We start from the raw sequence: 56,153 nt of genomic DNA on the forward strand, positions 1-56,153 counted from the left end.
CCGGTGCGAATTTCATTGATCCGCCTTTGACGACCAGATGGCGAATTTCGTGTCGGTTCCGGCGCAACGCGTCCAATGCCTCATCCTTGCCTTGCCCGCCCAAGGGCAGCACAAAGGCCGTCGCAATGCGCAAATCCGGTGACATCCGCACCTCACCCACGGTGATCGACATGCGTGCAAGGTCATCGTCATGCACCTCACCCCGTTGCAGCACTTCGGACAGGATCCGGCGGAATTGCTCACCCACCCGCAGCATTCGCTGCGTGGGTGCCTTGCCGTCGCGATTTGAAGTCTTTGCCATGATCTTCATTTACGCCTTGGCGCGACCGATGCCAAGCAAGGCTTTGCGTCAATCGCAAAGCGCCGCTAAGAGGGGCGGGGTGAAAGAGGGACATCCGCAATGACAGACCTACCCGGTATCGTGATCACCGGCGCCTCGGGCAAGATGGGGCAGATGCTGACGAAAACCGTGCTGGCGTCAGATAAGTGCCGTTTGGTAGCCGTGCTAGAGCGTGAAGGGCACGATTGGGTCGGTCAGGATGTGGGTGTTGTGACCGGCGGCCAGGCGGTCGGCGTGACCGTGACCGACGACGCGGTTGAGGCGTTCGCCAAGGCGCAGGCCGTCATCGACTTTACCGCCCCTGCCGCCACCGTTGGTTTTGCCGGTCTGGCCGCACAGGCGCGGGCGGTGCATGTGATCGGGACAACGGGGCTCGCCGAGGCGGACCTGAAGGCAATCAATGCCGCTGCACGCCATGCCGTCATTGTGCGCGCGGGCAACATGTCACTGGGTGTGAACCTTCTTGTGCAACTGACGAAACGGGTCGCGGCGGCTCTGGACGATGATTTCGATATCGAGGTGATCGAGGCGCATCACGGCCAGAAGGTGGATGCGCCCTCTGGCACAGCATTGATGCTGGGTGAGGCGGCTGCAGAAGGACGTGGCGTCACACTCCCGGATGTGAGCGACCGCGCGCGCGACGGCATCACCGGTGCCCGTAAGAAAGGCGATATCGGGTTCAGCGCCATTCGCGGGGGAGATATCGTGGGCGAACATGATGTGCTTTTTGCTGCACCGGGTGAACGCATCGTGCTACGCCATATCGCCACCGACCGGGCGATTTTCGCGCGCGGCGCGCTCAAGGCCGCACTTTGGGGGCAGGACAAAGCCCCCGGCGAATACGATATGCTGGACGTTTTAGGCATATAACCCCCACGTGATCGGCCACAACTGAACCAAAAGCGGATCACCCGCGTATCAACGGCATACTCAGAAAAATGAGGTGCCAGATGAAACATCTTGTTCTTTGTGCAGCGCTCGCCACCGCTGCGACACCCGCCCTGGCCGACAGCTATGTCCCGATCAAGGATCAGGCGACATTTCTGTCACTTGTGAACGGGAAAGAGTTACGCAACCGGCTTTACGGTGTGCGGGTCAGCGTCTTTGACAATGGGGCCATCCAAGGGGCTGCGCTTGGCTGGGGAATTACCGGATCGTGGAGCTGGCAGGACGGCTATTTCTGCCGCGAGATGAACTGGGGCGGTGACCCTATTCCCTATAACTGCCAGCTTGTCGAAGCACGTGGCGACCAGCAGGTCCGCTTCACCGTTGATCGCGGCAACGGCCAGTCGGCCTCGTTCCGGATCCAGTGATCAGCCGGGGTCCGGCGCGCCGTATTTGAGGATGACGGGGACGACCAGTTCTTCCTCGTCAGTCAGATGCCGGTCGAGCAAACGCGCCATTTTCTGCAGATCCTTGTGAAAGCCACCCACCGCACTCTCAAAAGGGTCTCGCGACGCTGCAAGACCAATCAACTCATTGGCTAAACTGACAAAGTCACCCAGAAGCGCATCGATGTCGTGATGATCCCTTTCGAGGATCTCAAACCCCTTCGCGATCCGTTCATCAAGCACGGTGAGCTTCGGGAAATAGTGGCTGTCCTCGATCATATGATGCTCATGTAGCCCGTTGACGAACATCCCCCCATTGCGTGAAAGCGCCTGCACATAGACCTCGATCGCGACCCGCTGATCAAGCAGCGCCTTGGTGCCGTCCTGCATCGTTTCCAGCAATTGCCGGAACATCAGATGCCGGTCGAGCCAGAACCGCACGAGCCCATCAAGCCCCGGATCATATTCCCACATATCGCGCGGATATTCCTGCAACAGAACCCGCAACGCATCGGGCAGTTTTTCGCGTTCTGCGAGGGCGAGCGTGTCCATTCTGGCTCCATTCAAACGTTTTGAGCGTCACGATTTTGCATCTGCGCCCTCCGCAAGCGCGAATCAAGAGGGCCGATCAAGGCACCGCACTTTCAAAAATTCCGCAGATCGGCGCAATTCTATCCACATGTTGCGCCATCGGCGGGCATATGCGCATTGGAATGACCGGATGAAAGATTAACATCTGATTAACCTTGCCATTTCCGTCTTCCCGCCAAAAGATAGCTCTATCCGCGCTTAGCCAGCGCATCACACAGCCAATGATTGTATCGCGCCAAGATACAACAACAGGGAGATGCTCATGACATTGAAGACAAAACTGCTCGCCACCACCTCGGCGCTCTTGATCGCGACAAGCGGCGCGCTCTACGCCGACGGCCACGCCACACATCCTGAAACGGGTGAGCTGCTCGCCTCTGATCAGACCTTCACCTACCGCGATCTCGATGAAAGCCCATCGATTGATCCGGGTCTGGCCGAGGATAGTGCAGGCGGTGACATCCTCCGTGATCTCTTCGAAGGGCTTTATAATCAGGATGCGACCGGCAATCTGGTGCCCGGCGTCGCCCTCAGCCACGAAGTGAGCGACGACAATCTGGTCTACACCTTCACCCTGCGCGACGATGCAAAATGGTCAAACGGAGATACTGTAACCGCAGGTGACTTTGAATATGCGTGGAAACGCGCCGCATCCCCCGAACTTGCCTCACCTTATTCATGGTTCATTGAGCTGATGGCACTGGAAAACGCGCCCGAAGTGATCGGCGGTGATGTCGATCCGTCAGAGCTTGGCGTGACCGCGATTGACGACACAACGCTTGAGGTACGCCTGACGCAGCCGCTGCCATACTTCCCGCAGATGCTGACCCATTTCACCACCTTCCCCGTGCATCAGGCGACGATTGAAGAATTTGGGACGGACTGGACCAAGCCCGGCAACATGGTCTCAAACGGTGCCTACATGCTGACCGAACATGTTCCCCAGGAAAAGCTCGTCCGCGAACGCAACGAGATGTATTGGGACAACGCCAACACGATCATCGAAAAGGTCACGTCGCTGGTGATCAACGATGAAAATGTGGCGCTGACCCGTTATCTGGCGGGCGAATTGGACCGGACGGACGTGCCTGCTGGCCAGTTCCCACGCCTTGCCGCCGAATACCCTGAACAGGCCGTCTCTGTCCCGCTGGCATGTTCCTACTACTACATGTTTAACCTGCGTGACGGTGCGCCGGAAGAAATCCAGAATACGGATGTCCGTCGCGCGCTCAGCCTCGCGATTGACCGTGACATCATCGTCGAAAACGTCCTCGCCGGTGGTCAGCAACCAGCCTACACCTTCACACACTGGGCCACAGCCGGGTTCGAAACGCCTGACATCCCCAAGGCGTCCATGACCCAGGCAGAGCGCAACGCCATGGCGCAGGAGCTGATGACCAGTGCCGGTTTCGGGCCTGACAATCCGCTTGAGATTGATCTGGTCTACAACACCTCTGACAGCCACAAGTCGGTTGCAATCGCGATTAGCCAGATGTGGAAACAGACCCTGGGCGTTGAAACCACCTTGGCCAATCAGGAGTGGCAGACATTCCTCGAAGCCCGCTCAAACGGTGATTTCGAAGTCGCCCGTGGCGGCTGGTGCGCAGACTACAACGAGGCTTCGACCTTCCTTGATCTGATGCAGTCGGAATCGGGCTACAATGACAGCAAGTACGTCAACCCCGAGGTTGACGCCCTGCTCGCTGAAGCAAAGACCGCCGACAACGCACAGGCCAATTATGACCGGGTGGAAGAGTTCATCGCACAAGATGCACCGATCATCCCGATCTATCACTATGCCTCGGTTAAGATGTTCGCCGAAAACCTCGAAGGCTGGCCATTCGAGAACTTCCAGCAGAACTGGTACTCCAAAGATCTTTACAAGATCGCTGAGTAATCATCTGTCGTAAGAACCGCGCCCTGTCACCGGGGCGCGGTTCGCCATTTCCGTTAGGAATCCTGACACATGCTGAGCTTTGTGATCCGCCGCCTCGCCGTGGCCGTGCCGACCCTTTTGATATTGGTCGTTCTGTCCTTCACCCTAATGTATTCGGCCCCCGGCGGTCCGTTTAATTCCGAACGCCCGCTGCCGCCCGAAGTGCTTGCGAATATTGAGGCAAAATACGGGCTGGATCAGCCGTTCTGGCTGCAGATCGTCAATTATGTGTGGAGCGTTGTAACCGCTTTCGATTTCGGTCCGTCCTTTCAGTACAAGGACCGCACAGTCAATGATGTGATCGCGCAAGGCTTTCCTGTGACGCTCACCTATGGGTTCTGGTCCTTTGTCGTTGCCGTCACTGTGGGCGTGTCGCTTGGCGTTGCCGCTGCGATCAGGCAGAATTCGTGGCTGGATTATCTGGCCGTCGGCGTCTCCATCGGCGCGCAGGTGCTGCCGAATTTCGTGATGGCCCCGATCCTTCTGCTCATTTTCACACTCTGGCTCGGCTGGCTGCCTGGCGGCGGATGGAGCGGTGGGCAATGGCAATATCTGATCATGCCGGTCATCGCGCTTTCTACATCCTACATGGCGTCCATCGCGCGGATCACCCGGTCTTCGATGCTGGAGGTGCTGAACACCAATTTCATCCGCACAGCCCAAGCCAAGGGCCTGCCGATGCGTCGGGTCATCTGGCGGCATGCGATGAAGCCTACGATGCTACCCGTCCTGTCTTACCTTGGGCCAGCCTTCGTCGGCATGATCACGGGCTCGGTCGTGATCGACGTGTTCTTTTCCACCGGCGGGATCGGGCAGTTCTTTGTTAACTCCGCCTTTAACCGCGACTATTCCGTCATCATGGGCATCACCATTCTGGTGGGCGCGCTCACGATCTTCTTCAACCTTGTGGTCGATGTACTGTACGCCTGGATCGACCCCAAGATCCGCTACTAAGGGGGCTGGCAGATGTTTCCGAATAGAGCCGCCGTCGAAAGTGTTGGTGAAGCCGCGCAACTGGCCGAGGTCAAGGGCCGCTCCCTTTGGGCCGATGCCCGCACCCGGTTCTTCCGCAACAAGGCTGCTGTTGCCTCGCTGATCATGCTGGGCCTTGTGGCCGCATTTGCCCTCTTCGGCGGCTTCATCGCGCAGTACGAGACAGACTTCGTCAATTTCTCACTGATCGGCAGCAACGCGTATCTGGGCGTGCCCTCGCTTGAGACGGGGCATTACTTTGGCACCGACAGCAACGGGCGCGACCTCTTTGCCCGTACCGTGCAGGGGACCGGTATTTCGCTGATGGTGGGCATTGTCGGGGCGCTGGTCGCGGTCATTGTCGGCACGCTTTACGGCGCGACCGCAGGCTACTACGGCGGCCGAATTGACGGGTTGATGATGCGGATTGTCGATGTGCTGATGTCGATCCCCTTCATGTTCGTTTTGATCCTGATGCTGGTCATCTTTGGTCGATCGATCTTCATGCTTTTCTTAGGGATCGGTCTGATCTCATGGCTCGATATGGCGCGGATCGCGCGCGGCCAGACGCTGACGATCAAGAACAAGGAGTTTGTTGAGGTCGCCGTCGCGACCGGCGTCCGCCCCATCAAGATCATTCTGCGCCATATCGTGCCCAATCTGCTGGGCATCGTGATCGTCTACGCCACGCTGCTGGTGCCCAACATGATCATTTTCGAAAGCTTCATCAGTTTTCTGGGCCTCGGCGTGCAGGAACCGGCGACCTCGCTGGGTGCATTGATCAACGAAGGCTCGCGCACCATGCAATTCGGCTATCACTGGCAGATCGCCTTCCCGCTTTTCTTCTTTGTCGTCACGATCTTCGCCTTCTTCTTTGTTGGCGATGGATTGCGTGACGCGCTCGACCCCAAGGACCGCTGACGCCCATGAGCCTTTTGGAAATCGAAAATCTCTCGGTCACCTTCACCACTGCCGATGGCGATGTGAATGCGGTGAACGGCGTAACGTTCAACATCGACAAGGGTGAGACACTGGCGATTGTGGGGGAGTCCGGGTCGGGCAAAAGCCAGACCGCCTTTGCCGCCATGGGCCTTCTGGCCAAGAATGGACGCGCCTCTGGCATCGCGCGGTTTGACGGCAAGGATCTCTTGTCGATGAGCCAGCGCGAGTTCAACAAGATCCGCAGCAAAGACATGGCGATGATCTTTCAGGATCCGATGACATCGCTAAACCCCTATCTGCGGGTCAGCGACCAGATGGCCGAAGTGCTGATGCTGCATCAGGGGATCAGCAAATCCAAGGCGGTGAAGGAGGCCGTGCGTCTTTTGGATGCCGTCCGCATCCCCGATGCCGCCACACGCGTCACGATGTATCCGCATGAGTTTTCCGGCGGCATGCGCCAACGGATCATGATCGCGATGTCGCTGCTCTGTCAGCCCCGTCTCCTGATCGCGGATGAACCGACCACAGCGCTCGACGTCACAGTGCAGGCCCAGATCATGCAGGTGCTCGCAGATGTGCGCAACGATTTTGGCACCGCTATCATCCTGATCACCCATGACCTGGGGATCGTGGCAGGCTTCTGTGATCGCACGCTGGTCATGTATGGCGGCCAGATCATGGAAGAAGGGCCGACTGACGATATCTTCGCCGACCCGACCCATCCTTATACGAGCGGCTTGCTCAAGGCCGTACCGCGCCTGGATAAGGAAACCGTAACACTCTCGACCATCGCCGGTGAACCGCCAGATATGTCGCACCTGCCGCCCGGCTGCCCATTCTCACCCCGCTGCGCGCAGATCCTTGGGAATTGCCGCGCGGAACGTCCGGCGCTCACAACCCACGGTACCCGGCGCCGCGCCTGTCATTTGCCGCTGAAAGAGGTGGCATGATGGGCCCGCTTCTTTCTGTCCGCAACCTCTCGGTCACATTCGACGTCCGTCCGCCGGGGGCCTGGCCCTGGACACCATCGCTCAAGTTGCACGCGGTCTCTGAGGTGTCGTTTGATCTGCAACCCGGCGAATGCCTTGGCATTGTGGGCGAGTCCGGATCCGGCAAATCCACCATCGCCCGGGCCGTTGTCGGCACGATCCCCTCATCAGGTGGCAACATCTTTTTCGAAGATCAGGACCTTGCCAATATGGACGTCCGGCAACGCCGCGTGCACAGGCGCGACGTGCAGATGATCTTTCAGGACCCGCTTGCGGCACTGAACCCGCGCATGACGGTCGGTGAGATCATTGCAGAGCCGCTCATCACGCATGAGCCGAACACATCCCGGCAAGAAGTGAAACGGCGTGTTGGCGAATTGATGGAACGGGTCGGGCTTCTGCCCAACCTGATCAACCGCTATCCGCATGAGTTTTCGGGCGGGCAATGCCAGCGGATCGGGATCGCGCGGGCGCTGATCCTGCGACCCAAGCTGATTATCTGTGACGAACCGGTCTCGGCCCTGGATGTCTCCGTGCAGGCGCAGGTCATCAACCTCTTGATGGAATTGCAGCGAGACATGGGCCTTTCGATGATCTTCATCGCCCATGATCTGAGCGTCGTGAAGCATATCAGCGACCGGGTGCTGGTGCTCTATCTGGGTCGTGTGATGGAGACGGCGGAAAGTCACAAGCTGACCACGACACCAGAGCATCCTTACAGCCAGGCCCTGATTTCCTCAGTCCCGATCCCCGACCCGGTTCTGGAACGCGCAAGGCCCCGGCCCATCCTTGAAGGTGAACTCCCATCACCGCTGCGCCCACCCTCAGGCTGCGTGTTCCGGACGCGCTGCCCCAAGGTGCAGCCATCCTGCGCCGAAGCACGCCCCGCACTTGAGGACATTGGCGACCGCCACTTCGTCGCGTGCCCATTTCATGAGGCACAACAGGTTCTGGTGGCTGAGGCGTGATGGCCAAGACCATCACGCGCCGGCACGATCACTGAATCGGAATCCAAACCTCAACCTCGCCCCTGCCCGTTTCGACATCGAACCTTTTGTCATAAAGCTCGAACTCCGGCGCCGGTCGCGGCTCTAACCCCGCATCCGGCAGCGCCTTGTTCCAGATCGTGTAGACAGTCTTGGGAAAGTCCGCGATATGGCCTTTATGGGTGAAGACCGCGTATTTGCCGTCCGGCAACACGATCTCTTCCATACCGGCCGGAATACCAGCATCAGAGGGTGCGGCGACGCCCGCCACATATCTGAAATGCCCCTGCTCGCCCGCGGCACAGCACACGCCATAGGCACAATCCCCAATGATATCGCCGATCTCATCCTCACGCGCGTTGAACTGCTGCCACAACGTTGCCAGCGCGGCATTGTCATCAAAGCTCGCCTGTTTGCCGAGGCCGATCACACGAAAAGCTGGTCGCGTTTTTGTCACCGGCGGCGGGACGTCAACAATCATCTCTTTTTGCATCTTCAAAGGCTCCATCAAGGTCAGGTTGTGAACAGATCGCGCGCGCCGCACACTTTGGGGCGTAACCCCGAAATAGGCGACAAAGGCACGCGTGAAAGCCGCATGGGAATTGTATTTCGCATCAAGCGCAATTGAGAGGATATCGCGATCACCCCGTGCCAAGTCCTGCGCCGCATCACTCAGCCGCCGCGCACGCAGATAAGCCATGGGCGACAGGCCCGCTGCGATCTGAAAGCTGCGCGCCATGTGATACGGACTGACCGCGCAAACCTGTGCCAGATCACGCAGGCTTACCGATTGATGCAGCCGCATCTCAACCTGCCAGATGAGTTTGTTCAGGATCGACATCTCTTCGTGCCCTGCGACATTCACAAAGCAGTTCTGCACCAAAGATAGGGTGGCTGCTTGATCAGTCTTGCGGGATTGTATCGGGACCAGAGGGCAGATCGCAATCGGGGCCACCCGCCATACCGGCAAAAGGTGCATCACCGGTTCCCATGCTCGCATAGCCATGCTTTGTTGCGACCAAAACAAGGGATCTAGCACGTGCTTGATATCGACGAACTCCGCGCCGACACGCCGGGTTGCAGGAACGTCCTGCATTTCAACAATGCGGGCGCCTCGCTCATGCCAAAGCCGGTATTTGACGCGCTCCAGCGGGTGCTACGTGACGAAAACGAGGTCGGCGGATACGAGGCCGAGCAGCGTGCGCAGGACGACATCCAGGCATTCTATACCGAGTTTGCGGCCCTTCTGAACGCAGAACCGGATGAGATCGCCTTTGTCGAAAACGCAACCCGCGCCTGGGACATGGCGTTTTATGGGCTGCATCTGAAACCGGGCGACAGGGTGATCACCCACGGCTCCGAATATGCCTCCAACTATCTGGCCCTTTTGCAGCAGTCGCGCCGTCTAGGATTCGAGATCGATCTGGTGCCTTCTGATGCAACCGGTCAGATCGACGTCGCCGCGCTGGAGGATATGATCACGCCGCAGACCAGATTGATCGCGATTACCCATGTGCCAACACAAGGGGGCCTTGTGAACCCTGCTGCCGAAATCGGGCGGGTCGCACGCAAACACAATGTGCTCTACCTGCTCGACGCCTGCCAATCGGTTGGACAAATTGATGTGGATGTGGCCGAGATCGGCTGTGACATTCTATCGGGGACAGGACGCAAGTTCTTGCGAGGCCCACGCGGTACCGGGTTCCTTTATGTCCGGTGCGGCATCCTTGACCAGATTGACCCGCCCTTCATTGACCTACACTCTGCGCAATGGACCGGGACGGACAGTTTTGAATTTGCCGCCGGTGCAAAGCGGTTTGAAAACTGGGAAAGCTATGTGGCAGGCCGCGTGGGTCTGATGGAGGCCGTGCGATATGCCAGACATCTCGGTCTTGCCAACATCGAGGCGCGTGTGACGCAGCTGGCGCAAGACCTGCGCGTGGCACTCAGCGAGGTCGGGGGCGTTCATGTGCATGATCTGGGTCAACGCAAATGTGGCATTGTGACCTTCACCAAGGATGGGATCGCCCCCAAAGCCCTCGCCGACGCGTTGCGCGCTGACGGGATCAACGTGTCCGTCTCGCCCATCACCTGCGCCCGCCTTGATCTTGAGGCGCGCAATCTGCAATCGCTGACGCGGGCATCGGTGCATTACTTCAACACGGCAGATGAAATTGAGAGATTTGTTGATTCAGTGAAGAGAGCTTGAGGAGGACCCCGTGACTGTCAGATCCTGAACCGCAATCGACTCCTTGACGTCGATCAACCGACACCTTGACGATGAAAGCATCTGAAAGCGAGATATCCGATGTCCTCTGACACACCAACGCTCCATCTTGTTTGCGGAAAGATTGCCGCGGGGAAATCGACGCTGTGCACCCATCTCGCTCAAGCGGACGGGACCGTTCTTGTGTCCGAGGATCAGTGGCTACGCACTCTCTACGGCGATGAGATGAAGACGATCTCGGACTTTGTGCGCTGCTCTGCAAAGTTGCGGCAGGCAATGACGCCTCATGTGATCGATCTGCTTAAGGCGGGACTGCCCGTAGTCCTCGATTTTGCGGCGAATACGGTCGAAGCGCGCACGTGGATACGACAGATCATCGCGCAATCAGGCGCCGACCATCAGTTGCACCTGCTTGATCCGCCCGATCACGTCTGCCTTGCCCGCCTGCAGGCGCGCAACGCAGCAGGAAACCACCCTTTCCAAGTCACCGCGTCAGACTTTGAAAAGATCTCCAAGCATTTCCAGCCACCAACGCCGGATGAGGGCTTTAACATCGTTGTGCATAAAGTCTCGGACTAACCAATCTAGACACCAAATACCCACGCCTGCCCCAAAAATTCCCCTGCATTTGGGTTGAATTGTTCCTTTAAGCCTCCTTTCACGTCTCGTCCTTTAGCACTTGATCCTGGGTGAGAATGAGTGGTCAAGGATGAGTGCAGGATCAAACGCGCCAACTATTATCAAAAAGAAAAAGATCACCGGCGGTGATGGTCATCACGGCGGCGCCTGGAAGGTGGCTTATGCGGATTTTGTGACCGCGATGATGGCCTTTTTCATGCTTATGTGGCTTTTGAACGCCACGACCGAGCAGCAGCGCAAGGGCATCGCCGATTACTTTGCACCGACAATCTCTATCAGTCGCGTCTCGGGCGGCGGATCGGATGCTTTTGGCGGCGATAATATCTTTACCGAACAACAACTTGCACAAAGCGGGACCGGCATCAACCAACCTACAATTGGCATGAACCCCGTGACGGCGGAGCAGGCTGCGGCGGACGCGGCAGAGGCCGCGCAGGTGGCCGCCTTGCGTGATATCGAGGCGGTTCTGCTGGGCGTCGGGGGCGAAAGCCTCATGTCCGAGCAGGCGTTGCGCCACATCGTCACCCGCCTGACGGATGAAGGGCTGGTCATCGAAATCTTTGATCTGCCCAATGCAACGCTCTTTCCGCCGGATAGTGTGGTGCCAAACCCGGTCACGGTCGAGGTTGCCAATATCCTGGCTCGCCTTTTCCAAAGCGTCAGTAACGAGGTTGCGGTGACCGGGCATCTCAGCGCTAAATCCGTTCTGCATGTCGACAACCCGCTTTGGGAATTGTCGATGGGGCGCGCAACGCAAATGCGCCTTCTGCTTGAAGATGGCGGGCTGAACCCCTTGCGGATTGCACGTGTCTCGGGTGCTGGCGACCGAAATCCGGCGGTGCGCGATGCAACCGCCCCCCGCAACAATCGGCTGGAGATCGTGTTGCTGCGCGACGATCGGTAGGAGAAGTGGCTCGTATTTTAGCTATTAGCCGGACGTTAAGCCTGAGCGCGTAGAAGGAGATCAACAGAAATCATCATCCGACGCAGAAAGGCTCTACTACATGACGATATCCTCCTCTTTGAATGCGAGTGTTGCAGGTCTGGCGGCGAACGCCTCTCGTTTGGCGACGATCTCGGACAATATCTCGAATTCATCGACCTTTGGGTACAAACGTGCAGTGACCGACTTTGAGTCGATGGTGATCGAAAGTGGTCGTGGTACGTACTCCGCCGGTGGCGTCCGCACCACGACCTCGCGTTTGATTGATGAAAGGGGTGCACTGGTTTCAACCTCAAATCCGACGGATCTGGCTGTGCGAGGTCGCGGCATGCTGCCGGTGACTTCGGAAACATCCGTCGCCGTGGCTAACGGGGAAAATCCGCTCTTTCTCACCACGACCGGTTCATTTCGGCCTGACGCGCAAGGTTATCTGCGCAGTCCGGGCGGGCTTGTCTTGCTGGGTGTACCTGCTCTTGCCGATGGGTCGATTCCCAACTACCCGCGCGACTCTATTGACGGCCTTGTTCCAGTCCAGATCAATGCGAACCAGTTTGCCGGTGAAGCGACGACACGCGTTGATCTTTCCGTCAACCTGCCGGCCACATCGACGCGTGAGGGTTCACCGGGCGACAGTGAGTCACTTTCTGTTGAGTATTTCGACAATCTCGGCGCGTCATCGAACCTGAGCTTCACATTCACGCCAACCGTACCGGCCAACGGTGCCTCCAACGAATGGACGATGGAAATCCGTGACAGTGAATCCGATGTCGACGCAAACGGCATTCCTGATGTTGTTGGTGAATACACCCTGACATTTGACGCGACACGTGGCGGCGGCGGGACACTGGCCAACGTCGCTAACACTGCCGCTGGCATTGGCGGCCCGTACGACCCGGCTACCGGTGTTCTGACAATTGCTGTTGATGGCGGCCCAATGGAAATCAATATAGGCGAGATCGGCAGTTCTATCGGCCTGACACAATTGTCTGACGCCTTCGCACCTGTTTCCATTTCCAAGAATGGTACGCCGGTGGGCAGCCTGACCTCGGTTGAGGTTGATCAGAACGGATTTGTTCGCGCCTCGTTTGACATCGGCATCAACCGCGTCCTCTACCAGATCCCGCTGGTCGATGTGCCCAATGTGAACGGGTTGGAGACGCTTGACCAGCAAAGCTACCGCGTGACACCCGACAGCGGCACATTCTTCCTCTGGGATGCGGGCGACGGTCCGACCGGTGATATTGTGAGCTTCGCACGCGAAGAATCCGCAACTGATGTTGCTGGCGAATTGACAGAACTGATCCAGACCCAGCGTGCCTATTCATCCAATGCGAAGGTAATCCAGACCGTTGATGAGATGCTGCAAGAGACCACAAACATCAAACGCTAACCAATTGATCGGATAACCAGGCCATGAGTATCTCAAGCGCCCTGAACAACGCCGTTTCCGGACTGACCGCAAATGCGCGCATTGCCGAGGTGACCTCTTCAAATCTCGCTAATGTGCTGACGGACGGGTATGGAAGACGCTCCGTCGATCTGTCCTCCATTCAGGCTGGCAATCGCGGTGGTGGCGTACAGGTTGACGGTATTACACGGTTTTCAGATGCTGGTTTGCTCGCGGATCGGCGGTTGGCGGACGCTTCTTTGCAAGGTCAGGAACGCAGCACAAATGCTCTGAACCGTCTCGAGCAGACACTGGGCGGGCCAGAAGATCCAACACGTATCGGCGCACGTGTCGCAGCATTTGAAAATGCGCTCATTAGTGCCAGCAGTGACCCTGCCTCAGAGATGCGTATGACCACAGCAGTCAATCGGCTGAACGATGTAACCCAAACTCTGCAAGACAACACACGCACCATCCAATCCATGCGGCAGGAGGCGGACGCCGCCATTGCCCGCGACATTGACACGCTCAACAGCGCGTTAGAGCAGGTCGCGGCGATGAATGCCGACATCACCCGCCTTGTGGGTAGCGGCAATGATCCTTCCGCCTTGATCGACGCACGCCAGAACGTGGTCGATCAGATCGCGGGCATTGTTCCGATCCGCGAAGTACCACGTGACAGCGGTGCAATCGGCCTGTTTACAACCTCTGGCACCACGCTTCTCGATGGCCGACCGGCAGTTTTCGAGTTCACACCGACGCCTACCATCACAGCGGATATGACCTTCGCCTCCAGCGCATTGTCGGGCATTTCGCGCGATGGCCTGCCGCTTGATACGACAACCGGGGTCAGGGGGCTCGATGGCGGTTCACTGGGTGCATCGTTTGCCATGCGCGACCAAACACTTGTCGATGTGCAAGAGGCGCTTGATGGTATCGCAGTTGATCTCGTCGCACGGTTTCAGGACCCCGCGAACGACCCAACACTTAATCCGGGCGATCCGGGCATTTTGACCGATCAAGGTGGCGCACTTGATTTGACAGACACGGCAGGCCTAGCCGGTCGGATCGCCGTAAACACCACGGTTGATCCGTCGGCAGGAGGCGATCCAGCGCTTTTGCGTGATGGGTTGAATACCACAGCACCGGGTCCTGCCGGGAACAGCGCACAGCTCAACAGCTGGATTGCGGCGCTGGATGTTCCGCGTTCTGATCTACCTGGCGCATCAACACAAACAGCAGCGGGGCGGGCCGCCAATTTCACTGCGCAACTCGGTGCGACACGCCTGACGGCTGATGAACAACTCAGTTTCACAGCTGCGCGCTGGGACACGCTGCGTGAGGCTGAACTGGCAAATAGCGTCGATACAGACCTTGAACTTCAGATGCTTCTGCAAATCGAGCAAGCCTATGCCGCAAACGCCCGCGTCATTCAGACCGCAGAGTTCATGCTACAACGCCTGACGGAGATTTAACCCATGCCAGTGGTTTCAGTGGGCGATATGTCCCAACAATTCATTTCAATGCGCAATGGCGGTACAATCAAAACGGAACTCGCCCGCCTCTCTGAAAGCCTGTCCAGCGGTTTGGTCAATGATGTCACCCAGGCTCTTGACGGTGATACAACACGTCTATCGGGCATCAACTATTCACTGGAGCAGCTTGATGGCTATGCCCAAGCAGCCGAAGAAACCAGCCAAACGCTTGCAAATATCCAAAATGTTCTCGGACAATTTGATACGCTCCGTGGCGACAGCAGCGCGCAACTTCTCCTCATCAATGGTGAAAGCACGATTAATCAAATTGACAACGCCGCTCGGGACGCCGCGCGCAACTTCTCGGTCATGATCACAACGTTGAATACGCAGGTCGCTGATCGGGCGCTTCTCGGTGGTGCGGATGTCACGGGGGCTCCTCTGGAAACACCAGATGTGATGCTCACAGACTTGCAGGCGGCCATCGGCGGCGCCACGGATTTTGCCACAATTGACGCGGCCATCACGACCTGGTTCGACGATCCCGCCGGCGGTTTTGCAACAACCGCATATCTTGGTGACACTGGCGCGCCTGTCGAAAAGCGCATTTCGGACACCAGGACCATTCCCATTGAGGCCAGGGCCGATGATCCAGCGATCCGAGAGACCTTAAAATCAGCTGCGTACGCCGCTTTGGCTGACGGCCTCCCCGGGCTAGATCGCGACACAAAGGTGACGATGTTGGAGCGGGCAGGCACCGGTCTCTACACTGCCGCCGCAGATCTCGTATCGGTCCAATCCCGGATCGGGACGGCTGAATCAGAGGTTGAACAATCCCAGACCGACACAAATGCGCAGCTTTCAGCCCTGCAGATCGCGCGAAACGACATTGTTCTCGCAGATCCGTTTGAAACCGCATCGCAATTACAAAGCGTCCAGATTCAGCTTGAGACGCATTACAGCGTCACTGCGCGACTGTCCCAGTTAAGCCTGCTGAGGTATATTTAATGCGTCTGTTCCTGGCCCTCATTCTCTCCGCATTGATCGCGATCCCCACCTTTGCTGCCGCGACCCCCATTCGCATCAAGGACCTTGTCGAGTTTGACGGTGTGCGATCAAATGACCTCGTCGGGTACGGGTTGGTCGTCGGGCTGAATGGCACTGGCGATGGTTTGCGAAACTCACCCTTCACCGAAGAAATCCTCAGCAACATTCTTGAACGTCTGGGCGTCAACGTTACTGGAGAGCAGTTCCGTCCGAGAAACGTGGCCGCGGTCCTTGTCACAGCAAGTTTGCCCCCATTTGCACGTGCAGGCAGTCCAGTGGATGTAACCGTTTCTGCAATTGGTGACGCCAGCAGCCTCCTCGGCGGGACCCTTATCATGACACCATTAAATGCCGCTGACGGAGATATCTATGCGGTGGCTCAGGGAACGATAATCGCCGGTGGTGCCGCCGCCGAGGGGGATGGCGCTGCTGTTGTGCAAGGCGTGCCAACATCGGGCGTCATACCCTCTGGTGCAACAGTCGAGCGTGAGGTGGCGTTTGATTTCTCAAACATGACCGATTTGCGCTTAGCCCTTCGCACACCAGATTTCACCACTGCCGCGCGAATAGAAGAGGCCATCAATCAGACTTTCGAACGGCCAGTCGCACTGATGCTCGATGCCGGCACTGTGGAACTCAACATCATCGCAACACAAATGCGATCACCGGCTCATGCCTTAGGACGGATTGAAAACATCCTTGTAGAGCCCGAACGACGTGCCCGCGTCGTTGTCGATCAGCGCTCCGGCACAATTGTCATGGGGGAAGATGTACGTATTGATCGCGTTGCAGTCAGCCAAGGAAATCTAACCCTCCGCATTCAGGAGGCGCCGCTTGTCTCGCAACCAAACCCGTTCTCTCCTGGAGAAACCGTTGTTGTCCCACGCACCGACGCTGACATCATTGAGGAACCAGGTATCGGACTGGCCGAAATCCGCGAGGGCACATCGCTCAGCGATGTTGTTGCGGGACTGAACGCGTTAGGCGTTGCACCCCGGGACATGATTGACATCCTCAAGAGCATCAAAGCAAGCGGCGCCCTGCATGCAGAGTTTGTCGTGCGCTAGGGTCAGCGCTCATAACCAATAGATGACAGTTGCCGCGAGAGCGATGGCTTGCAGAGAGACCTTCGAGCATCGGTCGTATCGCGTCGCCACAAGCCACCAATCCCTGAGCCTGCCCAACATGATCTCGATCCAGTTGCGCCGTTTATATCGGCGCTTGTCGTACTCAACGATTTTCTTCCGCTGTTTTCGACCGGGGATACGTGGTCGTATCCGCTTGTCTTTCAATGCTTTTCTGAACCAGTAGGCGCCATAGCCGCAGTCACCAAGCAGCCAATCGACATTCTGCAGGCTGCTCAGCAATGCCCGCGCGCCGATGTAATCGCTGACCTGCCCTGCAATCACAAATAGGTTCGGAGGACGCTCCTGGCTACCCCAGATAGCATGCACTTTGGAGTTCATCCCCCCTTTGGTCCGACCGATCGAGCATCCACGCCCCCTTTTTGACGCCGATGCTGGTCGCGGTGCGGTGGGCCTTCAAATAAGTCGCGTCCATTGCCCGGCAGTCGAAACGCAGTTTCGATGAGAGGGGATCATCACAGTCTGCTCCTCGCCATGCTCGGCGGCCAGACCGACCATCATCTGAGCAAAAACACCCTTATCGCTCCACCACTTCAAGCGATTGTACAGCGTCTTGTGCGGGCCGTAGACAGCAGGCGCGTCACGCCACCGTAAGCCATCGCGATCGATGAAGACAATCCCACTGAGCACACGCTTATCATCGCCAGGCGGCTTGCAGTGGGACTTCCGAGAGAAGGACCCACGAGGCGCCTTCTACGCATCCGTTAGCCAGAAAAGTCAGACATGTTCACCACTCATTTTGAACCGTGAATCATGCCGCTTAGGAGAAATCAATGGATCCTGAGCCTAGAACAACAGATGCCCGAGCCATCGTCCGAGGCCTTGTCCGCCAGAAACATGATGATCTGCTTTCGCCTCGCACTCCCGAACTGCCGCTCAGCGGAAGCGTTTGCCACGCGCCAGCTCATTGGATGGCCTCAAAAGCCGCACAGACGTGCGAATTTTGTACAGGTTTTGTACGAGATTTCGGTCATTTTTTGAGAATTGGGCAGAAAATGAATTGGGCGTTTCTGCACAACAGGCTGAAAATAAGCCATATTTTTCAGGCGTTTTTGGCGACCCCGGCAGGATTCGAACCTGCAACCTGCCCCTTAGGAGGGGGCTGCTCTATCCAGTTGAGCCACGGGGCCGTTCCCGCGTTGAATGCCCGGCTTTTGGGTCGCGGTCAACGATCCCGGTGATGCGAGGAGGACGATGCGGCTTTGCATCAGCAATCGTTGGAAACGCGGTGGTCAAGCATAGTCGGGGCAGATATGAATGACCCAGCAACAACAGGACCACAATGTGAGCAGCAAGATCAGGCGCCCGCTGACCCTTCGGGATGTTTCAGAAGCCTCTGGCGTGAGTGAGATGACCGTCAGCCGCGTTCTACGTAACAAGGGCGACGTCAGCAGTGCCACGCGCCAGAAGGTTCAGGACGCCGCCAAGCGGCTCGGTTATGTCCCAAACAAGATCGCCGGTGCGCTTGCGTCACAGCGCGTCAATCTGGTTGCCGTCATTATTCCATCGCTGGGCAATATGGTGTTTCCCGAGGTGCTTTCAGGCATCTCCGAGACTTTGGAGAATACCGGTCTGCAGCCCGTTGTTGGGGTGACGGACTATCTTCCCGAAAAGGAAGAAAAGGTGCTTTTTGAGATGCTGTCATGGCGTCCGTCCGGTGTGATAATCGCGGGGCTTGAGCATTCCGATGCATCGCAGGCCATGCTGCAGCAAGCCGGTATCCCGGTCGTTGAGATCATGGATATTGATGGCGAACCGATTGACACCTGCGTCGGCATTTCGCACCGCCGGGCCGGACGCAAGATGGCTGAAGAGATTATCGCGGCTGGCTATCAGCGCATCGGCTTTATGGGGACCAAGATGCCGCTTGACCATCGTGCGCGCAAACGGTTTGAGGGGTTTACCCGAACATTGGCCAAGGCCGGGATCGAGATCGCCGATCAGGAGTTTTATTCCGGCGGATCGGCGCTCGTTAAGGGGCGCGAGATGACGGCAAAGATGATTGCGCGAACGCCTGATCTGGATTTTCTTTATTACTCCAACGACATGATCGGGGCGGGGGGGCTTTTGTACCTGCTCGAACAAGGGATCGACGTGCCCGGCCAGGTTGGTCTGGCGGCCTTCAACGGTGTCGAATTGCTTGATGGCTTGCCACGACAATTGGCAACGATGGACGCTTGCCGCCGCGATATCGGGGTGAAGGCCGCGCGAGTGATCGCGGCCCGCAATAAAGGTGAAGACACCGGAGAGGGGCCCATTATCGCGTTGGACCCCACCCTTTCACCGGGCGACACGCTGCGCCGCACCAAACAACAAACCTGAAGCCAGGGGCGCGACCGCCCCACTGTCACAGCCCGAGTTTCGAGTTCCGATCATAGGCGACGGCGACGTTGTTCATCCGCGCCTCGATGCCCAAGAAAGCAAAGTAGACACGCTGCCGGTCCGCCGTGCTGATCGCCTCACCGGCCTGTGCCTGCGCGATGAAGGGCTGAATTGCCTCCCATTCTTCGACAACGAATTGAAGCCCTTGGGCAATTCTCTCGGTTGGCGGTGGGCGCACGCCGACGCTTGGCAATCCATTGCGGAGCGCAGTCAGCGTGTCACCAAACAGGGCGCTCGCCACCGCAAGATCGGCCTTGGCGGTTTCGACATTGATGCCGGCTGCAATAAGGCACATATCCTTGGACATCTGGGCGGCAAGCATCCTCTGCCGACCGGAAAGATCAATCAGCAATGCATCGGCATGCAAGAGCGAGACGGGATCGGCGTACTGCCCCGTAATCTCGGACACAAGGATGTTCGCTGTTTCAAGGAGTGGATCACTTTGCGATGCAAGCGTTGCAACCACCGACGCGTCATTGCCAGAGATCTGAATCTGCCGCGCTTGATCGAGTAGCGGCACCCAAGCTTCATTGAGCTTGTTAATGGTCTGCAATGTCCTTGGCCGCGTCTCTTCGCCAAGAATACCAAGCCTGCGGTTACCGTATAGCAATGCATCACCGATGCGGTCGAACTGGTCGGCTGAGATCTGGAGCACGGCCTGGCTTTCGCGAACCGTCACGCCAGAATGCACATTGCAGGCGGAACTGATAATGCGCTGGCTCAGCGTTCCAAGCTGGCCGGCGACATTGATGCGCTCACTTCCCCCAACATCCGAAGCGATGTTTTGCGCGGCTACGCTTGTTGCTGCGCAAAGGAACAGCATTGGAGCGAAAAAATACCGCAAGCCAGCACGACTGCGGTTCATACCTTGTTTCAGATTTAACATTTCCATTCCTTTTGGAATTTCGTCACTCGATCAGTGTCAATAACAGCAAGATAGAAGCGTGAATCACGCTTCTATCTGCCAGGTCGTTTCCCCGTATCATATGGCAGATACGGGGTTATTTGGGCTAGTCTATTAGTCTTATGCTGGCGACTGGATCCAGACTTCCACACGGCGATTGATCCGGCGACCTTCGTCGCTGGTATTGCATCCAGACGGTGCAATTTCGCCGTAGCCTGCCGACGCGAAGGTGACATTCGACAGACGGCTGCCACCAGCGTCCCGTACCTCGTCTGCCACTTGCGCGGCACGCGACCGCGACAGATCAAGGTTCCCGTCAAACTGGCCCACATCATCTGTAAAGCCAACCATCATAACCTGGGTTCCAGCAGGCTGTGCTGCCAGATAGTCGATCAGACGGTCCTTATCGATGCGCCCGCGCTCGTCCAGCTGAGAAGAGCCTGTGCGGAAGCGGAACGTGGTCGATAGGCGGTCATAGCCCACCATTAGATCAAGCATGTCGCGCATGATGCCTGCTTCGTAAGGGTCAGCAGCCGCATCAAGCAATGCACGCGCCCGATCCCCATCAGAGGATTGCGCCCGGCGGTCAACAGCGAAGCCGATAAAGCCCGCCTTACCGATCAGACTATCCGCCTCGTCAGAGGTCGCGTAGTTGATAAAGTCGGTCGTGCGGTCCGATGCCGTATCTTCACGTGTGTAAAGATAAAGACGGCGCTGCAACGCGTATTCTTCGGTCCGCGCCGAGAAGGCGTCGGGAGCCATCGCGATACCGCATTCGTTCACCAGGCTCAGCGCCTTAGCACCGCGCTGGAACGCATAACCGACATAGCCAATGGCACCATCGTTCTGATTAACGATCTGCGACGCTTCGCTGTTGGTCGTCGCAACGACCAGTCCCGATGGGTCGGACGCACCGGCGTCACCAAAAATCCGGCCCTCGAACACAGCCCGCGTACCCGACTCCGCTGCGCGCCCTACAACGGTGATTGCCAGATCCGGACCACCGACGGCAGACCAGTTCGTGACCTCACCAGAATAGATCTGACGGAGTTGGTCGGTTGTCAGTGTTTCCACCGGATTGCTGGGGTTGGTAATCACAACCAGGCTGTCGACGGCAACGATATGCTCTTGTGAGGGGCTGACCATGTTACCGCCACCGGCGCTGCGCAAGGCGCGCGCCTCATCAGGGACGATCCGGCGGGAGGACATGCCGATTTCAATGTTGCCTTCCAAAAGCTGCGAGAACGCATCGCTTGACCCGGTCGAGGTCACAAGGACAGAAGCAAGCTCATCCCCAAAACCTTGGTCGCCGACAAGTTCTGCAACGACATCGTCACCATTCCCGGTATTCACCAGTGTCGCTGCCGCATCGATCGAGCCCGCATACCCCTCCAGAAGCAACGGCATAAGCCCCAAACCGACGGTATCAGAGCCACCAATCTTTACGTCAGCCTCGCCACCGCCCAGATCAGGACAGGCAGCACCTTCACACTGTACCCGGCTTGCAGATACCCGAAGTTCGCCCAATGCCGTCGCGATAACATAGGAATTGTCGCGAAAATCGACGAACTCACCTGTCATGTTGACCGTTCCGTCGCTGGATCTCAGCGTGACTTCCTGGGCGACCGCTACGCTTGAAAACGTCAGGGCACCGACCAGCGTCAGCATACCCAGCGCAGTACTATTCCACTTATTCGTCATCATCTACTCCTATCCGGGGTATTAGAGCTTCGGTTCGTGACCGCGAAAGCCATGGAACATCCCGCAACCCAGGGTTCAACTGTTTACGTTCTAACTTTATGGCTCAGTAATTGTGCACAAATTTGGGCAAATTTTTTCCAATACAGGGGCAACAAGCGAAAAAGTTGCGATAAAGTTAACAATTCGATTACGGCGGAGGCGAAAGATAGGGACGCAAGGTCAACTTGGCTGTCTTACCGGGTTTGCGCACCAATAGACTCAGATCATGCGGATGACGTCTTTATCAATGGCCAGAACATAGCCTTTCCGAGCGATGTTCTTGACCAGAAGTTCGCTCATCATCTGATTGCCCAACGTATCGCGCAGTCGCTTGATGCGCGTGGCACCGGCGGCCTCGTCACAATCGGCAGCGTTCCGGCCCGATATCACTCCTTCGATCTCGGCCCCCGTCAGCACCTCATCATCCATCCGTGCTTCGGCCAACACAGCCAGGGTTTCGATCGCGGCATCCGTCAGCTTGAACTCAAAATCATTGAGATAGACGGCCTTTTGGTCTCGGCTGATCGTCAGTGAGTTCACCTCGATCCCCTGCCGCTCAATCCGGCCCATCCGGCGGTTCAACGCGATCAGCATCACAAGAAACGCAACAGCAGCAATCAGCAGGGCTGTCGAAAAGACCAGCAGAACAAAAATGATAAAGCGGTACGACACCAGCGTGTCCGAGAACGCCGTGCCCGACTGCGCGAGGATTTCAAGCAGCTTGATTTCCGCGTTGCCGGTCAGCGTGTCGTTTTCGATGAACAACCGCTCAACCCTGGCATTAAAGGCATTGGCGTCTGGCAGGTTGATGAACAAAAGCACTGCGGTAATCGCCAGAATCGCCACAATCGCCGCAATTCCTGCGACAACGATTCGGCTGCCAATTTCGCGTGCTTCAGTAGCGGAGGAAGTATTCACCTGCGCTGTCCCTTCTTTGATCCAGACCAGCATCGTCAAAGACACTGACAACGTTCAACAACTGCCATCCATCACGGGCGAGCGCTGAACGCAACTGATCTGCGGCATTGCTGGCATTGCAATCGCCGCGTACCTCAACAACGCCGTAATGCAGGCGCAACGGGTTGTCCCGCTTGGCCTTGTAATCGGCGTAACAGGCGGCGTGGGCCATACCGGCGCTCAGCCAAAAGATCAGAAATGTGGAACAAAGCTTTTTCATGATCTCAATTGGCCCGCGCCACCCATGATATTCAATAACGTCTCATGTTATCGCGCCTGACATCGCATAACCATCCCTCGTTATTGTTTGGCTGATCAGGTTCCCGCCAATGTGTTCCCAATCACCGTCCCCAGCACGTGTTGAAAGGAAACATGATGAAAAAGCACCTGATCGCAGCAGCTGCCAGCCTGTCGCTGGTCTGCGCGTCACCCGCAACTGCCCAGAACTTCGACCGCGAGGATCTTGGCAAACTCCTGATCGGACTCGCCGCCGTGGCCGTGATTGGTGCCGCGATCGAGGAAAACCGCAACCGTGACAGCAGCACACGCGTTCACGACAACCATAGTGGCGGCATCAACCGCAACAACAGTTGGTCTGACCTCGGAAGCCGCAACGATTGGTCAAACCACAACAGCAGAAATCGCCATGTATTGCCGCGCCAGTGCTTTCGCAATGTCGAAACCCGCTTTGGCACCCAGCGCATGTTCGGCCAACGCTGTTTGGAACGGAACTATCGCCATGTGAACAGCCTGCCCGGTCGCTGTGCCGTGCGGGTCTATACCGATGATGGCCCGCGCCGCGGCTTCGATCCGCTTTGCCTGCGTGAACGCGGCTACCGAGCTGACTGACGCTTAACCCGTCAGACAGATGCGCGGACACTTTGCCCCGGTTACCGCGCAAGAATCGGGCGATGCTGTCTCAGATAAGAAAGCCCTAACCAAGAGAGACGCAAAGCCCGACAGGGGCAGAGAGGTTGGACATGGCTCTCTGCCCCTTTTTTGCTGAGGTCAGATGTCTGGTTTGAAAGCCGGCCAAGACTGTCACCGCAAAAGCAGATTTGGCGTGGTTCTTGAATACACTTGGCGGTCGCGACGGGATTTGAACCCGCAACACCCGGATAGACAATCCGGTGCTCTCCCATTGAGCTACGCGACCGCAATCTGCTTGGTAGGGCGTACGGGATTCGAACCCGTGTTCTCCGTTAGAAAGACGAATGTCCTAACCACTAGACGAACGCCCCAAAGCCGATGAGATATGAATACATCGGGCGAGCGCGCGACGTCAAATTATTATTTTAAAACAATTGCTTAGCCTACATCTCCTCTATTCACTGCCGAAGGTGGCAATGTCGGAACAGAGCGCTGGTGTCGTATGCGTGAAGATAAGATCAAGGAGACCTCGCGGTTGTGCGGGGTCTCCTCTGTATCGTTAGGTTCTTCCAACGGCTGGTTGGACACAGCTTTGATCTCCTTGCATTTTTGAAACAAAAAAGACGGCCACCTGATGGTGCCGCCCTGAAAGAAAGGCTCTCGCGAACCCAACCTTTTGGGATGCGCATGTCTAGTCCACGCACCCTCCTAGGGCGTTGGTCCAGCAATCTCGTTCTGAAAACCGTACTAACATGGTCCGTCCTCGCGCCTAGTCAGCTATCAGAGAAACGCGCAGATAAACAAGAACATCTTTTGCGGCAACGTCTCCTTGTGAGTCTGCTGGAACGCATCTTGTACCGCCGAACACGAGCAATCACTTGGTCTGCGCAGAAACACCTGCATTCACAGCTTAACAAAGGATGGCCCCAACGCGCGTTTCCCCCCAGGGAAGGTCTACCTTTCCGTCGCCTATGCGCGGCGCTTTGACCGCGGCAGAAAAGGACGCACCAAAACTGGCCCTGCAATAGCCAACAGCAAAACACTCAGAGCGATTTTTGAAAGCGTCTCCATCGTGCCTTCAATCAGGAGCGCATGCACCACGCAGCCGATCACGATGAGAGCTGCCAGCGACATATGCGCCGCCCGCCATGTCCGAAAGCGCAAGTTCCTGCGCCAGATGGCCAAAAGCGCAGTCGCGAAAACCGCCCACATGGCAATCACGCCCCAGATCGAGAACGGTGTGGGCGAGCGAAAGAGCAATGCATCGACCACATCAGGCGGGCTGGTGATCCACAAGCCACCCACATGGACGAGAATGGCCAACACCAAGGTGCCGCCAATCCAACGGTGCACCCTGCGGCCTCGCATCGACGGCAGACCCGGCAACAGCCCCGCCGCCAGCAAGGGCTGCATTACCAACAGCGCCATGGCCAGAACTCCAGCAATGCCAGCGACGATGTAAACCGGTTCACGCCATTGCAGCAACGGAGAGCCCAGCGCCATCGTGACGGGCCACAAGAGGAGGGCAATCAATGCGCCCCAGATTAAGACAGGGCGCATCGCGCTCAGGCAGGTTGCAGAACGAAATGCGCGGCGAGCGTTGTGTCATTCGGGCTGCTCATCAGGGGGCGCAGAAATACGGTTTCAAACTCATCACTGTCATAGGCCAGATGCCCATGGGCCTGCCCGAATGCAGGCACGATCTGTGGCATCTCCAGCCGGAATTCGCCATTGGCGTCGGTCAGCGTTGCCCCATGGCTGCGCGCATCACGCTCATGGCCTTCGGTCGTATGGGCCCAGATCTGAATGCGTTGGCCTGGTAGCGGCGCGCCGTCACCCGCGCGGCGCACCGTCCCGGTCATCCAGAACCCGCCGCCACCAATCCGCTCCACAATTGGCGCGCCGGGGCGATAATTATTGGACCCGCCACGCATGGAGGGGGTCGGTGCAACGCCTTGCGCCATTGCGGGACGGATCAGGGTTGTCGCAGCGGCGCCAGCAATCAAGGTCCGGCGGGTCAGTCTATTCAGGGTCATTGGGCAATCTCCTGTCAGGTGGCCTGTTGGTAGAGATATTAGCTCAGCTTGCCGAAACGGCGAACAGGTCTTCGGACCAAATGCGGCGACCCCGCGAAAAGTTGATCCCGTTCTGCCCAATGATTTCGCTTGCAGTCGCCGTCCTGCTCTGCTGAGTGGCCTCATGTCCCAACCTGATTTCAGTTTCGAAACGCTGGCCCATCAGAACGGCTTTGCCCATGTGGCTGGCGTTGACGAGGTCGGGCGCGGCCCTCTTGCGGGTCCGGTTGTTGCGGCTGCGGTCATTCTGGACCCAAAGCGCATCCCGGCGGGGCTGAATGACAGCAAGAAGCTGACCGCCAAAAGCCGCGACGCGCTGTATGATGCGTTGATGGCCGATGCAGATGTCTCAATCGCGCAAGCCAATGTGGCAGAGATCGATACCCACAACATCCTGCGCGCCAGCCACATCGCGATGGTCAGGGCGATCGGGAGCCTCCGGCAACCAGCGGATCACGCGCTGATCGACGGGAACATGGTCCCGCGTGACCTGACCCTCTCCGCCGAAACCATCGTCAAAGGCGACGCGCGCAGCCTCTCCATCGCGGCCGCTTCTATCGTCGCAAAAGTGTGGCGCGACCGACACATGGTGGATTTGGCGCAACAGTACCCGCACTATGGCTGGGAAAAGAACGCGGGATACCCCACGGCCCAACATAAACTGGGCCTCGCGCGTTTTGGCGTCACCCCACATCATAGACGTTCGTTCAAGCCGATACACAATATCTTGTATCAAGATAAAAACGTAAGTAATTGATTCAATAAAGTTTTTGACAGCGAATCGTCTCTGACTCACATTAGGGCCAAGCAAATGAGCGGGCCAACCCGCCGGGGCTTTGAGGCAAGTGATGACGACCAAGACGACGCGTAGGGGGGCGACTGTGCTTCCTTTGAATACGATTATTGATGGTGACTGTATCGAGGTCATGAACAACCTGCCCGCCGGTTCGGTTGACCTGATCTTTGCGGACCCACCCTACAACCTGCAGCTTAAGGGCGAATTGCACCGGCCCGACAATTCACGCGTCGATGCGGTGGATGACGCTTGGGATCAGTTCGACAGCTTCAAGGCCTATGATCAGTTCACCAAAGCATGGCTAAAATCCGCACGGCGGCTCCTGAAACCCAATGGCGCGATCTGGGTCATCGGCAGCTATCACAACATCTTTCGCATGGGCGCTGAACTCCAGAACCAGGGGTTTTGGATCCTCAACGACGTGGTCTGGCGCAAATCGAACCCGATGCCAAATTTCCGAGGCAAGCGCCTGACAAATGCACATGAGACGATGATCTGGGCCTCCAAGGAAGAGGCGAGCAAGTACACGTTCAATTATGAGGCGCTGAAGGCGCTGAATGAAGGTGTGCAAATGCGCTCTGACTGGGTTTTGCCCATTTGCACCGGACATGAGCGCCTGAAAAACGATGCAGGCGACAAGGCACACCCAACCCAGAAACCACAATCGCTGCTCCACCGTGTTCTGGTGGCCACCACAAATCCCGGCGATGTGGTTCTGGACCCTTTCTTTGGCACTGGCACAACAGGTGCGGTGGCCAAGATGCTGGGCCGCGATTTCATCGGGATCGAGCGGGAAGAGGAATACCGCAAGGTCGCCGAAAAACGCATCGCCAATACGCGCAAGTTCGACAAGGAAGCGCTTGAGGTCTCCGCCTCCAAGCGAGCCGAGCCGCGCGTGGCCTTTGGTGTTCTGGTCGAACGCGGCATGCTGCGTCCGGGCGAAGAGCTTTGGTCGATCAACGGCCGCCACAAGGCCAAAGTACGTGCTGATGGCACGTTGATTGGCGACGATATCAAAGGATCAATCCATCAGGTTGGGGCGCATCTGGAAGGCGCACCAAGCTGTAACGGCTGGACCTATTGGCAGTTTAAACGCGACGGGCAGAAGGTGCCCATTGATCTACTACGCCAGCAGATCCGCGCAGAGATGGCGAAGCACTGACCGGGTAGATCGGGCACTTCACCAAAGTTGATACCGCCGGTGCCTGCGGGAAGCCCGACCATGGTGGAAGGGTCCGCATGCACTAACTTTATCCCCGCCATCGCAATGATGGCGGGGTTTTTTCTGATCATGCACAAGGCGCCGCCATACATCCTTAGCGACAGACTATTTCCTTAAATTCTTCATAAAGGTGTGGGTCAAACACGGATGACGTGCCAATATGCTCTTCGTGTTCAGTAGGCAGAGTTCATTTTCGATAATGCAGCGGTCGCTATTTCACCGCGCCAGCGTTAGGTCAGGCGACACAACGCGGGACTACTGGCCCGTTGTGGAATCGATGATCGAAGCTGACATCGGTTCCAGAACGGAACTGCTTTTGCGGTTTTTCGTGGTGGGCTTTACCGCGCTTTTCCTGATCGTCGCCACCGAACAGCGCGCGATTGCCCTTTGGCTGATCATCTTTTTGCTGACTAACGGCTATTACAGTTGGCGGCTGTCGAAGGTTACCGCCCCTGTTTCAGCCCAGACCTATTTGGGGCTGCAGGCGCTTTTTATGCTCTCAGTCACGCTTTATACGTCCTGCGCGGTTTACATCTTTCTAGTCGACACACCATCATTTATTACCACTGCCTTGGCCGCGTTGACGGCTCAGGCGCTGTTCAACATCTCGCGTCATCGGCAAAGCGATGTATTGGCGATTTTCGATACGGCGGTCGTTGCGCTGGCCGGTCTGTTTTTCGGATTGTCCAGCCTTTGGAAAGTGGATGGCAATCTGTCCGAGCAAATGATCATTGTCATCGCCACATTAGGGGTGTGCAGCTATTACGTGATCGCCCAGATCCGGAAGATCCAGATCCACAATGCACTGCAGACGTCCCGGCAAGAGGCCGTGCAAACGCAAAAGATGCGGGCGGTGGGGCAACTGACCGCCGGTGTCGCGCATGAGTTCAACAATCTGCTAACGGTCATTCGTGGCAACATCGAACTTGCGCAGCTTGGCGAAGGTACCTCAGAATCCCAGGCGCGGCTGAACGATGCCATCAAGGCCGCCGACAGGGCAGATGCACTGACAAGCCAGCTTTTGTCGTTGTCGCGCAAGGCGCGGCTAGAGGCCGCGAGCATCAATCTTGATCAATTCTGGCGCGACTTTGCAACGATTGTCCCGCGCATCGCGTCAGCGCAAATGCGTGTCAATCTGGAGCCTCAGTCAGAGCCCGAAACGCTTTACTGCGACGTCAACCAGCTCGAGGTGGCGCTGATCAATCTGATCGTCAATGCGCGTGACGCCATGGATGAACGCGGCGAGGTTTGGGTGAGCTGTCGGCAGGCAACGTCAGCTGATTTGGCTCATCTTGGTTTGGACAAAGATGGCGCATTTGGGATCGTTACGGTGCGTGACAACGGCCCGGGTATCCCAAAACACCTTTTGCCAAAAGTGATCGAACCGTTCTTTACGACCAAGGATGTTGGCCAGGGAACAGGGTTGGGGCTGCCAATGGTCAAGGGCTTTTGCGAACAGTCCGGCGGCGGCTTTGCCATCAAGAGCGATCGTTCAGGCACGCAGGTCATGCTGGGCTTGCCAGTGGCAGCTTTGTAAAACTGATCCTTGTTGCCAAACAGGTACCCAGCCCTTCGCCTTAACCCTCCCTCGCGATCTTTCGCCAAATCGTCGTTACCGTGGCAACGGGTTTGTGCCGTGTTTATACGCGTCCCAATCGGCAATTTCCGGATAATGCTGGTCGCGCCACGCCTTGACCCGGGGGTTCATGGACCTTTTCCAGACGGACGGAACAAGGGCCATCATCGTCATGACAGGATAGCCATGGGGCAATTGCGGTGCCTCATCCGCCGAATATGTCTGCAATAATGGGAACCGGCGACTTGGCTTATAATGGTGATCGGAATGGCGCTGCAAATTGATCAACAGCCAGTTTGAGGCGCGCTGTGCGGCGTTCCAAGAATGGCGCGGCTGGACATGTTCATATTTGCCGTCGCCCAGATGTTTCCGGGTGAGCCCGTAATGCTCAACATAATTGACGAGTTCGAGTTGGAATATCGCCCAGAACGCCTGCACCGAAAACAGGAACACACCCCACCAACCGCCGATCAGTGCGGCGAGCAGAATGAAGCCAACCTGCAGGGCCCAATAAAGCCAGAATGGGTTTGACAGGTGATACCAGCTTAACCCCTTCCGGGCGAGCATGGCCTTTTCGGCATTGAAGGCCGAGATCCAGCATTGCCACAGGACACGCGGGAAGAAGCGATAAAAGCTTTCCCCATAGCGCGCGGTTACCGGATCGCGCGGCGTTGCCACGTAGCGATGATGGACCAGCAGATGCTCTGACCGGAAATGCGAATAGAGGACGGACGCCATCAGAATGTCAGCCATCCAGCGTTCGGCCTTCGGCTTTTGATGCATCAGTTCATGCGCATAAGTGATGCCGACGGTCCCAGAAAGGATGCCAAGCCCAGCAAAAAGCGCCCATTCCTCAACCCGGTTGAGATGGTCGGTCTGGACGACATAGATCATCAGACCGAAGATCGTGGCCAACTGGATTGGACCCCAAAGCAGCGTGATCAGCTTGTACCAGAAAAGCTGTTCTTCCGGCGTATCAAGGTCGGGGTTTTTGGTGTTGAGGCCAATGAAATAATCAAGACCGGTAAAGAGATACCAAGTCGACAACGGCAGAAGCAGGATCCACCAGCCGCCCAAGTTCGCAACGAGCACGGCCAATGGCACGAGGCCCAACGAGATCCAAAAAGGAAGTGCCGTGCCAAGATGTGCGATTTTCGGAGCACCTGGTATGGCGGTCATCGTGATCCTCCTGACCTTTGCCGCCAATGCTAGTCAGCTCGCGTTAAAATCTCAATTATCGCGTAGCGTCACTGCGGCGAGGTCGAACACCTTGCGCATGGCGGTAGGGAGTGCTGCGGGGCGAAATCCTGACTGGTCAACAAAGGTCCCGCGGTGCGGTATCGCGTCATTTGCGACCCGCGCCGTCATGATCTTCAGCCGCAGATGAAAATGGGTAAAGGTATGCCGCGCCTCTTCACCCAGTTCTGCCCAATCGGCCTCAAGCGGCGGCGCAGGCTCCGGTCTTTCCGACCAGTCGGAACCCGGCCAGCCCAGCATGCCGCCCAAAAGCCCGGTTTCAGGCCGTGTCTCTAAGAGCCAGGCGCCATCTTTGCGGCGGGCGACATAGACGATCCCGAACCGCGTTGGTGTCTTCTTTTTCGGAGTCTTTTTGGGCAGTTCTGCAGCCGTCCCAGCCGCACGTGCCACGCAAGGATCACGCCATGGGCAGATGCCGCAAGCAGGGTTGCGCGGGGTGCAGATCGTGGCCCCCAGGTCCATCACCGCCTGTGCGTAATCGCCGGTGCGTTTCTGCGGTGTGAGCGCGCGCGCATGTTCTGTCAGCACCGGCTTTGACCCTGGCAATGGGTCGTGGATATCATAAAGCCGTGCCATCACCCGTTCGACGTTGCCATCCACAACGGTTTCGGGGCGGTCAAAGGCGATAGCGGAAATTGCTGCGGCCGTGTAGGGTCCGATGCCCGGCAGCGTCAGCAAGGCATCGTAGGTGTCCGGGAAAATGCCGTTGTAGTCAGCGACAATTGCCCGCGCGCATTTCAGAAGGTTGCGCGCACGGGCGTAATAACCGAGCCCCGCCCATGCCGCCATTACATCAGCATCATCGGCAGCGGCAAGGTCCGCCACGCCTGGCCAGATCGCCATGAATTTCTGATGATAGTCACGAACGGCGGCGACCGTGGTTTGCTGCAGCATGACCTCTGACAACCAGACCGCGTAAGGGTCGGGACGGATTCCGTTTTTGCGATCAGCGGGAGAGACGCGCCACGGCATCTTTCGCGCATGAACGTCGTACCATTCCAATAATGCCGCACTGAGGTCACGCAATATTTATGTCCCGGTTTTGTTGCCACACTGACTCGCCCGTCAAAGTGTTTTAGGGTATTGCGCAGAGATGAAACAGACACGTCATACCAGCACGACCCGCGGCTTTTCGCGCGCGGCGACCTTGGTGCAGACACGCATTCGCAAGGCGAGCGAGGCGCGGGGCTTTGCCGTGACGCGCCTGTTGACCCATTGGGCCGAGATCGTTGGGACGGCTACGGCCCAAGTCGCGACACCGGTGAATGTCAGCTACGGTCAAGGCGGGATGGGGGCGACCCTCACCTTGCTGACGACCGGCGCGCAGGCACCGATGCTTGAGATGCAAAAGGAGCAGATCCGCGAGCGCGTGAATGCCTGCTACGGGTATCGCGCGATTTCACGGGTTCGGATCACGCAGACGGCGCCAACGGGATTTGCCGAAGGACGGGTGGCCTTTGAACCGGCACCAAAGCCCCAACAAATGCGCGATCCGGCTGTGCAAAAGGTGGCGCGCACCCTATCTGATGGCGTGCAAAGTGATGACTTGCGCAAGGCTTTGGCGGCTTTGGGCGAAAATGTCTTGATGAAACAAAAGACCTGACAAGAGGTAGATATGAAACGCAGAACACTTTTGGCCGCAGGTGGCGGCGCTGTGGTGGCACTTGGTGCCGGATGGATGCTGACGCGGCCCGACCCCGCAACAGGCCTTTTGCCCGGTGCCGCAAATGCGCAGACCACAGATGGCAGCGCGCCTGAGATCATCGAGATGATCAAAGGCAATCCGGACGCACCGGTTGAGTTGATCGAATATGCCTCTTACACCTGCCCGCACTGTGCCTCGTTCCACGCGAACCAGTTCAAGCTGATCGAGCAGAATTACATCGACACGGAAAAGGTGAAGTTCGTCTATCGCGAGGTCTATTTTGATCGTCCGGGTCTTTGGGCCTCGATGATTGCGCGGGCCACGAATGATACGAATTTCTTCTTTGCGTTCTCGGACATCCTCTATCAGCGGCAGCGCGAATGGCTGGCCAGCGGCGATCCTGCGCAAATCATTCAGGAGTTGCGGACCTTAGCAAAGACCGCCGGGCTGGATGATGCGACGCTGGATGCGGTGCTGAGCGATGCCGCGAAGGCCGAGGCGCTTTATACCTGGTATCAGGATAACGCGCAGCGGGATGGCATTAACTCGACCCCCAGCTTCATCATTGACGGGCGAGGCTATTCCAACATGGCCTATGATGAATTCGCTGAAGTGCTTGACGGGAAACTGGGTTAAGCCCCAGATCTATTGAGACGTCGTGAGCGGCCCCGGATGACTTCCGGGGCTGTTTGTTTGTGGGGCTAAGTCTTGCCAGCAAGCCCGATTTTGTCGAGCGCCGCATCAAGTGGCGCCCAATCCACAAGCGCCAGACGGACCGGCAAAGTGAGCACTTTCATGCGAAAATGGTCGGGCAGTCGCACCGCGTCCTTTTCCGTCGTCACAAGCTGCGCGCCGAGCGCCTTCGCCTCACGTGAAAGCCGGTTCATTAGAGCATCGGTCAGGGGCTGATGATCGCCCAGCGCCTCTGCCCCGACCAGATCAACGCCCATATCCCGCAACGTGACAAAGAACTTCTCTGGATGACCGATCCCCGCGAAGGCCAAGAGCTTGAGGTCGCGCCACGGCATGCCCGTCGGCAATGGGGCCAGATGGCCGACTAGATGCGGCACAGTTAGATCCCATTGCGCGGCGAACCGGTCCTGTGCTGCTGGCGGACCTATCGAGAGAACGAAATCTGCGCGCTTGAGGCCCGCAGCGACAGTCTCGCGCAGCGGACCTGCGGGCAGCACACGCCCGTTGCCGAAGCCCCGCATCGCGTCGACCACGACGATGGAAAGGTCCTTGGCCACATCAGGGTTTTGAAAGCCGTCATCCAGCAAGATCGCGTCGGCACCGGCGTCTTGCGCCGCCCGCACACCTGCGGCGCGATCTTTGGCGACCCATGTGGGGGCAAAGGCCGCAAGCAAAAGCGGCTCATCACCGGTTTCGCTGGCTTTGTGGGCGCGTTCGTCAACACGCTCCGGCCCGTCCAGCGTACCGCCGTAACCGCGTGACACGACGTGAGGTTGGTAGCCGCGGGCCAAGAGCCGCTCAATCAGCGCGATGGTTGTTGGTGTCTTGCCAGTGCCGCCGACATTGATGTTGCCCATGCAGATCACCGGGACGTCGGCCTTGATCTTGGCGGGCTGTCTGACCCTTCGCGCGGTGAGACCACCATAGATCGCGCCAAGAGGTGCCAGAACGCGTGTGAGGATGCTCGGCTTGTCCGGCGGCAGAAACCAGAAGAGCGGCGCGCGCATGCTAGGTTTCCAACTCTTCCAGGCGCGCTTGGATATAAGCGGCGATCCGGTTTGTCACGTCCGCCCCACGCGAGGTGACATCCCATGCCGCATGGGCGATTTCCGCGGTGACATCGGGGGAAAGCAATGTCTCAACCACCTTGCCAAGATCATTTGTCGAGCGGATGAGCCGCGACGCACCCGCCGCGTTCAGCCGTGCCGCATGTTTCTGATAGGGAGAGACCTGCGGGCCGTAGAGCACTGCTGAGCCCAATGCCGTGGCCTCAAACGGGTCGCGGCATCCGCCGCCATAAAGGCTGCCACCAAGATAGGTGATGGGTGCTATGCGATACCAAAGGCCCAATTCCTCTTCCGTGTCAGCGATGAAAACCTGGGTGGTCTCTTCGGGATCGTGCTGTTCGGACCGCAACGCGACACTCAGATTCTGACCGCGCATCATATCGGCAAAATCATTGGCCTGCCGTATGTCTGCCGGTGCGATGATCAACAAAAGCCTGTGCGCTGTCCTGCTTGCGTCCTGATGGGCCAGACAAAGATCAGGCCATTCGCCAAGATGGGCTGCAGCGGCCAGCCAGACCGGCCGCGTGCCAATCGCCTTGGCGAGTTCCTGTCGCTCTTCCTCGTCACAGGGGAGCGCCGGGTCGCTGTCTTCCATGGCACCGGCGATCAGCACCGTGTCCGCTGGCGCGCCCGCGCGGATCAACCGTTCAGCAGAACCGCGATCAATGGTGAGGATCGCCTCAAACTGCGCAAGGACAGAGCGCATGGCACCCGGCACCCAGCCACCAGCCACGTTATCAAGCCCCTCGCCATTTGCATCGACGAGGATGGTCGGAACCCGGGTCGAGCGGATTTCATCCAGCATCACCAGATCAAGATCACCCCGCACCCAGATCACCATGGATGGCTGCCAATGGTCGAGGAAGCTGCGAATGGTCTCTTTACCCTGTGGTTCTGGTAATGCGCGGTTCGAGCGGGTTTTGTGCCAGTTATGCAAGGTCGCGATGATCTGGATCGGATCACCGTCTTCGGCCAGTTTGCGGCCGAGTGTTTCGACAATTGTCAACTGATCCGGTGCGCTACACCGTGCCCAGATGATGGTGCCAGCGGGGCGCGGCGGGTGATCGTTAGGGCCGAAACTGCGATCCGCGACGCCCAGATTGGCCAGATAGGCCGCAATGGAAAGGGATCGTGCCATCTCTTCCGGGTCCTACGGGTCTGCGCTTAACCCAGCTCTTCGGTCGAAGAGGCTGCAGTTTCCTCATCACGCAAGCGGTGAATATGGGCGATGTAATAGCGCATATGCGCGTTATCGACCGTGCGCTGTGCCGCCCCTTTCCAAGCGTTGTAAGCCGCATCGTAATTGGGGAACATACCAACGATATCAATATCATCGACATCCTTGAACACGTTCTTGGATGGATCGACCAGTTCGCCCCCAAAGACCAGGTGCAAGCGTTGCGTCATGGGAAAACCTTCGCGTGAGTTTCAAATCTGCCGTAGCTTAAGCGCTTGGCGACGGTGGCTCAAGCCGGGCGGCAAAATCGGCATGCAGTTCTGGGCCAGCGACAAGCACCCCGGGAACTTGCGGGTGCCGATTATTGAACCGTAGATCCCGATCATATTGATCGGTGATGGTCGCCCCAGCCTCCGATGCGATCAGGGCACCGGCGGCGATATCCCATTCCCAACTGGGCCGGAACGTCATCATCCCGTCAAAACGCCCTGCGGCCACAAGGCACAGCCGATAGGCAAGCGATGAGCGAAACGTCCGTTTGATGGCAGGCACTTCCTGGTTTTTCCAGAAATGCGGTTGCAGGTTGACCTTGGCGGCCAGGATGGTCGCGTTGTCCATCCGGACGTCGCTGACGCGGATCTTTCCCTGATTGCAGGTAGCCCCCGCGCCCAAGGACGCGGCAAACATCTGGTCTCGCATCGGCAGATAGATCGCAGCTGCGATCACGGCCCCCTCCTCAACGATGGCCAGCGAGTGGGCCCAATCCTTTGCCCCGTCGATGAAGGCGCGGGTGCCATCGATAGGATCGATGACGAACTGACGCTTGGTCTGAAGGCGCGCGGTGCTGTCCTCGGTCTCTTCCGACAGCCACCCGTAGTCAGGCCGGGCGGCACGTAATTCGTGCTCCAGCATCGCGTTAACCGCCAGATCGGCCTCTGTCACCGGTCCGGCGCCATCAGGCTTGTGGGTCACGTCAGGGGCGTTCTTGAAGTAGCGCGTCGCAATCTCGCCCGCCTCCCGCGCGGCATCTGTCAAAAGTGCAAGATCAGTCGCCTGCAAGGGTGAGACCTTCGACAAGGAGCGACGGAACAACGCGGCTGAGATGCGTACGGCCATCATTGGCGGGCACAATGGTTTTCAGCATGTCGCGCAGATTGCCCGCAACGGTGCATTCATTCACCGGATAGGTGACTTCACCGTTTTCGACCCAAAAGCCCGACGCGCCACGGGAATAATCGCCCGTATTGGGGTTGATCGTAGAGCCGATCATGGAGGTCACCAAAAGCCCGGTTCCCATTTCTTTGATCAGGTCATCGCGGCTGTGCTCGCCTTGGGTCAGGCTGACATTTGATAGGCTAGGGCTGGGCGGCGCGCCGGGGCTGCCGCCTGCGTTGGCGGTGCTTTCAAGCCCCAGCTTGCGTGCATTGGCGAGATCCAGCGTCCAGCCCGTCAGCACGCCCTTGTCCACGATAGCGCGGCGCTGGGTCGGCAGACCTTCAGCATCGAAAAGGCGCGAGCCGGTGACGCGCGGCCTGTGCGGCTCTTCGATCAGCGACAGGGCTTCGGGCAAAACCTGTTCACCGACAGCATCGCGCAGCCAGCTTGATCCGCGCGCGATGGCGGCACCATTGACGGCTTGCAGCAGACTGCCGATCAGTGAATTGGCAATCCGTTCGTCAAAAAGGACCGTGAAAGCGCCTGTTCCTGGCTTGCGTGCACCTGACCGCTCCACAGCGCGGGCCGCAGCCAATGCGCCGATCTCGGCAGCGTCGCGCAGATCACCTTGGAAAACGCGGCTGTCAAAGTCGTAATCCCGCTCCATCTCGGTCCCGGTTCCGCTGATAGCAACGCACGACACACCACGATCCGTGCGCGCAAAGCCTGCAGAGAAGCCGTTTGTCGCGGCCAGATGAATGCGGCGATTGTTGTATCCGGCCGACGCAGCTTGCACCTGCGAGATGCCAGTGTTGCTGAGTGCCGCGGCCTCTGCACGGGTGGCATCCTCTTGCAGCGCGGCTGGGTCAGGCTCTTCCGACGGGTCGAAAAGCTCCAGCGTTGCGGTATCCGTCTGGGTCGCCAATTGCCCCGGCTCGGCAAGGCCGATATGCGGGTCATCGGGCGCTTCTTTGGCCATCGCCACTGCCCGCTCTGCCATCTGGGCCAGTGTATCGGCGGCAGTATCCGACGAGGAAACACAGGCCTGACGCTGCCCGACGAGCACCCGCAAGCCCACGGTGATACCCTCAGACCGATCCGCCTGTTCAAGTGCGCCACCCCGCACAGTGATCGATAGGCTGGTACCGTCAACGGCAATGGCGTCAGCGGCATCCGCACCAGCGCGGCGCGCGGTATCGAGCATCTGCTGGGACAGGTCGGCGAGGGATTGGGGCATAGGGTGTCCTTTGTACTGTGCCAGACCTAGTGCGATGGCCAAAGGCCCGCAAGTGTCAAGAAAAATGGCGCGATATCACGATACCGCGCCATCTAGCAAAACTTTGAAATAATTAGCGGATCTGCTGTCCGTTCGCCAGCACCCGGCCATCGGCGGTGACTTCGAGCTTGGTCTCCAGCCGGTCATCACCGGTCGAACGCGCAAACATCCCCATCATCATCCTGGGAGCCATCGCGTCTTCCTGGCTTACAAGGCCCATGGAGATCAGGTTATCGATCAGACGGTTCAAGCCGCTGATCTCAACCACAACATCACCTTCGGGCTTGGGCAGCGGCGCAAAGGATTGCATGTCGCTGTTGTCAAAGGTGAACGCACCCGTACCCGTGACCAGCGCACCTGCGGCCGCGATCCGCAGATTTTCAAGACTCAACTCAGCCAGCTCAAACGGCATTTCTGATGCGTCGATCTGGGCCTGTTGCGCAGGGTCCATCAAATCGAAAAGCGGCTTGGCCAGTCCTGCGAGCGAGAACTGGATCGTCGCCGGATCGCGCGGCAGAACGCTGCCCGGATCGAACAGGTTCCAAACCATATCGTTGAGTGTCAGATCAATGAAATCAAGGCTGAGCCCGAAGTCAGAGGGCGTGTCGCTTTTCGATGTCGGCATCTCAAAGCCGACCCCATATTCGCTCAGCCCGACTTCAACGGGGAACGGCAATTCGCTGGCCGAGATATTGGCTGCGACGTCCGTTGTGCTGGTGTTGTACGAGATAACGTCAGCATTCACTTCGGCTTCCAGCGAAGTGGCGCCTGTGCTGATCGATCCTGAAGCCTGATCACCCTCAGCGTTGATGTCAAAAATATAGGCGGAGTTGTCGAGGCTATAGCCGCCAGCAAAGCTGAAGCCATCAACGATCATCGTATCAGGATCGTCAAAATTGGCATCGACCGGCAGAGACATGTCGGCATTCAGCGCCATGTTTTCGATCTTTCCGCCGCCGGTCACGTATTCGCCATTCCCGCCAGGGATCTGGATATCAACCAGCAGGTCAATGGACGAGACGCTGCCCTCATAGGCGACGTTGCGCAGGTCAGATGTTGTTGTGTTGTAAACGCTGGTAAGATCATTCGCGACGATCTGCGCGTCGCCGGTAAAGGTGATGTCGCCGTCAACCACCTCGTCCAATGAGATGCTGTAGCTATTTGCACTGATCTCGTAGTTCATCGCACCGGGATCACCGCTCACGATCATCTCAAGCGCGTCTTGGGCAACAGTCAGAGTAACCACAACGCCGTCAACACCCGTCAGCGTGATAGGATAGCTTTCGTCCATGGTCACCTTGACGGTGCCGTTGCGCTGTTCTTCAAAAACAAGATCACCGATCTGGGCGCTGACGGTCAGTTCCGGGTCTTCGATGTCGACGGCAAGATCACGCACGGTCAGGGTGCCGCCTGACGTTTCCTCACCACCGATGGAAACGCTGTCGTCGCCATAAAGCGTCATCTGCGACTTCCAGTCTTCCCACACTTGTGCTGCGGTCACATCGGCCTGCGCCGTGCCGCCTGCCACCAACGCAGCAAGGCAAACCGCACTTTGCAGTTTCGTGGTCGTCTTCATCCCAAATCCCTTCTTTCAGTCTTGTCTTTCGAACCGCGCCGAGCGTTCGTAGTATACGGGCCTGGACGGATGCTACGATTCACTAAGTAGCCACCTGGGGACCAAATCGAAAGGGATCAGTGTGAAAAACATCAACATGGCCGGAAAAACCGTGCTGGTGACAGGGGCCAGCCGCGGGATCGGGGCGGCCGCCGCACGGGCCTTTGCCGATGCGGGTGCCAATGTGGCGCTTGTGGCGCGCAGCACCGACGCTATCGCTGAAATCGCGGGCGAGATCGGCGATCAGGCGCTGGCGATCCCTTGTGATGTCTCGCGCCATACCGAGGTTGAGATGGCTATCGCGGCGACTGCCAACACGTTTGGCGGGCTTGATGTACTGATCAACAATGCCGGGGCAATTGAGCCTATCGGGCATCTGGTTGAGACCGACCCGGAAGCGTGGGGGCGCGTCATTGATATCAACCTCAAAGGCGTGATGTATGGGATGCGGGCCGCGATGCCGGGCATGATTGCGCAGGGGCATGGGACGATCATCAATATCTCATCCGGCGCGGCCCACGGGCCCGTTGAAGGCTGGACTGCATATTGCAGTTCCAAGGCGGGGGCGTACATGCTGACCCGTGCTGCAGACAAAGAGGCACGTGACAAGGGGCTGCGTATCTTGGGGCTGTCGCCCGGCACCGTTGCCACACAGATGCAGCGCGACATTAAGGAGTCCGGGATCAACCCCGTCAGTCAGTTGGACTGGTCGGTGCATATCCCGCCCGAATGGCCAGCGCATGCGCTGTTGTGGATGTGCACGTCGGAAGCAGACGAATATCTCGGAACTGACGTAAGCCTGCGTGATGAGGATATTCGCGCTAAGGTCGGGCTGGCATGATCCGCTGTGACAAGGATGCCGATCTGTGGACCCTCACAATTGACCGGCCCGACAAGGCAGGTGCGCTGACGGCGGATATGCTCAACGCCTTGGCGGATCATGCGGCGGCGGCGCAAGAGGCGAAGGCGGTGATCCTGACCGGCACCGGCAAAGTCTTTAGCGCGGGTGCCGACCTTGATGCGGCGAAGGCCGGTTTGGCCACTGATCCCGCTTGGGAGCGGTTATCGGGGGCGGTTGCGGCCCTTCCGGGCCTGACCATTGCGGCACTGAATGGCACAGTGGCGGGTGGTGCGTTTGGGATGATGCTGGCCTGTGATCTGCGCATTGCGGTGCCGAGTGCGAAGTTCTTTTATCCGGTCATGAAGCTGGGGTTTCTGCCGCAACCGTCTGATCCGGTGCGGCTGACCCGGCTGGCGGGTGCGTCACGGTCCAAGATGATCCTGATGGCTGGGCAAAAGGTGACGGCAGAGGATGCGCTGGCCTGGGGTCTGGTTGATGAGATCGTTGAGGCCAACGCTCTGATGGGCCGCGCGAGAGAACTCGCTGCGGATGTCCTGAAAGCCGATCTTGGCCATGTGGCGGCCATCAAGCATATGGCGGACTTGGACTGAGCCCCGGCGAAGAGGTGGCCCAGATGGCGGATGCGGTCGTGATTGGCGCGGGCCCCGCTGGCCTGATGGCAGCTGATGTGCTGGCAAGCGGCGGGCTGCAGGTGATCTTGGCCGATGCGATGCCGTCGATCGGGCGCAAGTTCCTGATGGCGGGCAAATCCGGACTGAACTTAACGAAGGTGGAGCCCGAAGCCGAATTTCTCGCGGCCGTTGGCCCATTGCCGCCAGCCATGCAGAAAGCCTTGAGCGAATTTGGCCCGGATGAGGTGATCGCGTGGGCCAAGGGGTTAGGCCAGCAAGTGTTCACCGGGTCCACGGGCCGCATCTTTCCGAACGTCATGAAAGCATCGCCTTTGCTGCGGGCCTGGTTGGCGCGGCTGGCGGATTTGGGTGTGAGCATCCGTACGCGTTGGCGCTGGGATGGGTGGGACGGCGCCGATCTGGTGTTTGAAACAAGCGAAGGGCGCGCGTTCTTGCAGCCCCGTGTGACCGTTCTTGCCCTAGGCGGTGCCAGTTGGGCGCGGCTGGGCGCGAACGGGCTTTGGGCGCAGCAATTTGAAGGGTCTGTTGCGCCCTTTGCCCCCGCCAATATGGGGTTTCGCGTGGCGTGGAGCGACCACATGACCCGACACTTTGGCGCACCCATCAAATCCATCGCTTTGAAAGCCGGGGATCAGGTCTCGCGGGGCGAATGTGTGATCTCGGAAAGAGGCATCGAAGGTGGCGGGGTATATGCGGTGTCGCGCGCGGTGCGCGAAGGTGCTGCGCTCACGGTTGATCTTTTACCGGACTGGTTGGAACAGCGTGTCGCAGATGCCCTGGCCAAACCGCGCGGCAAAGCCAGCCTGTCCAACCATCTGCGCAAAGTGCTGCGGCTTGATCCGGTGCGGCTGGCGCTGCTGGCGGAGTTTGGGCGCCCCTACCCCAATGATCTTGCGCCCTTGATCAAGGCCCTGCCCATCCGCCACCTTGGCCCCCGCCCAATGGATGAGGCGATCTCAACTGCGGGCGGCATCATGTTTGATAAGCTGACCGACGGCCTGATGCTGCGCGACAGGCCCGGCGTGTTCTGCGCGGGCGAAATGCTGGATTGGGAGGCACCAACGGGCGGCTATCTGATCACCGGGTGCCTTGCCACGGGCAGACTTGCTGCACGCGCCGCCTTGCACTTTGCCACGGATATCCGCCCGCGAGACTGACGGCGCCCGCGATCAGCATTAGGCGACTGGAATGCAAGGACGCTGCCGTCCGCCCCGCTGCCCAAAGGCTTCTTTACGCTACCAACTGCAGGTTTTTGGCTTCATGACCATAGAGGTTCAGATCCCAGGCGTAGCGATTGCGCAGGATCGTACGTGCCTCCGCATTGTAGCGCGATTGGGTTGGCTGCATGAGTGTCAGCGCATCGAGAGCGTGCCCGCTAAAGCCGGGCGAAATGCCAAGCCCGTGGAAAACCTCGGTCAACTCCTCTTCCGCATTCTCTGCCCTGACGACATGCGAGACATAATCGCCGCACCAAGCCTCGCCCGACCAGGCGCCAAAGCGTCGCCACCGCGGGCCACCAAAGGGGGCGGCACCATATCCGTTGGGGCGGGTTGAGGCGAGCCAACGCGTGAAGCCCGGATCACCGACGCCAACACTGCGCCGCATGCGCCAGATTTTGTTGGTCTTCGCAATCCGGTCGTAAAGCTGCACCATCTTCTGCGCCGGGTGTCGGACAATTGCGATGCGGGTGTATTTGCGAAAGGCAAATCCGGCGACGTCGAAGGCAAGCTCAGCCTCTGCCGGGGACATATCGCGAAAGAAATTTGATTGGGTCGTCGCATTGCGACTGCCGACAATGGGCTGATCCAACCACGGCTCTAGCGCGCGCGAAATCCAGGGGCATGCGCCCAAAGGATCAGGGAAAACGATGAACTGGTAACGATGTGACACTAACATGATCGCAACCTGTATCATTAAGGTTAACAATTGGTTGACACGTATAGCGTGCATTCGTGCAAATCCATCCACGCGGAAGTTTTCAACCATTTTCAAGCCCTTCCCGGCGCGCTAGACATCGCTGACGGGAAGTGTGGAGAACAAGAATTTGCAACGCGTCATCCTCGTGACGACATCCGCGCTTGCGCTGATGGCCGGCAATATCGGGTCGGCCCAGGACGCCCTGACCAATTATTCGCTGTTCGGAACACCGGGCCTCTTAGAGATGCCCACGGCGCAAAGCGCGCCAGAGGGCACCTTGGCAGGCAGCCTTGCCTATCAGGATGGTCTTTTTCGCGCGACGGCGACCTTTCAGCTCACGCCGCGCCTATCGGCCAGCGCGCGCTATTCCGTCGTTGACCTTTACGAGGATCTCACGACCGACATTGACGAAGGCGCGTTCGAACGCAGCTTTGACCTGCAATACCGGCTGAACAACGAAGGGACCTATCTGCCCGCCTTTGCAATCGGCATCCGGGATGCCTTTACGCCAGGCCGTTTTGCGTCGGAATACATCGTTGCGTCCAAAAGCATCGGCGACAATTTGATCGTCACCGGCGGGATCGGCTGGGGCGCGATGGGCCTGCGCGACGGGTTTGACAACCCGTTTTCGGAGCTGGGCGAGCGGCCCGTTTTCGATGATGCGGAAAGCGAAGGACAACTGGGCTCTGATTTCTGGTTCCGCGGAGATGCGGCAGCCTTTGGCGGGCTGAGTTATCAGATCAATGAAAAATGGGGTCTGGTCGCAGAGTACTCCTCAATCGACTACCCAGTCGCTGCAGGTCGCCCCGCGCTTGAAGCGGACTCGCCTTATAATTTCGGTGTGACTTACCGCCCGCGCCCCGGCACTCAATTGTCACTTGCTTCGCTTTATGGCAGTGAGATCGCGCTTTCGGGGACCTTCACGTTGAACGCCAACAACCGCCCCGCGATGAGCGGGCTAGAAAAGGCACCGGCACCGGTGAACGGACGTAGTGCCGCGCAATTGCGTGAGGAAAGCTGGGACCGCGATGCGGTACCGCCCGCCGGATTGCGCGCCGCGACGGCGGCTTTGCTTGAGATCGAGGGCCTGACATTGCGTGGGCTGGAGGTCACAGACGACACCGCGCGCATCCGGTATTCCAACAACCGCTACCGGTCGCATGCGCAGGCCATGGGCCGTGTCGCGCGGATGATGACGCAAGTGATGCCAGCATCTGTCGAGACATTCATCCTGGAAACCGAGGCGCGAGGCATTCCCTTGTCGTCTGTCACCATACGCCGCAGCGATCTTGAGCAGCTGGAGAACCGACCCGGTGCAACAGCGCAGATGTTGGAGCGCGTGGCTATCGAAGACGCTGCAGCGCGCGGGCCGATTGCGGACCGTATTCCCATTGAGGAGAGGTTTCGCTGGGGTTTGGGGCCTTATCTGACGATCAACCCGTTCAGCAGCGATGGCTCAATCGCCGTGGATGCGGGGCTGAGCCTGTCGGCGAGCTACACGATCACCCCGCGCACCGTCTTGCGCGGTGCCATCACTCAAAGCGTTCTGCCTGCCGACAAGGATGACCCGTCACCCGATACCGATGACATCCCCAATGTGCGCACCGATGGCGGGGCTTACGGCGATGATGGCGTCCCCGTCCTGCAACGCCTGACGCTTGCCAGCTACGGACGGCCCGCAACGGATATCTACAGCCGCATCACGGTGGGCTATCTGGAACGGATGTATGGCGGTGTGTCGACCGAGCTCTTGTGGAAGCCAGTGGACAGCCGATTGGGGCTTGGGGCAGAGCTCAACTATGCCGTCCAGCGCGACAGTGACATGGCTTTCGGGTTTGACGAATTCGACTACGATGTGGTGACCGGTCACGTCTCGGCCTATTACGATCTTGGAAATGGGTATCACACGCAGTTGGATGTCGGGCGGTATCTGGCAGGCGATTGGGGGGCAACGCTCTCGATTGACCGCGAATACGAAAATGGCGTACGGGTCGGCGCCTATGTCACGCAGACCGAGATCTCTTACGACGATTTCGGTGATGGGTCTTACAATAAAGGGGTTCAAATCTCGATCCCACAGGACTTTATCACCGGGCAGCCCAATCGCGGCAGCTATGGCACAACGATCCGGACGCGCGTTGGCGATGGCGGTGCACGGCTCAATGTCGGCGGGCGACTTTACGGGTTCGTGCGCGACGCGCATCAGGGCGATCTGACAGATACATGGGGGCGGTTCTGGCGATGAGGCATCACATCCGGTATCTGATGGCGGGCCTTTTGTGGGCTCTGCTCTGCTCTTGCGGCTCGGTCGAGGAAGAGGGCACAGGCAATCAGATCGGTGCCCTGGCGACGGAGTTGATCACCGCGCGCACAGGTGCCACGGCGCCTGCCACAATCGCCGTGCCGCAAGAAGAAATCCTGAACAATCCTGGCCAGTATATGCGCGTCAATATCCGCGATCTGGACCGCTGGGATACGATGGCGCAGGCGGCTCAAAACGGGGAGCGGATCACCTGGGTCGATACGGAAAACAACACGATTACCCTTGAAAACGGGGTCGTTGTGGCAACCAGAGGCTTGCCACGCGACCTGATGAGCGCTGATGTCGGGCAGGTTTGGGCAGCAATCCGCGCAGGCGGCGGAAATGCGCAAAGAACCCATGAATTCCTGGGTGATGACGACCAAATTTCGCAGCAAGTGTTGCAATGCAGCATCGCCGCACAAGGTCCGGACATTGTCGAAAGACTAGGTCAAACGCTGGAATCACGGCGTTTTGAGGAAAAATGTGTGGGCCAAGGGCTACAATTGACCAATATTTATTGGGTGAATCGCAACGGAAGGCTTTTGCGCAGCCTGCAGGCGGTCTCGCCCGATTCTGGATATCTTCAAATCGACGTCTTTTGATCTTACTTTCGCCCTCTTGGATTTTGCGAAGGACCCTGATTTAAGAAAATCTGAGGCGGGCCGTTCGGTTACCGCCTGAACGTGCATTAATTGGAGTACCGACATGCGCCTTACAACTACACTTGCAGCCTCGGCAGCACTGGCCGTTTCTGGTTTCGCAGCCAACGCTGGCGGCCTGTCTGACGAAGTGATGGAAGCCCCTGTTGTTGCAGTTGAGCCTGAGCCCGCACCAGCTGGCACATCGATCAGCCCAACATTTGTGATCCTGGGTGTTTTGGCTGCATTGCTGATCGCAGCAGCTGTGAACGAAGACTAAAGCGCAACACCGCTATTACGGTTTTGCTTAGAAACAAGGCAGGCCAATGGCCTGCCTTGTTTTTTGCAGCGATGCTTCAGCGCCCCGGTAACATGCAAAATAGCGCGTTTACCATTTGTTAAGGTTATAGCCTGACGTCGTAGATTGTCCTAGCGTCACTCGCGTGGTTGATAAATCAGCGTAAAAAAACCGAATTGTAGCGCTAGTATAGGCTTTACAATAACATTCGCAGCCGCTGCACTTTTTGCTGAACCTGCCCTAGTTATCCACGTAGGTAGCCTGTCCGACGAAATCATGGAAGCGGCAGTTGAACCTGAGGTGGCAACCGTGGAAAACTCCATCAACCGGACCTTTGTGACCATCGGTATGCTTACTGCCCTTCTTCTGGCTGCGGCATTCAACGACGACGGCACCACAGCGTCATTGACTTAGTCGCCGCCCGTTTAGCGACTTACTTAGAAAAGTTGGGACCCGGCCCATATTCTTTAGTGGCGGACCATCATCGCTAAGCGAATGAGAGTACGCTCCATCAACGCTGTTGGCGGTGCCCTTCCTGTTGAGCGCAACTGAAGGTCTGTGTCGGTCAGTGCTGTCAGAGCTCGCTCAAGGCGTACGCGGCCCCATAGGGCGGCCTGACGCTCAATCTTGTTGCGGCGCGATCCAAAGACTGGTGGGCGCAGTTTGGTGACACCGGCAGTAGCACCACCCGGATCACTTGCGACCCAGTGCAGACGGCGAAAGTGGCGCATCGCACCGATTGAAAGCGTCACCGGCGTGACACCTTGAGCATAGAGGTTGCGCAGAGAGGGCCCAATGTCGTCGGCACGCCCGGATGCCACCGCCTCAAGCACATCATCTACATCAACCTCAGCAGATTGTGGAGCGCTTGCTATTACATCCGATACTGTGAGCGGTGCTTGGTCACCAATTTTGTAAAGGCTAACCTTTTCGATCGTCTGCCTGAAATCTCCTGGTTCAAGGCTGCTGGCTAGGGCCAAGAGAGTATCCATTACGTCTCGTTCCGGCCGGACGATGCCTGCCGCCGCAAGGCTTTCTTCTATATCAGAAAGCCTTGGCGGATCATCATATACCCCGATGGCGACAGAATGCGGATGCCCTTCAAACACTTTGCGAATTGCCGACTTTGCCGTGAGCTGCCCTGCTGTGACGACAATCTGCGCGTCGCCCGTTTGCCAGTCGTCCAATGCAGCGGCCATGATTTTTGCAAGGCCGTCACCCGCATCTTCGACAAAAGCAACGCGATGTCCGGGAAAGAAGCCCTGAGCCTTCATCACGTCATCCAGCAGCGCGGGGTCTTTACGCAGATCAGCGCCTGCGATACGGGTCATGCGCATTTCTTCCTCACCTTGCGGACCGACGAGCGCAGCAATGACCGACTGCCTTTGCATGGCAACCCGCATTGGGTCCGCACCAAAAATAAGCAAACCCGCATGTCCCGGATCAGGTTCGCGCAAATATGCCTGCGCCGCCGCACCGGTCAGCTTCATGCCGCCAGCTCCGGCGAAAGGAGTAACAGACGCGTCACGATTAAATCAGCCAATGCAACGGATAGTCTGCGCGCCGCGTCATCTTCGGCAGCCTGCGTTGCACTTGTCGCACCCGTCGCTGAATAGCCGGTAAAGGTCTGAACCTGACCAGTCTCAATCTCGGCACCGGTCGCATAATCCGACAGAACCCAATCTGCCGTGCCGATAAGGTTAAAGCGCGTGATATCACCGTCTTCGGTGATGGCAGCGGTCCGGCGCGTGCTCCGTTGTATGACAGACAGAACATAACGTGGGGATGCCGCGACGCCGAGCCGCTCCTCCAGTCTGCCACGTAGTTCAAAACCGGCCACGCTATCGTCAGCCCGGTACGCTATGTTCTCGCGCAAAGCATTGCTTTCACCATAAATCGGCGCGAATCCACATCCGCTGATGGTCAGTAGGCCCAATAGGGCTGAGCGGCGAGAGATACCGTCAGATGACAATGTTAACAATCCGGCCCGGCACCACGATCAATTTTTTGGGTACAGACCCGCCCAAGGCGTTCTGAACGACTTCAAGTCCGAGCGCCATCTTCTCTACATCCGTCTTGTGTGCATCAGCGGCTACGTTGATCTCGGCCCTACGCTTTCCATTGATCTGGATCGGCATTGTAACAGTGTCTTCGACCAACATCGCCTCGTCCGCAACCGGCCATGGCGCTTGGGCGATCAGGCCGACACCGCTCATCATCGCCCAGATCTCTTCGGAGAGATGTGGCGTCATTGGCGACATCAATTGCGCCAGAACCCGCGCGGCCTGACGTTTCGCGCCGCCGCCAGCCTTAGATTTGGCGAGCACATTGGTGAAGGCATAGAGCTTTGCAATCGCGGCATTAAAGCCGAATGTCTCGATACCCATCGTCACATCATGGATCGCTTTATGCATGGCGCGCAGCAACTCATCGTCACCCTGCCCTGCACCGTCATCCATCGCCGCAATATCGGTGCAGATGCGATGGACGCGGCCCAGATGTTTATATGTTGCCTCAGCGCCCGACGCGGTCCATTCCACGTCCCGTTCGGGCGGGCTGTCGGACAGGACAAACCAGCGGGCGGTATCGGCCCCGTAACGCGCCAGAATATCATCCGGATCGACGACATTCTTCTTCGACTTCGACATCTTGGCTGACGGAATGATCTCCACCGCAGTCCCATCGGCAAGCGCGCCGTCTTTGACGTTTTCCGGCAAGTGATAAACCGGGCGCCCCTTATCGTCACGGGTCATGTAGATCTCATGCGTCACCATGCCTTGCGTGAATAGCGCATTGAACGGCTCTTCAGTCCCTTGCGGCAAATGGCCAGTCATCTTCATCGCCCGCGCAAAGAAACGACTGTAGAGCAGATGCAGGATCGCATGCTCGATACCGCCGATATACTGGTCCACATTCATCCAATAATCTGCGTCGTCGATATCCGTCGGCTCGGCTGCCCTTGGAGCGGTGAATCGCGCGAAATACCAGGACGAATCGACGAAGGTGTCCATTGTATCGGTCTCGCGCTTGGCAGGCTTGCCGCAAGCGGGGCAGGGACAATCACGCCATGTCGGATGCCGGTCAAGCGGGTTGCCCGGAATGTCAAAGCTGACATCGTAAGGCAGCTCAATCGGCAGGTTCTCTTTCTTCTCCGGCACAGCACCGCAATCGTCGCAATGGACAATCGGGATCGGGCAGCCCCAGTAACGTTGGCGGCTCAAGCCCCAGTCGCGCAGGCGGTATTTGACCTGGCCCTTACCCAGGCCCTTCGCCTCGAAATAGTCGATAGTGGCGTCGATACCTTCCTGACTTGTCACCTCACCAATACCCGCAAAATGGTCGATATATACGACCTTTTCGGTCTTGGCGGGGACCAAAGCCGTGTTCTCAACCTCGGCCTCTTCGCCCGGCATGTAGAACGCATTGCGCACAGGCAGATCGTATTTGCGCGCAAAATCCAAGTCACGCTGATCATGTGCCGGGCAGCCAAAGACAGCGCCCGTACCGTAATCCATCAGCACAAAGTTCCCCACCCAGACCGGCAGCTCTTGATCAGGATAGACAGGGTGTTTGACGCGAATACCGGTATCAATCCCCTTCTTTTCCGCCTTTTCCATTGCCGCTTCAGTTGTGTCCATCTTGCGGGTTTCAGCGATGAAATCGGCCAAAGAGGGGTTGGTTTCGGCGATTGCGCGTGACACCGGATGCTCCGCCGCGATCGCGATGAAACTCGCCCCGCGCATTGTGTCGGGCCGCGTTGAATAGCAGACAATCGGATCGGCACCGTCGGTGCGCGCGAACGGAATCTCGATACCGCGCGACTTCCCGATCCAATTTGCCTGCATCAGCTTGACCTTGGCCGGCCAGTTATCAAGGCCGTCAATCGCGTCCAGTAACTCTTCGGAGTAATCGCTGATCTTGAAGAACCATTGAACCAGTTCGCGCCGCTCAACCTCGGCCCCGGATCGCCAGCCCTTGCCGTCGATCACCTGTTCATTGGCAAGCACGGTCATATCGACCGGGTCCCAGTTGACGACCGCCTTCTTGCGATAGATCAGACCCTTCTCCAGAAAATCGATGAAGAGCGCCTGTTGCTGGCCGTAATATTCGGGGTCGCAGGTCGCAAATTCACGTGACCAATCGATAGACAGACCGATGGGTTTCATCTGCGCCTTCATGTCGGCGATGTTCTGGTAGGTCCAATCCTTGGGGTGCCCGCCGGAGGCCATTGCCGCATTCTCAGCCGGCATCCCAAACGCGTCCCATCCCATCGGGTGCAGCACGTTGTGGCCCGTCGCCAACTTGTAGCGCGCAATCACATCGCCCATCGTGTAGTTCCGCACATGGCCGATATGGATGCGGCCCGACGGATAAGGGAACATCTCAAGCACGTAATACTTTGGCTTGTCCGCGCTGCGCACGGCCTTGAACGTGTCGGCCTCGGCCCACGCGGCTTGCCATTTCGGCTCAATCGCGGCGGGTGTGTAAGTGGTCATGGATCAGGTCTCTCACATGCAAACGCCGGGCATCGGGCCCGGCGCTATTCATAATCGGGCTGGTTGCGTAAGGCTATAGGGCGCCGTCAGCAATGCGTAGCTGGCGCGCACGCGATAGAATCGCGTCTTCGACAGCACGTTGGGTCTCAATCGCAACGGGGCCATTGCGGGTCTGCAGGGCCAGGTTCAGTGACCGCGCGTCCATCGCCGGGTCACTCACCTGAACCGTCGCCCTGTAGGCGCGGCCACCACCAGGTGGTGTACCGAATCCAGTCGTGATCACGCCGGTGAACGGGTCTGCAGATTGCACAGGCAGGAAGCTGAGCACGTCCAGCGAAGCGGCCCAGAGATACCGATTTACGGCAACATTTTCGGCCCCGCGAGGGGTGGGTGGCGGTCCGCCGCCGCACGCCGCCAAAGACCCGATGAGGATCGCTGCAATTAGGGATCGCACTCGTTTCTTCAATGTCATGGCCCTGATGGATTAAGCGTTGAGGTTATCTATCAACTGGGCTTTTGGTCCACAAGCGGTTTCCCCTGATTGGAGCCCGATGCACGGCCCAAAACCACTGTGGCAAAGCTGCACCAGAATCCGTTTGCCGTACCCAGTCAGCGTCTCTGCGCCTTGCAATCGACGATCAACGGGCAGAAACCACTGTCAATCAATTCGGGATGGCTCGGGTTGAGTCAAATATAAACACGAGGGAATTAAACCATGAAAAAGGTTCTCCTAGCGACAACCGCACTGGTATTCGCAGCAAGCTACGCAGCTGCAGACGGCCACGCTGGCGTGACTGTTTCGGGTAGCGCGAATGCTGGTCTGAAGTTTTCGGACCAAGATGGCACCGCAGGCAACCCTGAGGGTTCTGAGCTGTTCTACGAGCTCGACTTCGGTATTGCAGGTTCGACCACCACAGATGGTGGTATCGAAGTTGGTGCATCGCTTGATTTCGACCTGGACGTCGGCAATCAGTCTGACTTCATCGATGACCCAGAAGTCTTTATCTCTGCTGGTGGCGTAACAGTAACCGTTGGTAACGTCGGCAGTGCCGATGGCGTTGTAATCGGCGGCCTGCAAGACCCAGGGTTTGATGGGATTGGAATTGACGACACTGCGACTGTGTTCTGGGATGATGGCACAGCAAACGTTCTTGTCGAAGGCGAGTTTGGCGCAGTAACCGTAGCGGCATCGGGCAACCTTGCCGAGAACGAGACAGAAGCAGATGATGACTATGCAGTAGGCGCAAGCTACGACGCAGGTGCATTCTCTGTTGGCGCAGCTTTCTACGAGCTGAATGAAGAAGAAGTGTTTGCTATCGGTGCAACTGTGTCTGCAGGCGGTGCTGATATCGACTTGTTCTTCCACCAGAACCAGGATGCAGTTGACCCCGGTGACGGCGACGAAGGCATCGCAGGCTACGGTGCATCTGTGACATACCCATTGGGTAACATTTCGTTGGTCGGTACAGTTGGTGCGACAGACGTTGAAGAAGACGAAGTCGATTTCGGTGTTGGCTTTGAATACGATCTCGGTGGCGGCGTTGCACTTGCCGGCGGCGTTGGTTCGATCGACGATCCGTTTGCAGACGACGACAGCTTCGCTGTTGCTGACTTCGGCATCACAATGGACTTCTAATTCACACTTGTGAATTTGAGTTGAAAGAGCGGGCGGTTTCGTCCGCTCTTTTCTTTTGCGCATCCGTGTTGCACATGAATGCAAAGAGGAGGCGTGCATGTCCCTATCCGAAATCACGGGCCGCATGGCCAAGGCTGCAGCGAACGCTGGTCGTTCCGTTGACGACCTGAAGCTTATCGCGGTTTCAAAGGTTCAGCCGAACGAAAGAGTCGCGGCGGTGCTGGATGAGGGGCACCGCACATTTGGTGAGAACAAGGTGCAAGAGGCTGCGGGCAAATGGCCTGCCTTTCGCGAGACCTATGGAGACATCAACCTGCACCTGATCGGGCCGTTACAGACCAACAAGGCGCGGCAGGCGATGCAGCTAGCCCAGGCTATTCACACACTTGACCGACCAAAGCTCGCCACGACGCTGGCGCGGTTGTCGGATGAGCTAGGCTCATGCCCCGACCTTTTCATTCAGGTCAATACCGGGGAAGAGCCGCAGAAATCAGGCGTCTTGCCAGCCGAGGCAGATGCCTTTGTTGCAGAGGTGCGCGCCCTTGACCTGCCGCTTGTGGGCCTGATGTGTATTCCGCCTGTGAACGAGGAACCCTCACTTCATTTCGCGCTTCTCGCCAAGATCGCCGAACGCAACGGGCTGGCAGGCCTCTCCATGGGAATGAGCGGGGATTTTGAGCGCGCAATCGCGCTTGGTGCGACGCATATCCGCGTGGGCTCTGCCATTTTCGGCGAACGGGATTACGGGTGAGCGACGACTACAATCCACCCAAGGATCCGCTTGCCATCCTGCATGACGATCATGAGGTGCTGTTGGTCGACAAGCCCGGCGGGCTTTTATCAGTGCCCGGCAAAGGCGAGGCGCTTTCCGACTGCCTTTTGGCGCGCGTACAGGATGTCTTTCCCACAGCGCTTCTGGTGCACAGGCTGGATCGCGACACGTCAGGTGTGATGATCTTTGCGCTAACACCGCACGCCCAGCGTCACTTGGGTTTGCAGTTTGAGAAGCGGCAGACAAAGAAAACGTATGTCGCACGGATTTACGGCTCGCTTTCGCCAAAGACGGGCACGGTTGATCTGCCGCTGATCGTGGACTGGCCGAACCGCCCCAAACAAATGGTCGACCATGAGAACGGCAAGGACGCGGTGACAGATTGGCGGGTCGTTCGGTCATCGGGGGCGGAGACGCGGGTGCGGCTGATGCCGCGCACGGGGCGGTCGCATCAGTTGCGGGTGCATATGCAGGCAATTGGTCATCCGATACTGGGTGATCCATTCTATGCGACGGGGGCGGCACGAAACCACCCCCGCCTGATGCTGCATTCGGAAACGCTACAGTTTCGCCATCCCGATGGCGGGCAAGGCATGCGCATCACTGCGAAATGCCCCTTCTAAGACCCGATGAAACCGGCCACCGCATCGATCTCTGATCGCGCGATCTCATGGCCACCGGGATGCCAATGAAGCGTTACGTCGGCGCCCTGCCCCTGCAGATACTCCGCAAAAGCAGTTGTCATCGGTGCAGGACAGATCGGATCACGCTCACCAGCGGTGATCAGCATGCGCCGCCCTGCCAGACCGGGCTGCGGTGCTGGCTTCCATGGAATCAGCGGATGCAACAGGACCATGTCATCGACCAGACCCGGATGCTCCAACGCGACGGCGGCGAGGATGTTGGCACCGTTGGAATAGCCTAGCGCCACGGTGCGCGGCGCGCCAACCGCTGCTTGCTCAGCTGCGATAAAGGCCGCCATTGCTTCGGTCCGCTCGGCTAGATCGACCATGTCATACACACCTTCACCCGTCCGCTTGAAGAACCGCAACGCGCCATGCTCTGACACGTCGCCACGCGGCGACGTGACATGGGCACTTGGCCGAAGCTGCTGGGCAAAACCGTGAAACTGATCCTCGGTCCCACCCGTGCCATGGAAGGTCAGGAACAGCGGTTGACCCGCCGTCCCCTTGGTTCGTTTTGCATGATAAGCCATGGCATTTAGCTCAGCGGCTCTAGCAGACCTTCCAGCCGGGCGCGCAGATGCTCGTGCTGGCTGGGCAGTTTGAGCGCTTCGCCCAGATTTGCGGTATCCTCATCACGGTCAAAGCCGGGCTCATTCGTGGCGACCTCAAACAGCACACCGCCTGGCGTGCGGAAGTAGATCGCATAGAAGTAGTCCCGGTCGATCACGGGCGTCACCTGATACCCGGTGTCGAGCAGTGCCTCGCGCACTTCAAGCTGGCGCGCGCGGTTCTCGACCGCAAAAGCGATGTGATGCACCGATCCGGCACCTTGCGCGGCGTAAGGCGCATCTGGCATCGCCTCAAGGTCGATCACGTTCGCCGTGTCTGCACCGGGCACGATGTAGCGGCTAACATCCCCTTGTGTGTCAAGATGCTCATAGCCCATGAAACGGAGCAATTCTGAACTTGCCGTCGTATCGCGCAGCCGCATATCGGCAGAATGAAAACCTCGGATGGCCATCGCCTCGCTCACACCATTTCCTGTCCATGGCGTGCGATCATCATCGCTTTCGACCAGCGCGAACAGATCGCCATCGGGGCCTTCGAACAGCACCCGTTTCTGGCCGAAACGTTCGTCGGTTGACACGCCTTTGACCTCAAAAGTCTTAAAGCGATCCAGCCAGGCCTGCGACGACCCTGTGGGAATGCTGAACGATGTGCGCCCTACCTCGCCCACACCAGGACGACCAGGTGCGGCGTTGGGGAACGGAAAATAGGTCATCACGGTTCCCGGCGTACCGGTCGCATCACCATAATAGAGATGATAGACATCAGGTGCGTCGAAGTTCACCGTCTTCTTGACCCTGCGCAGGCCAAGCACGTTTGTGAAGAAGGCGTTGTTTTCGCGCGCGCTGCTGGCGAGCGAGGTGACGTGGTGCAGTCCTTTTACTTGCTTGAGCATTGTATCTCTCCTCATCATCATTTGAGGAAGAGATATCATTTTCTTCAGCGCACTTAAGTGACGCGCGCGCACGGATTTGGTGCGTGCGCGCACATGAGGTTATTCAGCGGCCCAACCAGAGATGGCCTTCGCCTCAAGGAATTCCTCAATACCCCAAACGCCACCTTCGCGCGCGCGGCCGGACATCTTGACCCCACCAAATGGTGAGCCCTGGGCGCGGGGCTGGCCGTTCATCTCGACCATGCCGGAGCGCAAGGCGCGCGCCATGCGGTTGCGCTTTTCCCCGTCCTCGCTTTGGACGTAGTTGGTCAGGCCGTAGGGCGTGTCATTGGCGATTTCGACCGCTTCCTCTTCGGTCTCGAAGGGGATGATCGAGAGGACCGGGCCAAATATCTCTTCCCGCGCGATACGCATGTCATTGTTGACGTCGGCAAAGACCGTCGGACGCACGAAGAAGCCGCGGTTCACGCCTTCGGGTAAGCCCGGACCGCCTGCGACAAGGCGGGCACCTTCATCGATGCCAACCTGGATCATGTCCTGGATCTTTTCCCACTGCGACCGGTTCACGACGGGGCCAATATGGCGACCCGGTTCGGATGCCGGTCCGACGCCCATATTGCTTGCGACTTCTGCCGCCGTCTCAACCGCTTGATCATAGATCGGACGCTCGACCAGCATGCGCGTTGGCGCGTTGCAGGACTGGCCGGAATTGTTCATGCAGTGAAGGACACCGCGTTTGACCGCCTTCTCATCCGCGTCGGCGAAGACAACATTGGCACCCTTGCCACCCAATTCGAGCGTCACGCGTTTGAGCGTCTCTGCCGCGGCTGTAGAGATCGCCTTGCCCGCACGCGTTGAGCCGGTAAAGCTGATCATCGCCACATCTTCATGCCGCGAAAGCTGACTGCCGACGCCAACACCGTCACCGTTGACGAGGTTGAACACGCCTGCTGGAACGCCCGCATCATGCACAAACTCGGCAAACATAAGCGACGATAGCGGCGCCTCTTCCGAGGGCTTGAGCACCATCGTGCAGCCTGCGAGCAAGGCCGGAATGACCTTGAGCGTCACTTGGTTCATCGGCCAGTTCCATGG

At 58.1% G+C, this 56,153-nt stretch carries 56 protein-coding genes, 3 tRNA genes and 2 pseudogenes (2 of these 61 cut by a window edge); 31 read left to right on the top strand and 30 right to left on the bottom strand.

Annotated elements, in window-relative coordinates; all coding sequences use genetic code 11:
- Nucleotides 1-301: the 5' portion of a 30S ribosome-binding factor RbfA gene (rbfA, locus tag SLH49_RS20315; protein WP_320270977.1), read on the bottom strand. It extends 95 nt beyond the left edge of the window; the window shows 301 of its 396 coding nt (coding positions 1-301); it begins with the start codon at nt 299-301; its stop codon lies off the left edge, out of view.
- Nucleotides 302-400: 99 nt separating this feature from the next.
- Between rbfA and dapB the strand changes: the two genes are divergently transcribed.
- Together dapB and SLH49_RS20325 are read left to right on the top strand one after the other, a co-directional pair.
- Nucleotides 401-1,210, top strand: a complete 810-nt coding sequence (gene dapB, locus SLH49_RS20320) for a 4-hydroxy-tetrahydrodipicolinate reductase (RefSeq protein WP_320270978.1) — start codon at nt 401-403, stop codon at nt 1,208-1,210.
- A gap of 80 nt (nt 1,211-1,290) precedes the next feature.
- On the top strand, nt 1,291-1,653 hold the full coding sequence (locus SLH49_RS20325; RefSeq protein WP_320270979.1) for a dihydrodipicolinate reductase: 363 nt from the start codon (nt 1,291-1,293) through the stop codon (nt 1,651-1,653).
- On the opposite strand, the gene SLH49_RS20330 is transcribed toward SLH49_RS20325, so the two are convergent.
- Entirely contained in the window at nt 1,654-2,223 is a 570-nt protein-coding gene (locus SLH49_RS20330) for a hemerythrin domain-containing protein (RefSeq protein WP_320270980.1), read from the bottom strand. It lies immediately after the preceding gene.
- 301 nt (nt 2,224-2,524) lie between these two features.
- Between SLH49_RS20330 and SLH49_RS20335 the strand changes: the two genes are divergently transcribed.
- The 5 genes from SLH49_RS20335 to SLH49_RS20355 all read left to right on the top strand — a co-directional run bounded on the left by SLH49_RS20335 (nt 2,525) and on the right by SLH49_RS20355 (nt 8,069).
- Nucleotides 2,525-4,159 carry a peptide ABC transporter substrate-binding protein gene (locus SLH49_RS20335; protein ID WP_320270981.1) on the top strand — a complete coding sequence of 545 codons (1,635 nt, stop codon included), beginning with the start codon at nt 2,525-2,527 and terminating at the stop codon, nt 4,157-4,159.
- Nucleotides 4,160-4,228: 69 nt separating this feature from the next.
- A complete protein-coding gene (oppB, locus tag SLH49_RS20340) occupies nt 4,229-5,152 on the top strand; it encodes an oligopeptide ABC transporter permease OppB (protein WP_320270982.1) in 924 nt (307 codons plus the stop codon).
- A 12-nt stretch (nt 5,153-5,164) separates the two neighbouring features.
- Nucleotides 5,165-6,091, top strand: a complete 927-nt coding sequence (locus tag SLH49_RS20345; protein ID WP_320242776.1) for an ABC transporter permease subunit — start codon at nt 5,165-5,167, stop codon at nt 6,089-6,091.
- A 5-nt stretch (nt 6,092-6,096) separates the two neighbouring features.
- Entirely contained in the window at nt 6,097-7,062 is a 966-nt protein-coding gene (locus SLH49_RS20350) for an oligopeptide/dipeptide ABC transporter ATP-binding protein (RefSeq protein WP_320270983.1), read from the top strand.
- A complete protein-coding gene (locus SLH49_RS20355; protein WP_320271035.1) occupies nt 7,062-8,069 on the top strand; it encodes an oligopeptide/dipeptide ABC transporter ATP-binding protein in 1,008 nt (335 codons plus the stop codon). The genes SLH49_RS20350 and SLH49_RS20355 overlap by 1 nt, the downstream gene beginning before the upstream one ends.
- 28 nt (nt 8,070-8,097) lie before the next feature.
- On the opposite strand, the gene SLH49_RS20360 is transcribed toward SLH49_RS20355, so the two are convergent.
- Nucleotides 8,098-9,093: an AraC family transcriptional regulator gene (locus SLH49_RS20360; RefSeq protein ID WP_320270984.1), complete on the bottom strand. Its 996-nt coding sequence runs from the start codon at nt 9,091-9,093 to the stop codon at nt 8,098-8,100.
- A gap of 33 nt (nt 9,094-9,126) precedes the next feature.
- Between SLH49_RS20360 and SLH49_RS20365 the strand changes: the two genes are divergently transcribed.
- The 7 genes from SLH49_RS20365 (at nt 9,127) to SLH49_RS20395 (ending at nt 16,872) form a co-directional block, all read left to right on the top strand.
- Nucleotides 9,127-10,296, top strand: a complete 1,170-nt coding sequence (locus SLH49_RS20365) for an aminotransferase class V-fold PLP-dependent enzyme (protein ID WP_320270985.1) — start codon at nt 9,127-9,129, stop codon at nt 10,294-10,296.
- A 99-nt stretch (nt 10,297-10,395) separates the two neighbouring features.
- Nucleotides 10,396-10,893: an ATP-binding protein gene (locus SLH49_RS20370; RefSeq protein WP_320270986.1), complete on the top strand. Its 498-nt coding sequence runs from the start codon at nt 10,396-10,398 to the stop codon at nt 10,891-10,893.
- A 130-nt stretch (nt 10,894-11,023) separates the two neighbouring features.
- Nucleotides 11,024-11,857: a flagellar motor protein MotB gene (locus SLH49_RS20375; RefSeq protein WP_320270987.1), complete on the top strand. Its 834-nt coding sequence runs from the start codon at nt 11,024-11,026 to the stop codon at nt 11,855-11,857.
- Nucleotides 11,858-11,957: 100 nt separating this feature from the next.
- Complete coding sequence (locus SLH49_RS20380; protein ID WP_320270988.1) at nt 11,958-13,286, top strand: flagellar hook-basal body complex protein; 1,329 nt, start codon at nt 11,958-11,960, stop codon at nt 13,284-13,286.
- 23 nt (nt 13,287-13,309) lie between these two features.
- Nucleotides 13,310-14,758: a flagellar hook-associated protein FlgK gene (flgK, locus tag SLH49_RS20385; RefSeq protein ID WP_320270989.1), complete on the top strand. Its 1,449-nt coding sequence runs from the start codon at nt 13,310-13,312 to the stop codon at nt 14,756-14,758.
- 3 nt (nt 14,759-14,761) lie between these two features.
- Nucleotides 14,762-15,766: a flagellin gene (locus tag SLH49_RS20390; protein ID WP_320270990.1), complete on the top strand. Its 1,005-nt coding sequence runs from the start codon at nt 14,762-14,764 to the stop codon at nt 15,764-15,766.
- On the top strand, nt 15,766-16,872 hold the full coding sequence (locus SLH49_RS20395; RefSeq protein WP_320270991.1) for a flagellar basal body P-ring protein FlgI: 1,107 nt from the start codon (nt 15,766-15,768) through the stop codon (nt 16,870-16,872). Before SLH49_RS20390 ends, SLH49_RS20395 begins: the two co-directional genes overlap by 1 nt.
- A gap of 9 nt (nt 16,873-16,881) precedes the next feature.
- Here SLH49_RS20395 and SLH49_RS20400 read toward each other — a convergent pair.
- From SLH49_RS20400 to SLH49_RS20410, 3 genes and pseudogenes are all read right to left on the bottom strand, one after another.
- A pseudogene (locus SLH49_RS20400) lies at nt 16,882-17,313 on the bottom strand (IS5 family transposase); the annotation flags it as partial.
- A gap of 33 nt (nt 17,314-17,346) precedes the next feature.
- A pseudogene (locus SLH49_RS20405) lies at nt 17,347-17,595 on the bottom strand (transposase); the annotation flags it as partial.
- A gap of 408 nt (nt 17,596-18,003) precedes the next feature.
- Nucleotides 18,004-18,080 (bottom strand) — tRNA-Arg (locus SLH49_RS20410).
- A gap of 127 nt (nt 18,081-18,207) precedes the next feature.
- Here SLH49_RS20410 and SLH49_RS20415 point away from each other — a divergent pair.
- Nucleotides 18,208-19,272: a LacI family DNA-binding transcriptional regulator gene (locus tag SLH49_RS20415; RefSeq protein ID WP_320270992.1), complete on the top strand. Its 1,065-nt coding sequence runs from the start codon at nt 18,208-18,210 to the stop codon at nt 19,270-19,272.
- A 25-nt stretch (nt 19,273-19,297) separates the two neighbouring features.
- On the opposite strand, the gene SLH49_RS20420 is transcribed toward SLH49_RS20415, so the two are convergent.
- The 4 genes from SLH49_RS20420 to SLH49_RS20435 form a co-directional block, all read right to left on the bottom strand.
- Entirely contained in the window at nt 19,298-20,218 is a 921-nt protein-coding gene (locus SLH49_RS20420) for a type IV pili methyl-accepting chemotaxis transducer N-terminal domain-containing protein (protein ID WP_320270993.1), read from the bottom strand.
- A 138-nt stretch (nt 20,219-20,356) separates the two neighbouring features.
- Complete coding sequence (locus tag SLH49_RS20425; RefSeq protein ID WP_320270994.1) at nt 20,357-21,940, bottom strand: phosphate ABC transporter substrate-binding/OmpA family protein; 1,584 nt, start codon at nt 21,938-21,940, stop codon at nt 20,357-20,359.
- A gap of 255 nt (nt 21,941-22,195) precedes the next feature.
- Nucleotides 22,196-22,927 (bottom strand): hypothetical protein, encoded by a 732-nt coding sequence (locus tag SLH49_RS20430; protein ID WP_320270995.1) that lies wholly within the window; start codon nt 22,925-22,927, stop codon nt 22,196-22,198.
- The gene (locus tag SLH49_RS20435; RefSeq protein WP_320270996.1) at nt 22,872-23,153 is read right to left on the bottom strand and encodes a hypothetical protein; all 282 of its coding nucleotides are present in this window, start codon (nt 23,151-23,153) and stop codon (nt 22,872-22,874) included. The genes SLH49_RS20430 and SLH49_RS20435 overlap by 56 nt, the downstream gene beginning before the upstream one ends.
- A gap of 155 nt (nt 23,154-23,308) precedes the next feature.
- Here SLH49_RS20435 and SLH49_RS20440 point away from each other — a divergent pair, with 155 nt between their 5' ends.
- The gene (locus SLH49_RS20440; RefSeq protein WP_320270997.1) at nt 23,309-23,782 is read left to right on the top strand and encodes a hypothetical protein; all 474 of its coding nucleotides are present in this window, start codon (nt 23,309-23,311) and stop codon (nt 23,780-23,782) included.
- 232 nt (nt 23,783-24,014) lie between these two features.
- On the opposite strand, the gene SLH49_RS20445 is transcribed toward SLH49_RS20440, so the two are convergent.
- The 4 genes from SLH49_RS20445 to SLH49_RS20460 all read right to left on the bottom strand — a co-directional run bounded on the left by SLH49_RS20445 (nt 24,015) and on the right by SLH49_RS20460 (nt 25,839).
- Nucleotides 24,015-24,089 (bottom strand) — tRNA-Asp (locus SLH49_RS20445).
- A 10-nt stretch (nt 24,090-24,099) separates the two neighbouring features.
- Nucleotides 24,100-24,174: transfer RNA gene (locus tag SLH49_RS20450), tRNA-Glu, on the bottom strand.
- 598 nt (nt 24,175-24,772) lie between these two features.
- Nucleotides 24,773-25,363, bottom strand: a complete 591-nt coding sequence (locus tag SLH49_RS20455; RefSeq protein ID WP_320270998.1) for a ferric reductase-like transmembrane domain-containing protein — start codon at nt 25,361-25,363, stop codon at nt 24,773-24,775.
- 5 nt (nt 25,364-25,368) lie between these two features.
- Complete coding sequence (locus tag SLH49_RS20460) at nt 25,369-25,839, bottom strand: twin-arginine translocation pathway signal (RefSeq protein WP_320242744.1); 471 nt, start codon at nt 25,837-25,839, stop codon at nt 25,369-25,371.
- Nucleotides 25,840-26,002: 163 nt separating this feature from the next.
- Between SLH49_RS20460 and SLH49_RS20465 the strand changes: the two genes are divergently transcribed.
- The 3 genes from SLH49_RS20465 to SLH49_RS20475 all read left to right on the top strand — a co-directional run bounded on the left by SLH49_RS20465 (nt 26,003) and on the right by SLH49_RS20475 (nt 29,433).
- Entirely contained in the window at nt 26,003-26,635 is a 633-nt protein-coding gene (locus tag SLH49_RS20465) for a ribonuclease HII (protein ID WP_320270999.1), read from the top strand.
- A 91-nt stretch (nt 26,636-26,726) separates the two neighbouring features.
- Nucleotides 26,727-27,836, top strand: a complete 1,110-nt coding sequence (locus SLH49_RS20470; RefSeq protein ID WP_320271000.1) for a site-specific DNA-methyltransferase — start codon at nt 26,727-26,729, stop codon at nt 27,834-27,836.
- A gap of 337 nt (nt 27,837-28,173) precedes the next feature.
- Nucleotides 28,174-29,433, top strand: coding sequence for a sensor histidine kinase (locus tag SLH49_RS20475; RefSeq protein ID WP_320271001.1), 1,260 nt, complete (start codon nt 28,174-28,176; stop codon nt 29,431-29,433).
- A gap of 75 nt (nt 29,434-29,508) precedes the next feature.
- On the opposite strand, the gene SLH49_RS20480 is transcribed toward SLH49_RS20475, so the two are convergent.
- Both SLH49_RS20480 and SLH49_RS20485 read right to left on the bottom strand, forming a co-directional pair.
- Complete coding sequence (locus SLH49_RS20480) at nt 29,509-30,651, bottom strand: alkane 1-monooxygenase (protein ID WP_320271002.1); 1,143 nt, start codon at nt 30,649-30,651, stop codon at nt 29,509-29,511.
- Between the two features lie 51 nt (nt 30,652-30,702).
- Entirely contained in the window at nt 30,703-31,701 is a 999-nt protein-coding gene (locus SLH49_RS20485) for an A/G-specific adenine glycosylase (RefSeq protein ID WP_413785317.1), read from the bottom strand.
- Between the two features lie 121 nt (nt 31,702-31,822).
- On the opposite strand from SLH49_RS20485, the gene SLH49_RS20490 reads away from it, so the two are divergent.
- Both SLH49_RS20490 and SLH49_RS20495 read left to right on the top strand, forming a co-directional pair.
- A complete protein-coding gene (locus SLH49_RS20490) occupies nt 31,823-32,332 on the top strand; it encodes a DUF721 domain-containing protein (RefSeq protein WP_320271004.1) in 510 nt (169 codons plus the stop codon).
- Nucleotides 32,333-32,344: 12 nt separating this feature from the next.
- Nucleotides 32,345-33,010 (top strand): DsbA family protein, encoded by a 666-nt coding sequence (locus tag SLH49_RS20495; RefSeq protein WP_320271005.1) that lies wholly within the window; start codon nt 32,345-32,347, stop codon nt 33,008-33,010.
- A 65-nt stretch (nt 33,011-33,075) separates the two neighbouring features.
- On the opposite strand, the gene lpxK is transcribed toward SLH49_RS20495, so the two are convergent.
- The 6 genes from lpxK to SLH49_RS20525 form a co-directional block, all read right to left on the bottom strand.
- Nucleotides 33,076-34,074, bottom strand: a complete 999-nt coding sequence (lpxK, locus tag SLH49_RS20500) for a tetraacyldisaccharide 4'-kinase (protein WP_320271006.1) — start codon at nt 34,072-34,074, stop codon at nt 33,076-33,078.
- A gap of 1 nt (nt 34,075) precedes the next feature.
- Nucleotides 34,076-35,272: a 3-deoxy-D-manno-octulosonic acid transferase gene (locus SLH49_RS20505; protein ID WP_320271007.1), complete on the bottom strand. Its 1,197-nt coding sequence runs from the start codon at nt 35,270-35,272 to the stop codon at nt 34,076-34,078.
- 26 nt (nt 35,273-35,298) lie between these two features.
- Nucleotides 35,299-35,541 (bottom strand): DUF4170 domain-containing protein, encoded by a 243-nt coding sequence (locus SLH49_RS20510; RefSeq protein WP_320271008.1) that lies wholly within the window; start codon nt 35,539-35,541, stop codon nt 35,299-35,301.
- 37 nt (nt 35,542-35,578) lie between these two features.
- Nucleotides 35,579-36,370 carry a 3'(2'),5'-bisphosphate nucleotidase CysQ gene (locus tag SLH49_RS20515; RefSeq protein WP_320271009.1) on the bottom strand — a complete coding sequence of 264 codons (792 nt, stop codon included), beginning with the start codon at nt 36,368-36,370 and terminating at the stop codon, nt 35,579-35,581.
- Nucleotides 36,357-37,703: a TldD/PmbA family protein gene (locus SLH49_RS20520; RefSeq protein ID WP_320271010.1), complete on the bottom strand. Its 1,347-nt coding sequence runs from the start codon at nt 37,701-37,703 to the stop codon at nt 36,357-36,359. Before SLH49_RS20520 ends, SLH49_RS20515 begins: the two co-directional genes overlap by 14 nt.
- Before the next feature lie 112 nt (nt 37,704-37,815).
- On the bottom strand, nt 37,816-39,318 hold the full coding sequence (locus tag SLH49_RS20525; protein WP_320271011.1) for a DUF2125 domain-containing protein: 1,503 nt from the start codon (nt 39,316-39,318) through the stop codon (nt 37,816-37,818).
- A gap of 130 nt (nt 39,319-39,448) precedes the next feature.
- Here SLH49_RS20525 and SLH49_RS20530 point away from each other — a divergent pair, with 130 nt between their 5' ends.
- The 3 genes from SLH49_RS20530 to SLH49_RS20540 are packed head-to-tail and all read left to right on the top strand — an operon-like array spanning nt 39,449 to nt 42,008.
- Nucleotides 39,449-40,198, top strand: a complete 750-nt coding sequence (locus tag SLH49_RS20530) for an SDR family oxidoreductase (RefSeq protein WP_320271036.1) — start codon at nt 39,449-39,451, stop codon at nt 40,196-40,198.
- On the top strand, nt 40,195-40,809 hold the full coding sequence (locus SLH49_RS20535; RefSeq protein ID WP_320271012.1) for an enoyl-CoA hydratase/isomerase family protein: 615 nt from the start codon (nt 40,195-40,197) through the stop codon (nt 40,807-40,809). Before SLH49_RS20530 ends, SLH49_RS20535 begins: the two co-directional genes overlap by 4 nt.
- 23 nt (nt 40,810-40,832) lie before the next feature.
- Nucleotides 40,833-42,008 carry a TIGR03862 family flavoprotein gene (locus SLH49_RS20540; RefSeq protein ID WP_320271013.1) on the top strand — a complete coding sequence of 392 codons (1,176 nt, stop codon included), beginning with the start codon at nt 40,833-40,835 and terminating at the stop codon, nt 42,006-42,008.
- 73 nt (nt 42,009-42,081) lie between these two features.
- Here the strand turns inward: SLH49_RS20540 and SLH49_RS20545 are convergent, their stop codons facing one another.
- Entirely contained in the window at nt 42,082-42,747 is a 666-nt protein-coding gene (locus SLH49_RS20545; RefSeq protein ID WP_320271014.1) for a hypothetical protein, read from the bottom strand.
- A gap of 148 nt (nt 42,748-42,895) precedes the next feature.
- Here SLH49_RS20545 and SLH49_RS20550 point away from each other — a divergent pair, with 148 nt between their 5' ends.
- From SLH49_RS20550 to SLH49_RS20565, 4 genes are all read left to right on the top strand, one after another.
- A complete protein-coding gene (locus SLH49_RS20550) occupies nt 42,896-45,013 on the top strand; it encodes a YjbH domain-containing protein (RefSeq protein ID WP_320271015.1) in 2,118 nt (705 codons plus the stop codon).
- On the top strand, nt 45,010-45,672 hold the full coding sequence (locus SLH49_RS20555) for a YjbF family lipoprotein (RefSeq protein ID WP_320271016.1): 663 nt from the start codon (nt 45,010-45,012) through the stop codon (nt 45,670-45,672). Before SLH49_RS20550 ends, SLH49_RS20555 begins: the two co-directional genes overlap by 4 nt.
- Nucleotides 45,673-45,775: 103 nt before the next feature.
- Nucleotides 45,776-45,988 carry a hypothetical protein gene (locus SLH49_RS20560; RefSeq protein WP_320271017.1) on the top strand — a complete coding sequence of 71 codons (213 nt, stop codon included), beginning with the start codon at nt 45,776-45,778 and terminating at the stop codon, nt 45,986-45,988.
- A 294-nt stretch (nt 45,989-46,282) separates the two neighbouring features.
- Nucleotides 46,283-46,420: a hypothetical protein gene (locus SLH49_RS20565; RefSeq protein WP_320271018.1), complete on the top strand. Its 138-nt coding sequence runs from the start codon at nt 46,283-46,285 to the stop codon at nt 46,418-46,420.
- Between the two features lie 53 nt (nt 46,421-46,473).
- Here SLH49_RS20565 and holA read toward each other — a convergent pair whose 3' ends face one another.
- The 4 genes from holA to SLH49_RS20585 all read right to left on the bottom strand — a co-directional run bounded on the left by holA (nt 46,474) and on the right by SLH49_RS20585 (nt 50,974).
- Nucleotides 46,474-47,496, bottom strand: coding sequence for a DNA polymerase III subunit delta (holA, locus tag SLH49_RS20570; RefSeq protein ID WP_320271019.1), 1,023 nt, complete (start codon nt 47,494-47,496; stop codon nt 46,474-46,476).
- The gene (lptE, locus tag SLH49_RS20575) at nt 47,493-47,978 is read right to left on the bottom strand and encodes an LPS assembly lipoprotein LptE (protein ID WP_320271020.1); all 486 of its coding nucleotides are present in this window, start codon (nt 47,976-47,978) and stop codon (nt 47,493-47,495) included. The genes holA and lptE overlap by 4 nt, the downstream gene beginning before the upstream one ends.
- Nucleotides 47,968-50,502 (bottom strand): leucine--tRNA ligase, encoded by a 2,535-nt coding sequence (gene leuS / locus SLH49_RS20580; RefSeq protein WP_320271021.1) that lies wholly within the window; start codon nt 50,500-50,502, stop codon nt 47,968-47,970. Before leuS ends, lptE begins: the two co-directional genes overlap by 11 nt.
- 73 nt (nt 50,503-50,575) lie before the next feature.
- Entirely contained in the window at nt 50,576-50,974 is a 399-nt protein-coding gene (locus SLH49_RS20585; RefSeq protein ID WP_320271022.1) for a DUF3576 domain-containing protein, read from the bottom strand.
- Nucleotides 50,975-51,217: 243 nt separating this feature from the next.
- On the opposite strand from SLH49_RS20585, the gene SLH49_RS20590 reads away from it, so the two are divergent.
- The 3 genes from SLH49_RS20590 (at nt 51,218) to SLH49_RS20600 (ending at nt 53,533) form a co-directional block, all read left to right on the top strand.
- Nucleotides 51,218-52,138, top strand: a complete 921-nt coding sequence (locus SLH49_RS20590; RefSeq protein WP_320271023.1) for a porin — start codon at nt 51,218-51,220, stop codon at nt 52,136-52,138.
- Nucleotides 52,139-52,235: 97 nt separating this feature from the next.
- Nucleotides 52,236-52,889 carry a YggS family pyridoxal phosphate-dependent enzyme gene (locus SLH49_RS20595; protein WP_320271024.1) on the top strand — a complete coding sequence of 218 codons (654 nt, stop codon included), beginning with the start codon at nt 52,236-52,238 and terminating at the stop codon, nt 52,887-52,889.
- Nucleotides 52,886-53,533, top strand: a complete 648-nt coding sequence (locus SLH49_RS20600; protein WP_320271025.1) for an RluA family pseudouridine synthase — start codon at nt 52,886-52,888, stop codon at nt 53,531-53,533. Before SLH49_RS20595 ends, SLH49_RS20600 begins: the two co-directional genes overlap by 4 nt.
- Here SLH49_RS20600 and SLH49_RS20605 read toward each other — a convergent pair.
- The 3 genes from SLH49_RS20605 to SLH49_RS20615 all read right to left on the bottom strand — a co-directional run.
- Nucleotides 53,530-54,126, bottom strand: coding sequence for an alpha/beta hydrolase (locus tag SLH49_RS20605; protein ID WP_320271026.1), 597 nt, complete (start codon nt 54,124-54,126; stop codon nt 53,530-53,532). The two genes, SLH49_RS20600 and SLH49_RS20605, sit on opposite strands and share 4 nt — an antisense overlap.
- Before the next feature lie 5 nt (nt 54,127-54,131).
- Nucleotides 54,132-55,058, bottom strand: a complete 927-nt coding sequence (locus SLH49_RS20610; protein WP_320271027.1) for a VOC family protein — start codon at nt 55,056-55,058, stop codon at nt 54,132-54,134.
- Between the two features lie 99 nt (nt 55,059-55,157).
- On the bottom strand, nt 55,158-56,153 hold the 3' portion of the coding sequence (locus tag SLH49_RS20615; protein ID WP_320271028.1) for an aldehyde dehydrogenase family protein. 444 nt of this gene lie beyond the right edge of the window; only the last 996 of its 1,440 coding nucleotides appear in the window; its start codon lies beyond the right edge, outside the window — the gene reads right to left on this strand; its stop codon occupies nt 55,158-55,160.

This window comes from Cognatiyoonia sp. IB215446, from assembly GCF_033963825.1.
GTDB lineage: Bacteria > Pseudomonadota > Alphaproteobacteria > Rhodobacterales > Rhodobacteraceae > Yoonia.

Bases quoted from the DNA above. Each gene is read 5' to 3' on its own strand.
- dapB (WP_320270978.1), top strand. From the start codon at position 401: ATGACAGACCTACCCGGTATCGTGATCACCGGCGCCTCGGGCAAGATG.
- SLH49_RS20325 (WP_320270979.1), top strand. From the start codon at position 1,291: ATGAAACATCTTGTTCTTTGTGCAGCGCTCGCCACCGCTGCGACACCC.
- SLH49_RS20330 (WP_320270980.1), bottom strand. From the start codon at position 2,223: ATGGACACGCTCGCCCTCGCAGAACGCGAAAAACTGCCCGATGCGTTG.
- SLH49_RS20335 (WP_320270981.1), top strand. From the start codon at position 2,525: ATGACATTGAAGACAAAACTGCTCGCCACCACCTCGGCGCTCTTGATC.
- oppB (WP_320270982.1), top strand. From the start codon at position 4,229: ATGCTGAGCTTTGTGATCCGCCGCCTCGCCGTGGCCGTGCCGACCCTT.
- SLH49_RS20345 (WP_320242776.1), top strand. From the start codon at position 5,165: ATGTTTCCGAATAGAGCCGCCGTCGAAAGTGTTGGTGAAGCCGCGCAA.
- SLH49_RS20350 (WP_320270983.1), top strand. From the start codon at position 6,097: ATGAGCCTTTTGGAAATCGAAAATCTCTCGGTCACCTTCACCACTGCC.
- SLH49_RS20355 (WP_320271035.1), top strand. From the start codon at position 7,062: ATGGGCCCGCTTCTTTCTGTCCGCAACCTCTCGGTCACATTCGACGTC.
- SLH49_RS20360 (WP_320270984.1), bottom strand. From the start codon at position 9,093: ATGGCTATGCGAGCATGGGAACCGGTGATGCACCTTTTGCCGGTATGG.
- SLH49_RS20370 (WP_320270986.1), top strand. From the start codon at position 10,396: ATGTCCTCTGACACACCAACGCTCCATCTTGTTTGCGGAAAGATTGCC.
- SLH49_RS20375 (WP_320270987.1), top strand. From the start codon at position 11,024: ATGAGTGCAGGATCAAACGCGCCAACTATTATCAAAAAGAAAAAGATC.
- SLH49_RS20380 (WP_320270988.1), top strand. From the start codon at position 11,958: ATGACGATATCCTCCTCTTTGAATGCGAGTGTTGCAGGTCTGGCGGCG.
- flgK (WP_320270989.1), top strand. From the start codon at position 13,310: ATGAGTATCTCAAGCGCCCTGAACAACGCCGTTTCCGGACTGACCGCA.
- SLH49_RS20390 (WP_320270990.1), top strand. From the start codon at position 14,762: ATGCCAGTGGTTTCAGTGGGCGATATGTCCCAACAATTCATTTCAATG.
- SLH49_RS20395 (WP_320270991.1), top strand. From the start codon at position 15,766: ATGCGTCTGTTCCTGGCCCTCATTCTCTCCGCATTGATCGCGATCCCC.
- SLH49_RS20415 (WP_320270992.1), top strand. From the start codon at position 18,208: ATGACCCAGCAACAACAGGACCACAATGTGAGCAGCAAGATCAGGCGC.
- SLH49_RS20420 (WP_320270993.1), bottom strand. From the start codon at position 20,218: ATGTTAAATCTGAAACAAGGTATGAACCGCAGTCGTGCTGGCTTGCGG.
- SLH49_RS20425 (WP_320270994.1), bottom strand. From the start codon at position 21,940: ATGATGACGAATAAGTGGAATAGTACTGCGCTGGGTATGCTGACGCTG.
- SLH49_RS20430 (WP_320270995.1), bottom strand. From the start codon at position 22,927: ATGCTGGTCTGGATCAAAGAAGGGACAGCGCAGGTGAATACTTCCTCC.
- SLH49_RS20435 (WP_320270996.1), bottom strand. From the start codon at position 23,153: ATGAAAAAGCTTTGTTCCACATTTCTGATCTTTTGGCTGAGCGCCGGT.
- SLH49_RS20440 (WP_320270997.1), top strand. From the start codon at position 23,309: ATGAAAAAGCACCTGATCGCAGCAGCTGCCAGCCTGTCGCTGGTCTGC.
- SLH49_RS20455 (WP_320270998.1), bottom strand. From the start codon at position 25,363: ATGCGCCCTGTCTTAATCTGGGGCGCATTGATTGCCCTCCTCTTGTGG.
- SLH49_RS20460 (WP_320242744.1), bottom strand. From the start codon at position 25,839: ATGACCCTGAATAGACTGACCCGCCGGACCTTGATTGCTGGCGCCGCT.
- SLH49_RS20465 (WP_320270999.1), top strand. From the start codon at position 26,003: ATGTCCCAACCTGATTTCAGTTTCGAAACGCTGGCCCATCAGAACGGC.
- SLH49_RS20470 (WP_320271000.1), top strand. From the start codon at position 26,727: ATGACGACCAAGACGACGCGTAGGGGGGCGACTGTGCTTCCTTTGAAT.
- SLH49_RS20475 (WP_320271001.1), top strand. From the start codon at position 28,174: ATGATCGAAGCTGACATCGGTTCCAGAACGGAACTGCTTTTGCGGTTT.
- SLH49_RS20480 (WP_320271002.1), bottom strand. From the start codon at position 30,651: ATGACCGCCATACCAGGTGCTCCGAAAATCGCACATCTTGGCACGGCA.
- SLH49_RS20485 (WP_413785317.1), bottom strand. From the start codon at position 31,701: ATGCCGTGGCGCGTCTCTCCCGCTGATCGCAAAAACGGAATCCGTCCC.
- SLH49_RS20490 (WP_320271004.1), top strand. From the start codon at position 31,823: ATGAAACAGACACGTCATACCAGCACGACCCGCGGCTTTTCGCGCGCG.
- SLH49_RS20495 (WP_320271005.1), top strand. From the start codon at position 32,345: ATGAAACGCAGAACACTTTTGGCCGCAGGTGGCGGCGCTGTGGTGGCA.
- lpxK (WP_320271006.1), bottom strand. From the start codon at position 34,074: ATGCGCGCGCCGCTCTTCTGGTTTCTGCCGCCGGACAAGCCGAGCATC.
- SLH49_RS20505 (WP_320271007.1), bottom strand. From the start codon at position 35,272: ATGGCACGATCCCTTTCCATTGCGGCCTATCTGGCCAATCTGGGCGTC.
- SLH49_RS20510 (WP_320271008.1), bottom strand. From the start codon at position 35,541: ATGACGCAACGCTTGCACCTGGTCTTTGGGGGCGAACTGGTCGATCCA.
- SLH49_RS20520 (WP_320271010.1), bottom strand. From the start codon at position 37,703: ATGCCCCAATCCCTCGCCGACCTGTCCCAGCAGATGCTCGATACCGCG.
- SLH49_RS20525 (WP_320271011.1), bottom strand. From the start codon at position 39,318: ATGAAGACGACCACGAAACTGCAAAGTGCGGTTTGCCTTGCTGCGTTG.
- SLH49_RS20535 (WP_320271012.1), top strand. From the start codon at position 40,195: ATGATCCGCTGTGACAAGGATGCCGATCTGTGGACCCTCACAATTGAC.
- SLH49_RS20540 (WP_320271013.1), top strand. From the start codon at position 40,833: ATGGCGGATGCGGTCGTGATTGGCGCGGGCCCCGCTGGCCTGATGGCA.
- SLH49_RS20545 (WP_320271014.1), bottom strand. From the start codon at position 42,747: ATGTTAGTGTCACATCGTTACCAGTTCATCGTTTTCCCTGATCCTTTG.
- SLH49_RS20555 (WP_320271016.1), top strand. From the start codon at position 45,010: ATGAGGCATCACATCCGGTATCTGATGGCGGGCCTTTTGTGGGCTCTG.
- SLH49_RS20560 (WP_320271017.1), top strand. From the start codon at position 45,776: ATGCGCCTTACAACTACACTTGCAGCCTCGGCAGCACTGGCCGTTTCT.
- SLH49_RS20565 (WP_320271018.1), top strand. From the start codon at position 46,283: ATGGAAGCGGCAGTTGAACCTGAGGTGGCAACCGTGGAAAACTCCATC.
- holA (WP_320271019.1), bottom strand. From the start codon at position 47,496: ATGAAGCTGACCGGTGCGGCGGCGCAGGCATATTTGCGCGAACCTGAT.
- leuS (WP_320271021.1), bottom strand. From the start codon at position 50,502: ATGACCACTTACACACCCGCCGCGATTGAGCCGAAATGGCAAGCCGCG.
- SLH49_RS20585 (WP_320271022.1), bottom strand. From the start codon at position 50,974: ATGACATTGAAGAAACGAGTGCGATCCCTAATTGCAGCGATCCTCATC.
- SLH49_RS20590 (WP_320271023.1), top strand. From the start codon at position 51,218: ATGAAAAAGGTTCTCCTAGCGACAACCGCACTGGTATTCGCAGCAAGC.
- SLH49_RS20595 (WP_320271024.1), top strand. From the start codon at position 52,236: ATGTCCCTATCCGAAATCACGGGCCGCATGGCCAAGGCTGCAGCGAAC.
- SLH49_RS20605 (WP_320271026.1), bottom strand. From the start codon at position 54,126: ATGGCTTATCATGCAAAACGAACCAAGGGGACGGCGGGTCAACCGCTG.
- SLH49_RS20610 (WP_320271027.1), bottom strand. From the start codon at position 55,058: ATGCTCAAGCAAGTAAAAGGACTGCACCACGTCACCTCGCTCGCCAGC.